The organism is Glycomyces sp. NPDC048151 (genome assembly GCF_043202775.1).
Taxonomy (GTDB): Bacteria; Actinomycetota; Actinomycetes; order Mycobacteriales; family Micromonosporaceae; genus Glycomyces.
The window spans coordinates 114,803-169,564 of the sequence record NZ_JBIDBB010000008.1; the positions used below are offsets into that span (position 1 = coordinate 114,803).

57 protein-coding genes and 1 pseudogene (2 of these 58 only partly in view) are annotated in these 54,762 nt (G+C 71.6%); 20 read left to right on the top strand and 38 right to left on the bottom strand.

Going from position 1 to position 54,762, the window contains the following annotated elements:
- Positions 1–244, bottom strand: partial view of an SAM-dependent methyltransferase gene (locus ACGGCP_RS20080; protein ID WP_392968239.1) — the 5' end (the start) only. It extends 503 nt beyond the left edge of the window; the window shows 244 of its 747 coding nt (coding positions 1–244); its start codon is at positions 242–244; its stop codon lies off the left edge, out of view.
- Positions 245–322: 78 nt separating this feature from the next.
- Here ACGGCP_RS20080 and ACGGCP_RS20085 point away from each other — a divergent pair, with 78 nt between their 5' ends.
- Entirely contained in the window at positions 323–622 is a 300-nt protein-coding gene (locus tag ACGGCP_RS20085) for a putative quinol monooxygenase (protein ID WP_392968241.1), read from the top strand.
- 29 nt (positions 623–651) lie between these two features.
- Complete coding sequence (locus tag ACGGCP_RS20090; RefSeq protein ID WP_392968243.1) at positions 652–1,233, top strand: DinB family protein; 582 nt, start codon at positions 652–654, stop codon at positions 1,231–1,233.
- 84 nt (positions 1,234–1,317) lie between these two features.
- Here ACGGCP_RS20090 and ACGGCP_RS20095 read toward each other — a convergent pair whose 3' ends face one another.
- On the bottom strand, positions 1,318–2,427 hold the full coding sequence (locus ACGGCP_RS20095) for a hypothetical protein (protein WP_392968245.1): 1,110 nt from the start codon (positions 2,425–2,427) through the stop codon (positions 1,318–1,320).
- A 274-nt stretch (positions 2,428–2,701) separates the two neighbouring features.
- On the opposite strand from ACGGCP_RS20095, the gene ACGGCP_RS20100 reads away from it, so the two are divergent.
- Positions 2,702–3,241 (top strand): GNAT family N-acetyltransferase, encoded by a 540-nt coding sequence (locus ACGGCP_RS20100; RefSeq protein WP_392968247.1) that lies wholly within the window; start codon positions 2,702–2,704, stop codon positions 3,239–3,241.
- An 83-nt stretch (positions 3,242–3,324) separates the two neighbouring features.
- On the top strand, positions 3,325–3,726 hold the full coding sequence (locus tag ACGGCP_RS20105) for a VOC family protein (RefSeq protein WP_392968249.1): 402 nt from the start codon (positions 3,325–3,327) through the stop codon (positions 3,724–3,726).
- Positions 3,727–3,827: 101 nt separating this feature from the next.
- Here ACGGCP_RS20105 and ACGGCP_RS20110 read toward each other — a convergent pair whose 3' ends face one another.
- From ACGGCP_RS20110 to ACGGCP_RS20130, 5 genes are all read right to left on the bottom strand, one after another.
- Positions 3,828–4,814: an ABC transporter permease subunit gene (locus tag ACGGCP_RS20110; RefSeq protein WP_392968251.1), complete on the bottom strand. Its 987-nt coding sequence runs from the start codon at positions 4,812–4,814 to the stop codon at positions 3,828–3,830.
- Positions 4,811–5,701 (bottom strand): ABC transporter ATP-binding protein, encoded by an 891-nt coding sequence (locus ACGGCP_RS20115; RefSeq protein WP_392968253.1) that lies wholly within the window; start codon positions 5,699–5,701, stop codon positions 4,811–4,813. Before ACGGCP_RS20115 ends, ACGGCP_RS20110 begins: the two co-directional genes overlap by 4 nt.
- Positions 5,698–6,087, bottom strand: a complete 390-nt coding sequence (locus tag ACGGCP_RS20120) for a GntR family transcriptional regulator (RefSeq protein WP_392968255.1) — start codon at positions 6,085–6,087, stop codon at positions 5,698–5,700. The genes ACGGCP_RS20115 and ACGGCP_RS20120 overlap by 4 nt, the downstream gene beginning before the upstream one ends.
- Before the next feature lie 90 nt (positions 6,088–6,177).
- Positions 6,178–6,402: a hypothetical protein gene (locus ACGGCP_RS20125; protein ID WP_392968257.1), complete on the bottom strand. Its 225-nt coding sequence runs from the start codon at positions 6,400–6,402 to the stop codon at positions 6,178–6,180.
- Positions 6,399–6,995, bottom strand: a complete 597-nt coding sequence (locus ACGGCP_RS20130) for a rhomboid family intramembrane serine protease (protein WP_392968259.1) — start codon at positions 6,993–6,995, stop codon at positions 6,399–6,401. Before ACGGCP_RS20130 ends, ACGGCP_RS20125 begins: the two co-directional genes overlap by 4 nt.
- 258 nt (positions 6,996–7,253) lie before the next feature.
- Between ACGGCP_RS20130 and ACGGCP_RS20135 the strand changes: the two genes are divergently transcribed.
- A complete protein-coding gene (locus tag ACGGCP_RS20135) occupies positions 7,254–7,688 on the top strand; it encodes an FKBP-type peptidyl-prolyl cis-trans isomerase (RefSeq protein ID WP_392968261.1) in 435 nt (144 codons plus the stop codon).
- 55 nt (positions 7,689–7,743) lie between these two features.
- On the opposite strand, the gene ACGGCP_RS20140 is transcribed toward ACGGCP_RS20135, so the two are convergent.
- From ACGGCP_RS20140 to ACGGCP_RS20150, 3 genes are all read right to left on the bottom strand, one after another.
- On the bottom strand, positions 7,744–8,025 hold the full coding sequence (locus ACGGCP_RS20140) for a MoaD/ThiS family protein (RefSeq protein ID WP_392968262.1): 282 nt from the start codon (positions 8,023–8,025) through the stop codon (positions 7,744–7,746).
- The gene (locus ACGGCP_RS20145) at positions 8,022–9,161 is read right to left on the bottom strand and encodes a WD40/YVTN/BNR-like repeat-containing protein (RefSeq protein ID WP_392968264.1); all 1,140 of its coding nucleotides are present in this window, start codon (positions 9,159–9,161) and stop codon (positions 8,022–8,024) included. Before ACGGCP_RS20145 ends, ACGGCP_RS20140 begins: the two co-directional genes overlap by 4 nt.
- A gap of 64 nt (positions 9,162–9,225) precedes the next feature.
- Positions 9,226–9,762 (bottom strand): AAA family ATPase, encoded by a 537-nt coding sequence (locus tag ACGGCP_RS20150; RefSeq protein WP_392968266.1) that lies wholly within the window; start codon positions 9,760–9,762, stop codon positions 9,226–9,228.
- A 117-nt stretch (positions 9,763–9,879) separates the two neighbouring features.
- Between ACGGCP_RS20150 and ACGGCP_RS20155 the strand changes: the two genes are divergently transcribed.
- The gene (locus ACGGCP_RS20155; protein WP_392968268.1) at positions 9,880–10,584 is read left to right on the top strand and encodes an HNH endonuclease family protein; all 705 of its coding nucleotides are present in this window, start codon (positions 9,880–9,882) and stop codon (positions 10,582–10,584) included.
- Here the strand turns inward: ACGGCP_RS20155 and ACGGCP_RS20160 are convergent.
- Positions 10,581–11,249 (bottom strand): maleylpyruvate isomerase family mycothiol-dependent enzyme, encoded by a 669-nt coding sequence (locus ACGGCP_RS20160; protein WP_392968270.1) that lies wholly within the window; start codon positions 11,247–11,249, stop codon positions 10,581–10,583. The two genes, ACGGCP_RS20155 and ACGGCP_RS20160, sit on opposite strands and share 4 nt — an antisense overlap.
- 38 nt (positions 11,250–11,287) lie before the next feature.
- Between ACGGCP_RS20160 and ACGGCP_RS20165 the strand changes: the two genes are divergently transcribed.
- Positions 11,288–12,013, top strand: coding sequence for a hypothetical protein (locus tag ACGGCP_RS20165; RefSeq protein WP_392968271.1), 726 nt, complete (start codon positions 11,288–11,290; stop codon positions 12,011–12,013).
- Positions 12,014–12,132: 119 nt separating this feature from the next.
- Positions 12,133–12,546, top strand: a complete 414-nt coding sequence (locus ACGGCP_RS20170; protein WP_392968699.1) for a tetratricopeptide repeat protein — start codon at positions 12,133–12,135, stop codon at positions 12,544–12,546.
- Here ACGGCP_RS20170 and ACGGCP_RS20175 read toward each other — a convergent pair.
- From ACGGCP_RS20175 to ACGGCP_RS20190, 4 genes and pseudogenes are all read right to left on the bottom strand, one after another.
- Positions 12,541–13,419 (bottom strand): annotated as a pseudogene (locus tag ACGGCP_RS20175) (aminoglycoside phosphotransferase family protein); the annotation flags it as partial. The gene ACGGCP_RS20170 and the pseudogene ACGGCP_RS20175 overlap by 6 nt on opposite strands.
- A gap of 12 nt (positions 13,420–13,431) precedes the next feature.
- A complete protein-coding gene (locus ACGGCP_RS20180; RefSeq protein ID WP_392968273.1) occupies positions 13,432–13,968 on the bottom strand; it encodes an AAA family ATPase in 537 nt (178 codons plus the stop codon).
- 12 nt (positions 13,969–13,980) lie between these two features.
- Complete coding sequence (locus ACGGCP_RS20185; protein ID WP_392968275.1) at positions 13,981–14,724, bottom strand: nucleotidyltransferase family protein; 744 nt, start codon at positions 14,722–14,724, stop codon at positions 13,981–13,983.
- A gap of 47 nt (positions 14,725–14,771) precedes the next feature.
- A complete protein-coding gene (locus ACGGCP_RS20190) occupies positions 14,772–15,146 on the bottom strand; it encodes a MerR family transcriptional regulator (RefSeq protein WP_392968277.1) in 375 nt (124 codons plus the stop codon).
- Positions 15,147–15,246: 100 nt separating this feature from the next.
- On the opposite strand from ACGGCP_RS20190, the gene ACGGCP_RS20195 reads away from it, so the two are divergent.
- Positions 15,247–16,212, top strand: a complete 966-nt coding sequence (locus ACGGCP_RS20195; protein WP_392968279.1) for an aldo/keto reductase — start codon at positions 15,247–15,249, stop codon at positions 16,210–16,212.
- Here ACGGCP_RS20195 and ACGGCP_RS20200 read toward each other — a convergent pair.
- Positions 16,209–16,628 carry a secondary thiamine-phosphate synthase enzyme YjbQ gene (locus ACGGCP_RS20200; protein WP_392968281.1) on the bottom strand — a complete coding sequence of 140 codons (420 nt, stop codon included), beginning with the start codon at positions 16,626–16,628 and terminating at the stop codon, positions 16,209–16,211. The two genes, ACGGCP_RS20195 and ACGGCP_RS20200, sit on opposite strands and share 4 nt — an antisense overlap.
- A 77-nt stretch (positions 16,629–16,705) precedes the next feature.
- On the opposite strand from ACGGCP_RS20200, the gene ACGGCP_RS20205 reads away from it, so the two are divergent.
- The 4 genes from ACGGCP_RS20205 (at position 16,706) to ACGGCP_RS20220 (ending at position 20,268) form a co-directional block, all read left to right on the top strand.
- Positions 16,706–17,230 (top strand): DUF1697 domain-containing protein, encoded by a 525-nt coding sequence (locus ACGGCP_RS20205; protein ID WP_392968283.1) that lies wholly within the window; start codon positions 16,706–16,708, stop codon positions 17,228–17,230.
- Positions 17,231–17,258: 28 nt separating this feature from the next.
- A complete protein-coding gene (locus tag ACGGCP_RS20210) occupies positions 17,259–18,230 on the top strand; it encodes a tyrosine-type recombinase/integrase (RefSeq protein ID WP_392968285.1) in 972 nt (323 codons plus the stop codon).
- Positions 18,231–18,295: 65 nt separating this feature from the next.
- Positions 18,296–19,780: an AlkA N-terminal domain-containing protein gene (locus tag ACGGCP_RS20215; RefSeq protein WP_392968702.1), complete on the top strand. Its 1,485-nt coding sequence runs from the start codon at positions 18,296–18,298 to the stop codon at positions 19,778–19,780.
- Positions 19,777–20,268, top strand: coding sequence for a methylated-DNA--[protein]-cysteine S-methyltransferase (locus ACGGCP_RS20220; RefSeq protein WP_392968287.1), 492 nt, complete (start codon positions 19,777–19,779; stop codon positions 20,266–20,268). The genes ACGGCP_RS20215 and ACGGCP_RS20220 overlap by 4 nt, the downstream gene beginning before the upstream one ends.
- A gap of 494 nt (positions 20,269–20,762) precedes the next feature.
- Here the strand turns inward: ACGGCP_RS20220 and ACGGCP_RS20225 are convergent, their stop codons facing one another.
- From ACGGCP_RS20225 to urtA, 10 genes are read right to left on the bottom strand one after another with little or no spacing between them, the layout of a single operon-like run.
- Complete coding sequence (locus tag ACGGCP_RS20225) at positions 20,763–21,512, bottom strand: maleylpyruvate isomerase family mycothiol-dependent enzyme (protein WP_392968289.1); 750 nt, start codon at positions 21,510–21,512, stop codon at positions 20,763–20,765.
- 41 nt (positions 21,513–21,553) lie between these two features.
- Positions 21,554–21,784 carry a ribosomal protein L7/L12 gene (locus tag ACGGCP_RS20230; RefSeq protein WP_392968291.1) on the bottom strand — a complete coding sequence of 77 codons (231 nt, stop codon included), beginning with the start codon at positions 21,782–21,784 and terminating at the stop codon, positions 21,554–21,556.
- A 33-nt stretch (positions 21,785–21,817) separates the two neighbouring features.
- Complete coding sequence (atzF, locus tag ACGGCP_RS20235; protein WP_392968293.1) at positions 21,818–23,509, bottom strand: allophanate hydrolase; 1,692 nt, start codon at positions 23,507–23,509, stop codon at positions 21,818–21,820.
- Between the two features lie 11 nt (positions 23,510–23,520).
- Positions 23,521–27,093 carry an urea carboxylase gene (gene uca / locus ACGGCP_RS20240; RefSeq protein ID WP_392968295.1) on the bottom strand — a complete coding sequence of 1,191 codons (3,573 nt, stop codon included), beginning with the start codon at positions 27,091–27,093 and terminating at the stop codon, positions 23,521–23,523.
- A 29-nt stretch (positions 27,094–27,122) separates the two neighbouring features.
- Positions 27,123–27,836 carry a GntR family transcriptional regulator gene (locus ACGGCP_RS20245; protein WP_392968297.1) on the bottom strand — a complete coding sequence of 238 codons (714 nt, stop codon included), beginning with the start codon at positions 27,834–27,836 and terminating at the stop codon, positions 27,123–27,125.
- Positions 27,833–28,525, bottom strand: a complete 693-nt coding sequence (gene urtE / locus ACGGCP_RS20250; protein ID WP_392968298.1) for an urea ABC transporter ATP-binding subunit UrtE — start codon at positions 28,523–28,525, stop codon at positions 27,833–27,835. Before urtE ends, ACGGCP_RS20245 begins: the two co-directional genes overlap by 4 nt.
- A complete protein-coding gene (urtD, locus tag ACGGCP_RS20255) occupies positions 28,509–29,285 on the bottom strand; it encodes an urea ABC transporter ATP-binding protein UrtD (RefSeq protein ID WP_392968300.1) in 777 nt (258 codons plus the stop codon). The genes urtE and urtD overlap by 17 nt, the downstream gene beginning before the upstream one ends.
- Positions 29,282–30,352 carry an urea ABC transporter permease subunit UrtC gene (gene urtC, locus ACGGCP_RS20260; RefSeq protein WP_392968302.1) on the bottom strand — a complete coding sequence of 357 codons (1,071 nt, stop codon included), beginning with the start codon at positions 30,350–30,352 and terminating at the stop codon, positions 29,282–29,284. Before urtC ends, urtD begins: the two co-directional genes overlap by 4 nt.
- Positions 30,349–31,233 (bottom strand): urea ABC transporter permease subunit UrtB, encoded by an 885-nt coding sequence (gene urtB / locus ACGGCP_RS20265; RefSeq protein ID WP_392968303.1) that lies wholly within the window; start codon positions 31,231–31,233, stop codon positions 30,349–30,351. The genes urtC and urtB overlap by 4 nt, the downstream gene beginning before the upstream one ends.
- A gap of 28 nt (positions 31,234–31,261) precedes the next feature.
- Positions 31,262–32,533, bottom strand: coding sequence for an urea ABC transporter substrate-binding protein (gene urtA / locus ACGGCP_RS20270; protein ID WP_392968305.1), 1,272 nt, complete (start codon positions 32,531–32,533; stop codon positions 31,262–31,264).
- A gap of 352 nt (positions 32,534–32,885) precedes the next feature.
- Between urtA and ACGGCP_RS20275 the strand changes: the two genes are divergently transcribed.
- Complete coding sequence (locus ACGGCP_RS20275) at positions 32,886–33,299, top strand: peptidase inhibitor family I36 protein (protein WP_392968307.1); 414 nt, start codon at positions 32,886–32,888, stop codon at positions 33,297–33,299.
- Between the two features lie 55 nt (positions 33,300–33,354).
- Here ACGGCP_RS20275 and ACGGCP_RS20280 read toward each other — a convergent pair whose 3' ends face one another.
- Together ACGGCP_RS20280 and ACGGCP_RS20285 are read right to left on the bottom strand one after the other, a co-directional pair.
- The gene (locus ACGGCP_RS20280; protein WP_392968309.1) at positions 33,355–34,458 is read right to left on the bottom strand and encodes an epoxide hydrolase family protein; all 1,104 of its coding nucleotides are present in this window, start codon (positions 34,456–34,458) and stop codon (positions 33,355–33,357) included.
- A 155-nt stretch (positions 34,459–34,613) separates the two neighbouring features.
- Positions 34,614–35,429 carry a class I SAM-dependent methyltransferase gene (locus tag ACGGCP_RS20285; protein ID WP_392968311.1) on the bottom strand — a complete coding sequence of 272 codons (816 nt, stop codon included), beginning with the start codon at positions 35,427–35,429 and terminating at the stop codon, positions 34,614–34,616.
- Positions 35,430–35,621: 192 nt separating this feature from the next.
- On the opposite strand from ACGGCP_RS20285, the gene ACGGCP_RS20290 reads away from it, so the two are divergent.
- Positions 35,622–36,644: a phosphotransferase enzyme family protein gene (locus tag ACGGCP_RS20290; RefSeq protein WP_392968313.1), complete on the top strand. Its 1,023-nt coding sequence runs from the start codon at positions 35,622–35,624 to the stop codon at positions 36,642–36,644.
- A gap of 64 nt (positions 36,645–36,708) precedes the next feature.
- Positions 36,709–37,230, top strand: coding sequence for a hypothetical protein (locus tag ACGGCP_RS20295; protein ID WP_392968315.1), 522 nt, complete (start codon positions 36,709–36,711; stop codon positions 37,228–37,230).
- 7 nt (positions 37,231–37,237) lie between these two features.
- Here the strand turns inward: ACGGCP_RS20295 and ACGGCP_RS20300 are convergent, their stop codons facing one another.
- From ACGGCP_RS20300 to ACGGCP_RS20320, 5 genes are all read right to left on the bottom strand, one after another.
- A complete protein-coding gene (locus tag ACGGCP_RS20300; RefSeq protein WP_392968317.1) occupies positions 37,238–38,569 on the bottom strand; it encodes a jacalin-like lectin in 1,332 nt (443 codons plus the stop codon).
- A gap of 126 nt (positions 38,570–38,695) precedes the next feature.
- Positions 38,696–39,049 (bottom strand): DoxX family protein, encoded by a 354-nt coding sequence (locus ACGGCP_RS20305; RefSeq protein ID WP_392968319.1) that lies wholly within the window; start codon positions 39,047–39,049, stop codon positions 38,696–38,698.
- A gap of 14 nt (positions 39,050–39,063) precedes the next feature.
- Positions 39,064–39,729: an NAD(P)-dependent oxidoreductase gene (locus tag ACGGCP_RS20310; protein ID WP_392968320.1), complete on the bottom strand. Its 666-nt coding sequence runs from the start codon at positions 39,727–39,729 to the stop codon at positions 39,064–39,066.
- A gap of 16 nt (positions 39,730–39,745) precedes the next feature.
- Positions 39,746–40,633: a sigma-70 family RNA polymerase sigma factor gene (locus ACGGCP_RS20315; protein ID WP_392968322.1), complete on the bottom strand. Its 888-nt coding sequence runs from the start codon at positions 40,631–40,633 to the stop codon at positions 39,746–39,748.
- 162 nt (positions 40,634–40,795) lie between these two features.
- Positions 40,796–42,490 carry a DUF2264 domain-containing protein gene (locus ACGGCP_RS20320; protein ID WP_392968324.1) on the bottom strand — a complete coding sequence of 565 codons (1,695 nt, stop codon included), beginning with the start codon at positions 42,488–42,490 and terminating at the stop codon, positions 40,796–40,798.
- Between the two features lie 169 nt (positions 42,491–42,659).
- Here ACGGCP_RS20320 and lanKC point away from each other — a divergent pair, with 169 nt between their 5' ends.
- The 4 genes from lanKC (at position 42,660) to ACGGCP_RS20340 (ending at position 49,515) form a co-directional block, all read left to right on the top strand.
- On the top strand, positions 42,660–45,245 hold the full coding sequence (gene lanKC, locus ACGGCP_RS20325) for a class III lanthionine synthetase LanKC (RefSeq protein ID WP_392968325.1): 2,586 nt from the start codon (positions 42,660–42,662) through the stop codon (positions 45,243–45,245).
- Between the two features lie 21 nt (positions 45,246–45,266).
- Positions 45,267–45,413, top strand: coding sequence for a SapB/AmfS family lanthipeptide (locus ACGGCP_RS20330; protein WP_392968327.1), 147 nt, complete (start codon positions 45,267–45,269; stop codon positions 45,411–45,413).
- 63 nt (positions 45,414–45,476) lie between these two features.
- The gene (locus tag ACGGCP_RS20335; protein WP_392968329.1) at positions 45,477–47,282 is read left to right on the top strand and encodes an ABC transporter ATP-binding protein; all 1,806 of its coding nucleotides are present in this window, start codon (positions 45,477–45,479) and stop codon (positions 47,280–47,282) included.
- 196 nt (positions 47,283–47,478) lie between these two features.
- On the top strand, positions 47,479–49,515 hold the full coding sequence (locus tag ACGGCP_RS20340) for an ATP-binding cassette domain-containing protein (RefSeq protein ID WP_392968331.1): 2,037 nt from the start codon (positions 47,479–47,481) through the stop codon (positions 49,513–49,515).
- On the opposite strand, the gene ACGGCP_RS20345 is transcribed toward ACGGCP_RS20340, so the two are convergent.
- The 5 genes from ACGGCP_RS20345 to ACGGCP_RS20365 all read right to left on the bottom strand — a co-directional run.
- Positions 49,494–50,096 (bottom strand): response regulator transcription factor, encoded by a 603-nt coding sequence (locus tag ACGGCP_RS20345; protein WP_392968333.1) that lies wholly within the window; start codon positions 50,094–50,096, stop codon positions 49,494–49,496. The genes ACGGCP_RS20340 and ACGGCP_RS20345 overlap by 22 nt on opposite strands.
- Positions 50,097–50,354: 258 nt before the next feature.
- Positions 50,355–51,047 carry a DedA family protein gene (locus ACGGCP_RS20350; RefSeq protein ID WP_392968335.1) on the bottom strand — a complete coding sequence of 231 codons (693 nt, stop codon included), beginning with the start codon at positions 51,045–51,047 and terminating at the stop codon, positions 50,355–50,357.
- A 70-nt stretch (positions 51,048–51,117) separates the two neighbouring features.
- Positions 51,118–53,361 (bottom strand): MMPL family transporter, encoded by a 2,244-nt coding sequence (locus tag ACGGCP_RS20355; protein WP_392968337.1) that lies wholly within the window; start codon positions 53,359–53,361, stop codon positions 51,118–51,120.
- Between the two features lie 136 nt (positions 53,362–53,497).
- Complete coding sequence (locus tag ACGGCP_RS20360) at positions 53,498–54,115, bottom strand: TetR family transcriptional regulator (protein WP_392968339.1); 618 nt, start codon at positions 54,113–54,115, stop codon at positions 53,498–53,500.
- Between the two features lie 89 nt (positions 54,116–54,204).
- Positions 54,205–54,762, bottom strand: partial view of a lactonase family protein gene (locus ACGGCP_RS20365; RefSeq protein WP_392968341.1) — the 3' portion only. Its footprint extends 471 nt past the window's final position; 558 of the gene's 1,029 nt are visible here — the last part of the coding sequence; the start codon falls outside the window, past its right edge; it ends in the stop codon at positions 54,205–54,207.

Below are 54,762 nucleotides of genomic sequence, written 5' to 3' on the forward strand. Positions count from 1 at the left end.
GCGCCGCAGCACCCGCACGCCCCCGCTCCAGCAGCTCCACATCCGAATCGACCCCGTACGCCTTCGCGCCCGGCACCCGCTCGGTCACCCGCTGCAGCAGCTCGCCCCAACCGCACCCGATGTCCACGATCACCCCCGGAGCCGCCGCAGCGCACTCCTCGACCTGCCGGTCGAGACGCCAAGCGGCGATAGGGGAGTTGCAGTCCAGATAGCCGTACCGAGACGGCCCGTCATGAGAAGTCATCGCCGACACGCTAACAACCCTCGCCAACACCCCGCAAACGCATTGCCCCACCACCACCCGCCCACTACCGTCACCACCATGATCACCGTCCACGCCTACGTCTGGGCCCGCCCCGAACACCGCGACGCCTACCTCGAAGGCCTCCGCGCCCTCCAAACCTCCACCAGAGCCAACGACACCGGGTGCCTGCGCTACGAGTTCTGGACCGCCATCGACGACCCCAACGCCTTCGTCTGCCTCGAGCAATGGACCGACATGAACGCCCTCGACGACCACCTCAACGCCCCCCACCACCTCGCCGGATCCGCCGCCCTCGACGCCTACCGCGCCCGCCCCAGCGAGATCCACATCTTCGACTCCACCCCCATCAACCCCTGATGTCACACCCGGATGGAACACTCACCACCATGACCGACCTCAAAACCCACCTCAGCCGCTACCTCCAATCCGGACGCGACGCCGTCCTCTGGAAACTCGAAGGCCTAGGGGAGTACGACGTCCGCCGCCCCCTCACCCCCACCGGCACCAACCTCCTCGGCCTCGTCAAACACCTCGCCAGCACCGAGATCGGCTACTTCGGCGACACCTTCGCCCGACCCTTCCCCGAAACCCTGCCCTGGCTCGCCGACGACGAAGACCCCCAAGCCGACCTCTGGGCCACCCCCGACGAAACCCGCGACTACATCACCGACCTCTACCGCCGCGCCTGGGACTTCTCCGACACCACCATCCGCGAACTCGACCTCGACGCCACCGGCAACGTCCCCTGGTGGCCCACCGAACGCTCCGAAGTCACCCTCGGCCAGATCCTCACCCACATGATCGCCGAAACCCACCGCCACGCCGGCCACGCCGACATCACCCGCGAAAGCGTCGACGGCGCCGCCGGCATGCGCCAAGGCAACGACAACCTCTGGGTCGAAGAACAATCCCGCACCCAATACTTCGACCTCCTCGAAACCAACGCCCGCAAAGCCGCAGGCCTCTAACACAACGGGCCCCGGCAGCACACGCCACCGGGGCCCAACCCACCAAACAGGACAAACCACGCGACCCCGCGCGGGGGAGTAGACCTAACCCCTGCCACCCTCCCGCTCCACCAACCGACCCTCCGCCGCAAGCGCACGCTCACGCCACGACTCCACCAACCCCCGCAACTCCACACCCGCAGCATCCACCGACTCCGCACGCGACACCGCCACACGCACATCAGCCACCGCGCTGGCGAGCTCGGCACGCAGCCGCTCGGCCTCAACGGCCTGCTCGGCCTCCCGCGACGCCGCCTGCTCCGCGTCCCGCCGCGCCACCGCCACCTCGGCGACCAGCGACTCAACTCGGGACCGCTCAGCGTCCCGCTCGGCGATGAACCCCAGCGCCCTCGCCTCGGCCCGCTCCAGGGCCGCCTCACCGGCCCGCAGCGCCTCGGCCGCCTCCGCCGCGACCTGATCGGCCCGCGCCCTGGCCGCCTCGGCCTCGCTCCGCGCCCCTGCCGCCGCCTGCTCGGCCTCCTCACGGGACGCGGTCGCCGCGTCCCGCTCGGACAGCGCCGACACCCGCGCCTGCTCGGCGGCCGCAGACGCCGCCTCGGCCTCCTTGCGCGCCGCAGCAGCGGCGACCGCCTCCCCGACCGCGGCAGCCGTCTCCGCACGCGCGGCCTCGGCGTCCCGCACCGCCGCCAGACGCGCCGCGACCGCCTCCTTCGCCCGCGCCTCAGCGGCCTCCACGGCACCCGCGGCCCGCTCGGCCTCGGCCTGCGCCGCCTCCAGCTCCTCCCGCAGCACGACCGCCCGAGCGGCGACCTCGTCGCGCTCGGCCCTGGCCGCCGCCACCGACGACGCCGCGTCCGACCGCACCTCCGCGAGCCTGGCCTCGACCTCCGCCGGGTCCGTCTCGGCCCGCAGCGCCTCAGCGAGCGGCGCGAGCGCCGACGTCATCGACTGCTCGATCTGCTCGTACAGCTCCTCGGCCCGCGCCAGCGCGCCTTCCAGACCCGGCGTGGACCGGCGCAGCTCCCGCTGCCGCTTCGCCTGGGACGCGCAGTCGCCCTCGGCGCAGTACAGGCGCGGGCGTCCGCGCCCGGGCTGCTGCGGAATCGGCGTCCCGCACCGCTTGCACAGCGTCGCGCCCTTCGCGGGCGTCCGGGTCGCGGGAACGGTCGTCTCAGTCGTACCTGTTTTCGTCATGCACACAACCTACCATTATTAATTTCCGTTTTTAATATTTAAATAATGGAAAAACAAGCGTGTCGCTTCCCGGTGCATAACTCACGAGAAGTGCCGTTCCCGCAAGTAATGATATTTCCGGGCCTGACACGGCCTCGCGCGAACCGACGCGTCGTTCGTCGGGTCGGTCGCCCTATTGGCGCGATCGGGCCCTGGAGCGGCCGCCGGGGCCCGGTGGCGGGGATGCCCGGAAATCGGTGTGGCACCGCGTGGTGCGGTCTGGTAGAAAACGTGAGTGCTTACAGGCGAGAAGGTCGGGCTCAGGGCCCGGCACGAGGACGACATCCCGCAGCTCATGGAAGGCCTGGCCGACGTGCTCACCACGGCGCGTGCGACCGGGCAGCCGTGGCGGCCGTACACCCCCGGCGCGAAGCAGACGCCGTTCACCGTGGACGACGAGAAGGAAGGCGTCGTCCACTTCTCCGTGGTGAGCCTGGACGACGGCGCCCTGGTCGGCGCCGCGAACCTGTGGGGCATCGACAAGCACGCCCGGTCGGCGCACATCGGCATGGGCCTGCTGCCGATCGCGCGCGGCAAGGGCTACGCCACCGACGTCGTCGGGACGCTGTGCCACTACGGGTTCGCCGTGCACGGACTGCACCGCCTGCAGGTCGAGACCCTGGCCGACAACACGCCGATGCTGCGCGCGGCCGAACGCAACGGCTTCGTCCGCGAGGGCGTCCGCCGCGACGCCTCGTGGGTGGTCGGCGAGTTCCTCGACGAGGTCGTCCTCGGGCTCCTGGTCCACGAGTGGAAGCAGCGCGCCGCGGACTAGCGCCGGATTCCCCGATCGGGCCCTGTCGTCGGCGGCCGCTGCGAGTATGGCGGTAGACCGCTTCGACATGAAAGGAGCCCGCGATGGGTTCGATCCTCAACCCGTACGTCCAGTTCGACGGGGACGCACGGGAGGCCATGGAGTTCTACCACAGCGTCCTCGGCGGCGAGCTGAAGTTGAACACGTTCGGTGAGTCCGGTATGCCCGGCCCGGGGGCCGACAAGATCATGCACGCCCAGCTCACCTCGGCCGCGGGCTACACGATCATGGCCTCGGACACGCCGCCCGGCATGGACTACAAGCCCGGCCAGAACATCTCGATCAGCATCTCCGGCGACGACGCCGAGCTGCTGCGCGGCTACTGGGAGGCGCTCGGCGAGGGCGCCACGGTCGCCATGCCGCTGGAGAAGCAGATGTGGGGCGACGAGTTCGGTGCCCTGGTCGACCGGTTCGGCGTCAACTGGATGGTCGACATCACCAGCTGACACCGCAGACGTGAAAAGCGGGTGTCCGGGCCTAGGCCCGGACACCCGCTTCCCGTTTCATTACTTGCGGGAATCTCGCATAGTCGGTTCGGTCGGGGGGCTCAGTTGAGGCCGCGGATCCGCCAGAACGCGAACCCGGCCAGGGCCGCCGACAATCCGGTCGCGACGCCCAGCTCGATCCACTGGAAGTCCCAGTACCGGTCGGCGGGCTGGTACGACACCGTGAACGAGGCGTCCAGCGCGACCATGCAGTCGTCAGGGGTGCCGCCCTGCGTGTCGCACGCGTACAGGTCGTCCTCGGTCACCTCGGTGCCGTCGCCCTTGTAGACCGGGATGTAGTCGGATACGACCCACGCGCCGGGGATCGTGTACCCCTGGATGCCCGCGCCCATGGGGCCGATGCCGAACGAGTCGATCTGCCCGATCGCGTTCGCGTCGGTCCACTCCACAGTGGTGGTGACCGGGTCGGCGAACTGCGGCCGGACCACGTTCGCCATGAGCAGCTGGAACCCCGCGAACACCAGGAGCGTCACCGCCATTGCGACGAGGGTCTTGCGGGCGAGGATCCCGACGACGAGTCCGAGGGTGAACGCCAGGAGCGCGTACCCGAACGGCGCGAGGTCCCGCGCGGCGAACGTCAGGGGCTCGAACCGGGAGTTGACGAGCCCGTCGAACGGTTCGGCGGCCCACGACAGCAGCAGGCTGAGCCCGCCGGTGAACACGACGCTCACTCCCCCGACGAGCGCGATCTTCACCGCGAGCCAGCGCCTGCGGGTGACCGACTGGTTCCATGCGAGCCGGTGTGTGCCGGTCTCGAGTTCGCGGGTGATCAGGGGTGCGCCCCAGAAGGCGCCGATGAGGGCGGGTCCGGCGATGAGGACGAGTCCGATGAGGAGGAGGCCGGGTCCGAACTGGTCGGCGAAGGCGTGTTTGGCGCTGTCGCATGCGGTCGTGCAGTCGGTGATGGTGAGTTGGTAGGTGTCGCGCAGGTCTGCGGCGAGGTAGAGGAGGTAGGTGCAGGCGGCGGCGATGAGTGCGGCGGTCCACAGGGTCTGGGCGCGCATTTGGCGCCAGGTCAGCCAGATCATGCGCTGGTCTCCTGGAGGGTGGGGGCGGTGAGGCCTTCGGCGCGGTGGAGGTAGGTGAGGACCATGTCTTCGAGGTCGATGGTGCCGGTGGTGGTGTCGAGGGGTTGTCCGGTGGTGTTGTGGACGATGAGGGTGGTCTGTCGGTCGGTGTGGTCGGCGCTGATGACGTGGACGCCTTCGGGGAGGGTGTCGAGGCTGCCGCGGGGGCCGACGAGGCGGTGGTGGTCGGCGGTGAGGTCGTCGATGTCGCCTGCGACTTGGACGCGGGAGGCGGCGAGGACGACGAGGTGGTCGCAGACGCGTTCGACGTCGCCGATGAGGTGGGAGGAGAGGATCACGGAGATGTCGAGTTCGGCGACGAATGCCATGAGGTTCTGGAGGAATGCGCGTCTGGCGAGGGGGTCGAGTGCGGCGACGGGTTCGTCGAAGATGAGGAGTCGGGGTCGTTTGGCGGCGGCGATGGTGAGTGCGAGTTGGGCTTTCTGGCCGCCGGAGAGGCGTCCGGCGCGTTTGGCGGGGTCGAGGCCGATCTGTTCGATGCGGGTCCTGGCGAAGGTGTGGTCCCAGGTGGGGTTGAGTCGCTCCCCCAGTTTGAGGTGGTCGGCGACGGTGAGGGTGGCGTAGACGGGGGTGTCTTGGGCGACGAAGCCGACGTCGGCGAGTTGGGCGCTGTCGGCGGCGGGTGTGCGGCCGAGGACGTCGATGTGTCCGCTGGTGGGTTGGATGAGTCCGGCGGCGAGGGCGAGGAGGGTGGATTTGCCGGCGCCGTTGGGGCCGACGAGGCCGACGATGCGTCCGGCGGGGATGTCGAGGGTGGCTTCGGTGAGTGCGGTGTGTCTGCCGTAGCGCTTGGTGAGTGTGTCGGTGTGGAGGACTGGGGTGCTCATGGGGTCACCTTTGGGGCCTTTCTGATGGTGGTGTCGAACAGGGCCTGGATGGCGTCGTCGTCGAGTCCTGCGGTGCGGGCGCTGGTGATCCATTGCTGGAGTGCGGTTTTGAGTTCGGCGTGTGCGTCGAGGGTGGCGTCGGCGAGGGTGGTGGTGACGAAGGTGCCGCGTCCGGGTTGGGGGGCGACGAGTCCTTGGCGTTCGAGTTCTCGGTAGGCCTTGAGGACGGTGTTGGGGTTGATGGCGATCTTGGCGACCACTTGTTTGACCGTGGGCAGCTGGTCCCCCACGTCGAGCATGCCCAGGCGGAGGGCTTGTTGGACCTGGTGGACGAGTTGCATGTACGGGGCGACGCCCGAGCGCGGTTCGAGGTGGAAGTCGATCACGAAGTTTCTCTATTTCACTAGGATGTTAGCACTATAGGGCTGTGGGGGTGCGTTTGTCGAGCGCGGGGTGCCGCTCCTCCCCTGCCGGGGCTATCTGCCCTGGTTGCGGGGGTGGCGGCGGGCTTGGCGTTCGTTGCCGAACTTGTAGGACCCGGTCCAGCGGGCCATCACGCGCTGCTCGTCCCCGGCGGCGATCTCGTCGAGGAACTTCGCGGCGCGGGCCCCGCGGAGGGTCGCTGCGGCGCGGCCGCGGTGCACGATGAGGACGGTGCCGTCGCTGCGTCGCGTGTAGGTGAAGCCGGAGGCTTCGCTCATGCCGCGCTGGCGGCGTTGCGGGCGGCGTTGCGGGCCATGAACGCCGCGCCGATGCCGCCGAGGAACCCGAACAGGTGCCCTTGCCAGGAGATGTGCGGCAGGGACGGGAAGATCCCCCACACCATCGTCCCGTACACGGCGAGGACGGCGAGTCCGATGAGGAGGTCGCCTATGCGGCGCATGACGATGCCGCGCGCGAGCAGGTAGCCCAGGAGCCCGAAGGCGACGCCGGAGGCGCCCACGGTGACCGAGTGGGACGGGGAGAACAGCCAGACGCCGAGCCCGGAGGCGAGGGTGGTGACGATGAGCGCGATCCACATGCCGCGCCAGTCGCGCAGCGCGGCGACGACGCCCATGACGGCGAGGGGGACGGTGTTGGCCGCCAGGTGCGCGGCGCCGCCGTGGAGGAACGGCGCGGCGGCGATGCCGGTGAGGCCGTCGACGCTGCGCGGGGTGATCCCGTAGGAGACGAGGTAGCCGGGGGTGACCCAGTCGGCGATGAGCACGAGCCACAGGAGCGCGATGACCGCGCCCCAGAACGTGAGGGCGCGGCGGAGCGGGTGCATGGGCGCGGGGGCGGCCTGGTCGGTCATCACGGTTCCTTGCGGCGGCTGAGCCTTGCGGCAGTGCGGGAGGTTCATGTTGCAGCGTAGTCGGTGGCGTGGTTGTGCGGCCGCTCGCTCGCGTCGGGCGTGAGGGCCCGGGCGGGCCGGGGCGGGTGGTAGGTTCCCTCGGTGGCATCTAGCCTGCTGAGTCGAGTTTGGAAGCCGGTGGCCGCCGCGTGTGTGAGCGCGGGGCTGCTGGCCGGTTGCGGCGTGGACGATGGCGCCGCCGAGGAAGGGAATGCTGACGTGGTGCAGATCAGTGACGGTGTCGAGGTGTCGGTCTCGGCCGAGACGGACTCGCGGCCGGTCGTGACGGTCCCCAGCGGCGAGGAGCCGCCGAAGGAGCTGTTCACGTTCGACGTGGTCGAGGGCACGGGCACCGAGGCGAAGGCCGGCGACGCGGTCGCGGTCCAGTACGCGGGCTTCAACTGGTCGAACGGCAAGGAGTTCGACGCGTCGTGGAACCGCGGGGCGCAGGCGTTCACGGTGTCGCCGCTGGGTTCGGCCCCGGTCATCCAGGGCTGGAACGACGGCCTGATCGGCGCGCAGGTCGGCGACCGCCGCCTGATCGTGATCCCGCCGGAGCTCGGTTACGGCGCGGCCGGCGCCGGCGGCGTGATCGGCCCGAACGAGACGCTCGTGTTCGTCGTGGACGTCGTCTCGGTCAACGGCCAGTCCTAGCAAGAGGTTTCCCCCGGAGGGGCGCCGCGCGGTGCGCGGCGCCCCTCCGGTGTGTTCAGCCCCCGGCGATCGACGGGAGGATCTGGACGTCGTGCCCCCGCACGGGCGTCTCCAGGCCCTGCAGGCGGCGGCTCTCCTCGTCGCCGACGTACACGTTCACGAACCGGCGCAGTCTTCCCGCTTCGTCCTGCAGCCGCCGCCCCAGCCGCGGATGGGTCGCCGCGACCCGGTCGAGCACGGCCCCGAGCGTCGCCTCCTCGGGCACCTCCACGTAGAGGTGCCTGGCCCCGCCGCATTCGGACGCCAGCGCGGCGGGGATCTTCACGTCGATGTTCACGGGGTCTCCATGGCGCGGACGCAGAGGACGTCGGGCAGGTGGGCGGCGACCTGGTGCCAGTGGCCGGTGTCGTCGGCGGCCCAGACGTCGCCGCAGCGGGTGCCGAAGTACCAGCCGGGGTCGGCGGCGTGGTCGGTGCAGGCGCCGTCGCGCATGACGGTGCCGAAGTAGGGCTCGGTGGGCAGTCCGGTGGCCCATGGGGTCCAGGTGTCGCCGCCGTCGGTGGTGCGCCAGGCGCTGATCTGCTGGTCGGGTGGGGTGCGGTCCATGGATTCGCCGACGGGCCAGGCGAGGACGGTGCCCGGTTGGGTGGGGTGGGCGACGATGGCGAAGCCGAAGTCGGTGGGGAGGGTGGCGGAGATGTTGGTCCAGCCGCCGTCGGGTCTGGTGGAGCGGTAGGCGGGGCCGTGGGATTGGGCGTAGAGGGTGCCTGCGGCGTCGCGGGTGACTTTGTGGATGCAGTGGCCGGATTCGGGTTCGGGGTCGGGGCCGTAGTCGACGGTGATGCCTTTGGTGATGCCGTTCCAGGTCTTGCCGTCGTCGCGGGTCTGGTAGATGCCGCCTGAGGACATGGCGATGGTGAGGGCGGCGGGGTCGTCGGGGTCGGGGACGATGGTGTGGACGGCGGGTCCGGCGCCGCCGGAGGCCCAGGTGGTGTGCTGGGGGTGGTCCCAGAGGGCCTGGTTGAACGCGAAGGTCTGGCCGCCGTCGTCGGAGGTCCAGAGGCTGGTGGGTTCGACGCCGGCCCAGACGCGCTGGCCGGGGCCGAAGGTGAGCTGCCAGATCTTTTTGACGGTGTTGGTCTGTTCGGCGTCGGGTTGGTCGATGCCGGCGGTGTCGGAGTAGTCGAGGGGCCGGTAGGGCAGGTCTTGGGGGAAGGCCATGGGGGCGTTCTCGGGTTCGGACCAGGTGTCGGCGTGGTCGTCGGAGCGCCAGATGGAGGGTCCGAAGAAGGTGGAGGCGCCGACGAGGACGCGGCCGGTGGCGGGGTCGGCGGCGATGGCGAAGATCTCGGCGACGGCGGTGAAGCCGTCGGCGTCGAGTTTGGCGGGGCCGTCGAGGGTCCAGGTGGTGCGGTCGTCGCTGCGGGCGGTGAAGAGGCCTTTGCGGGTGCCGATGAGGACGAGGTAGGCCATGGCGGGCTCCTTTGCCGTTCGTGTTGGCTGCTCGTCCTCATCGTCGCGCGAGGGTGTGACGTTTTCAGGCTGTTGCGGGTTTCCCCTGGTGGAGCTGCGTGGTGATGTGGGCGGCGACTTGGGCGGGGGTGCGGTGGGTGGTGTCGACGACGTGGGTTGCGTCGCTCATCCATTCCTTGAGGGCGGTCTCGTAGGCCGGTTGGTGGTCGAGGCGCCATTGTCTGGCGGTGGGTTCGTCGGTGTCGTGTTCGACGCGGTGGCGGTGGGTGTCGGCGTCGGTGTGGAGGGTGAAGGCGTGGACGGGTATGCCGTGCCCGGTGAAGCCGTCCATGAGTTCGGTCCAGTAGTCGCGTTGGAGGACCGATTGCGGGATGACGAGGGTGCCGCCGGCGTAGTCGAGGACTTGGCGGGCGGTCTCGACGGTGAGGCCGCGCCAGGGGGCCCATTCCTTGAAGTCGTGGTGCGGGAGGTCGCCGATGATGCCGCGCAGGAGGTATCCGATGTGCTCGGCGTCGAAGACGCGGGCGGGGAGGGCGTCTTCGAGGAGTCGCGCGGTGGTGGTCTTGCCGGCGCCGAAGTTGCCGTTGAGCCATACGATCATTCGGGGGAATCTAGCAGGAGCGGCTCTGTTGCGCCGTCCCCGTTTGTGTTACGTTGCGAACACCCCGGGCGCTTCGCTGCGTCGGCCTGCCCGTTCTGTCCCGTTAGGACGTTGCCTGTGCGTGCTCCCCGTCTGCTCCTGGTGCTGCCGCTGGTGTTCGCGGCCTCGTGTTCCGATCTGTCCGGCCTGGCCGACGACGCGTCGTCGGGCGCCCCGGCGGGGTCGGGGACGCAGGTGTCGGACGAGTTCAGCGATACCGCCCCGTTCACCGTGACGGTGGACCCGGCCGATCTGACCGCGGCGATCGAGGCCCTGGAGGTCGCCGCGGAACGCGACGGCGGCTACGACCGGTCGCTGTTCCCCCATTGGAAGGACGACGACGGCAACGGCTGCGACGCCCGCGACGACGTCCTGGTCAAGCAGGACCGCACAGGCGCATTGAGCGAGGCCGACTGCGATGCGGCGATGACCGGCGAGTGGGTGTCGATGTACGACGGGGAGACGGTGACCGCCTCCGGTGACATCGACATCGACCATTTCGTGCCGTTGAAGGAGGCGTGGGGGTCCGGCGCGGTGGACTGGACGACCGAGGACCGCCAGGTGTACGCGAACTGGCAGGAGAACAACTGGCACCTCATCGCCGTGACGGCCTCGTCGAACCGGTCCAAGTCGGACCAGGACCCCGCCGAGTGGATGCCCGAGGATGAGGCCGTGTGGTGCGCTTATGTGTGGGCGTGGGTCGAGGTGAAGACCGAGTGGCGCCTCAGCGTCGACGAAGCGGAGAAGACCGCGCTGCTGGACTACACCGCGTCGGCGTGTTAGCCGAGCGCGAGCCAGGTGAGGCCGTGCCGGTCGGCGGCGGCGCGTTCGGCGTCGGTGAACGGGTCGCGGCCGGTGGCTTTGGCGATGAACGCGACCGGGTCGAGACCGAGTCCGGCCGGCGCGGTGCCTGGGCCGAGGAGGAGCGCGGTGACGTGCGCGGCGGCTTCGGGTGTGGTCCAGCGGGGCCGCCCGGTGGCGTCGGCGAGGTCGATGCCGTGGACGGCGACTTCGACGACGCGGGTGGTGAGGAAGTCCTCGAGGGTCATCGGGTCGCCGTGGCGGGTGGTGACGCGCCTGCCCTGGGGTTCGGCGGCGCACCGGGCGGCCGCGCCCGTCCAGGCGGCGTGGAAGCGGGCGGCGAGGGCCGGTCCCCCGGCGGCGGCGTCCTGAGTGGCGGTGTCGACGCGGATCTGGTTGGTCCGGGGCGAGAAGCGCTCGTCGGGCCGGTAGTACCCGGCGGCATCGACGAGGGCCTCAGGAGGTTCGGGGGCGTCGAGCATCGGTCCGAGACGGGCGAGCGCGCCGGTGACGTGCGCGGTCAAGGCTGCGGCGTCCCAGGGGGTGCAGCGTGTGGGCGCGGCCCAGTCGGCGTCGGTGAGATCGGCGAGGATGTGGGAGAGCCGCTCGGATTCGCGGTTGAGGGCGGTGAGCGCGGATGGCATCATGGGCGGCATCCTATTGCCTTGCACCCCAGGGAGTGCTGATGCTGTACGCCGCCGTGGTCCGTCCCGTGATCGACCGCGTCCACGTGTCGCTACGGCACGCGGCGCGCGCTGAGATCCGCGACCTGTACGCGCGGCGGGGCCTCAGACCGGGCGTGGAGATCGATGTGTTCCCCGCGCTCCTGGACCACCCGGTCCCGGAGGCGGCGCTGGCGGCCAGGATGGCGTACTGGCCGTTCGACCCCGACGCCGCCGAGGAGCCGGGCCTGGTCGAACGCGTCGACGGGTACTGGCATCTGACCGCCTTGGGCCGTGCGGTGGTCCTGGAGGCCGACCGCGTCCTCGGGGCGACCGCGGAGCGGCTGTGGTCGTACCGGCCGAGCCCGTCACTGCCCGGACTGGCCGCAGTCGACGCCGTACTGCCGCTGGTGGGGCGGCTGCTGGAAGCCGGACAGGCGACCGGAGGCCCGGTGTTCCGGGCGCTGACCCCCGTATGGGAGCCCGCCGACGCGTCGCCGTCGGCGCTGCTGGCGGCGCGCCTGGAGGCGCTGCGCCACCACCGCGCTGACGCGCACCGCGCCGCGTGGGCCGCGGCGGGCCTGACGGCCGAGGGCATCCAGGCACTGGGGCCCGGCCCCGAACGCGAGGCGATCGAGGCCGAGACGAACCGGCTCGACGCCCCGGTCTACGAAGCGCTGGACGCCGACGAGCGCCTGATCCTGCTCGGCGGTCTCGGTGCGCTCGCCGACGGCCTGACCGACCGGTAACCGAGGCGTACTCGCGGTGGCGTAGGTTGCGGAGCATGACGGATGAGGCTTGGGAGGCGCGTGTCGCCGCCCTGTGGGAACGCATCGACGAGATGGGCCGCGACGAGTTCGTGCAGGCGATGAAAGACCTCGCCGCCGAATGCGACCCCGAGGACCCGGTGGCGCTGTTCGAAGTCGGCGGCGCGCACGACTCGACCGGGTTCACCCAGACCGCGGTCGGCTACTACGAGCGGGCCATCGAGGCGGGCCTGTCCGGGGTGCGCCGCCGCCGCGTGTCGATCCAGATGGCGTCGTCGCTGCGCGAGCTCGGCGAACCCGAACGGGCCCTGGAGATCCTGGCCGAGGAACGCGGGCGCGGCTCGAACGAGTACGACGACGCGCTGGCCATGTGCGAAGCCTTGACGCTCGCGAAGCTCGGCCGCGACCGCGAAGGCCTCTCGGTCGCTTTGATCGCCCTGGCCCCGCACCTGCCCCGCTACCAGCGGTCGACGGTGAACTACGCTCGCGGCCTGGTCGGGCTCGACCCGGCCTAACCGCGCGATCGGGTCGGCGAGGACCTCGGCGAGGTTGCGGGCCTGGACGCCGTCCCCGTCGGTCCCCGAGACCCCGGCGATCATGATGAGCGCCTTCCACAGCGTCCACGCACGGGCGCGCGCCCACGTCCCCTCGTCGAGCCCGGCCGCGTCCCTGAAGCGCCTGCGGGCGTCCCCGGTGAACCACGTCCAGGCGATCTGCAGGTCGCACGCGGGGTCGCCGACGCCGCAGGTGCCGAAGTCGATGAGCGCCGCGAGCCGCCCGTCCACGGTGAGCAGGTTCCCGGGCGCGATGTCGCCGTGGAACCACACCGGCGGCCCGGCCCACACGGTGGCTGCGCCCGCGGCCCACACCGCTTCGCACGCGGCCCGGTCCACCGTGTCGCCGAGGACGTCGAGGGACCGCTGCACTTCGTGCCCGTACACGCTGGGATGGCAGCCGCGGAAGAACGAATGGGCGCCCGCGGCCGGCCCGCCCGTAGTCGGCGCGGTGCGCAGGATGGTGAGGACGGTGCCGAGGTCGTGGGCGAGCCGCCCGGGGTCGACCTCCGCGGCGTCCAGGAGGGTCTCCCCCGCCAGCCAGCGCCGGACCGACCACGGGTGCGGGTAGGCGTCGGTGGGCTGTCCGGTGGCGACGGGTTCGGGGACCGGCAGGGGCAGGTGCGCGGCCAGCAGCGGCAGTGCCTTGTCTTCTTTGGCGACGGCGGCGGTGTAGGCGGCGGCACTGGGCAGGCGGACGGACAGGTCGGTGCCGAGCCGGAAGGTGCGGTTGTCCCAGCCCTGCCGGGGCACCGGCGTCACGGGCAGGTGGGCCCAGTGCGGGAACTGTGCGGCGACGAGCGCGCGGGCGAGGTCGGCGTCGGGTGCGGTCAACAAATGCCCCCTCTACTGGGTCGCGTCGAGGACGAGCCGGGCGCGTTCGGCCGGCGGCGCGGGCGGGATGCGGACGATGGTGTAGCCCCGTTCGGTGTAGGCGTCGACGTGGACCTGCGCGAACCGGCGGGCGCCGTCGAGGTCGATGCGGCGCACCGGGGTCGCCTCGATCGCGTCGAGCAGGTCGAACAGGAGCACGCGCGGCTCGTAGACCGCTTCGGTCTCGATGCGGTCGAGTTCGGCGGCGAGGACGGGCCCGACCGGCGCCCCGGTGTAGCGGGCGAGCGCGAGCGCGCACACCGGGGACCGGTCGAACCACTGGTCGGGGCCGGGGAGCGTGTCGGCGGCGATCTGGCGGTCGCGTTGGAGGGCGGCGACGCGGTCGGTGAACCCGGGATGCTCCCAGGGGGTGTCCTCGCCTGCGGCCTGCGAGGCGGTGATGAGGTCGGTGGCGGCCTCGTCGACGACGGTGTGCCCGGCGGCGAGCAGGAGCCGGGCGACGGTGGTCTTGCCGGCGCCGGGGGCTCCGGTGAGGATGAAGCGGCGCAACGGGTCCCCTTTTCAGGCGGTGAGGTCGCGGGCGGTGCGGACGATCGCGCATTCGGCGGCGTCGAGATGCCGGTCGAGGCGGTCGGCGGCGTGCCGGTACAGGGCCAGGGCCGCGCGGCAGCCGGTCGCGTGGTCGGCTGCCGCGATGCCTGCGGCGGTGTCCCAGGCGCTGGTCCAGGCGGGGCCTTCGGCGGCGGCGACGGCGTCCCACAGGTCGTTCTCGGAGTCGCAGACGAGCCGGTCGGCGACCGCGAGGGCGTACCCGACCTGGAGGACGAGGACCGCCCGGTTGGCGGCGGCGGCGCGGGGACGGTCGAGGGCGAGCATCCCTGCGACCTTGTGGACTTCCTCGGCGAGGCCGACCAGTTCCCTCGCGGCCCACTGGTCGGCGGCGGCCGCGATCGTCTCCCAGGTCCAGTCGCGGGCGCGGGCCTGGAGGCGTCTCATGCGCCCTTCGGGGTCGTGGAGGACGACGGCGTGCCGCCAGGCGCCGACGGCGGTCACGGCCTCCCACGGGTTGGCCAGGCCGCCGTCGAGGTCGGCGAACGTCTTGCGGGAGAGGGTGACCATGCGGCCCTGGACCTGCCGGACCTCGGTCCCGGGGTCGGCGTCGACGGCCAGGAACAGGTCGATGTCGGAGTGGGGGTGGTCGGTGCCTTTGGCGACGGACCCGAACAGGCCGATCCCCCGCGTTCCGGGGGCGAGGTCGGCCGCGAGGCGCTCGGCGACGGCCAGCGCGTGGGCGTGGTGGTGCACGCGTCGAGTATCGCCGCGGCCGGGCCCGGTGTCGACCGGGTTTTCGGCTACACGGACCGGTAGTAGGCGATCTTCCCGGAGATGTAGTCGCGTTTCGCGGCGAGGTCGGCCAGGGACGCGTCGACGGCGACCCGGTGCGCCTCCAGGAGTCGGATGCGTTCGGGGATGGTCCGGTCGCCTTCGCGGACGAGGTCGGCGAAGCGGCCCATCTGCTCCACCGGCATCCCGGTGTCGCGCAGGCATTTCAGGGTGCCGAGCCATTCGAGGTCGGCGTCGGTGAACCGCCGCTGCCCGGTCGCGGTCCGGTCCACCTCGTCGATCAATCCGATCCGCTCGTAGTACCTGAGGGTGTCCATGGTGAATCCGGAGCGCCGCGCGCACTCGCCGATCGTGTAGGTCGCCGCCGTTGCATTGTCTGCCACGGAACACGAGGATACTCCACGACCGCTGCCTGCGGGTTTGCGCTGGAGTCCACTCCAAGCCTTAGCGTCGGACCGGAAGAAGCGACGAAAGGAGACCGCTGTGGAGCGGATCGCATTGGGACCGGACCGGATCGGGGTCTCGCGCATGTGCCTGGGCGCGATGGCCCTGGGCGGCGTGCAGGACGAGGCGACGAGCTTCGCCGTCCTCGACCGGTTCGTCGAACTGGGCGGCAACTTCATCGACACCGCCAACTGCTATATGTTCTGGATCCCCGGGGGCACCGGCGACGAGTCGGAGCTGCTGCTGGGGCGCTGGCTGGCCGCGCGCGGCAACCGCGCCGACCTCGTCATCGCGACGAAGGTGGGACGCCGTCCCGCGTTCCCCGGCGGCGGCCTGGAGCACTCCGAGCCGCTCACCCCCGAGCGGATCGGCGCCGGCATGGAGGAGTCGCTGGAGCGGCTCGGCACCGACTACGTGGACTTGTTCTGGTCGCACCGCGACGACCGGGCGACGCCTCTGGAGGACACGGTCGCGGGGTTCGACGCGGTCGTGCGCGCCGGGAAGGCCCGCATGGTCGGGGCGTCCAACCACACGGCGTGGCGCGTCGAGCGGGCCCGGCAGATCGCGGCGCGGACGGGCGCGGCGGCGTATACGGCGATGCAGAACCGCTACTCGTACCTGAAGCCGCGCCCTGGTGCGGTGCTGCCGGAGGGCGGGCACGTCCACGCCGCCGAGACCGACCTCGACTTCGCGGCCGGAACGGACGGGATGGCGGTGCTGGCGTACTCCTCGCTGCTGTCGGGCGCGTACCAGAACGCCGCGAAGCCGCTGGGCGAGCACTACGCCCACCCCGGCACCGATGCGCGCCTGGCGGCCCTGGACGAGGTCGCCGCCGCGACCGGCGCGACCCGTAACCAGGTGGTGCTGGCGTGGCTGGCCGCCCATGACGCGCCCGTGGTCCCCCTGGTCGGGGTGTCCTCGGTCGCGCAGCTGGAGGAGGCCGTCGCCGGGTTCGACGTGAAGCTCGACCCCGGGCAGCTGGAGCGCCTCGACGCGGCGGCCTAGCCGAGGAAGGACAGCCGCACGGTCCGGTCGGGGTTGTCGCGGTTGGTGTCGACCAGCAGCACCGACTGCCACGTGCCCAGCGCGATCCTCCCGGCCACGACCGGGAGGGTCGCGTGCGGGGCGATGAGCGCGGGCAGGACGTGGTCGCGGCCGTGCCCGGTCGAGCCGTGCTGGTGCCGCCACCGGTCGGTGCGCGGGAGGAGGTCGGCGAGGGCGTCCAGGAGGTCCTCGTCCGAGCCCGCGCCGGTCTCGATGACGGCGATCCCCGCGGTCGCGTGCGGGACGAACACGTTGAGCAGGCCGTCGCGGGCGCCCACTGCGGACAGGAACGCCTCGCAGTCGCCGGTGAGGTCTGTGACAGTCTCGCGGCGTCCGGTGTGGACGGCGATGGTGGTGGTGCTGAACGCCGAGCTCATAGATGCCGATCTTGCCACGCCGGGCGGTGTCGTACCGTCGGGGTACGTTCGGTCCACTGCGGCGAGAGGGGTTTACCGTGACGACCTATGTGGTGTTGCTGCGGGGTGTGAACGTCGGCGGGCATCGGAAGGTCCCCATGGCCGACCTGCGCGCCGCGCTCGACGAGGCCGGGTTCGACCGGGTCCGCACCTACATCCAGTCCGGGAACATCGTCCTCGACGCGGACGAGGACGCCGCGGCGGTCGCGGGCGTCATCGCGGACCGGTTCGGGCACACCGTCCCGGTCATGGTCCGCACCGCCGCCGACCTCGACCGGATCACCGCCGCGGACCCGTTCGCGGGCCGGGGCCTCGACGAGTCGAAAGTGACCGTCACGTTCCTGTCCGGGCCCGCCCCGGACCTGACGGTCCCGGCCGGGCAGGACGAGGAAGCGCACACCGACGGCACCGAAGTGTGGGTGTACTACCCCGGCGGGCTCGGCACCTCCACACTGGAGCGCTCCGGGTTCTGGAAGCCCCTCGCCGGCACCGAGGCGACCGCCCGGAACCTGCGCACGGTGCGGAAACTGCGGGACATGGCCGCCGCCGAGGCACCGGAATGACTGCGGGGCCTGCACTATCGTGAAACGCATGTCTGAACTCGCCGGGATCGACTGGTCCGCCGCCCCCGCCCCGCAAGCACCGGGCGCCGACCCCTACCGCGCGTACCTCGACACGCTCGGCTCGGCCGAGTCCCGGCGGACCATGCGCGGCTGCCTCGACCGCATCGCCCAGCTCCTCTCCGGCGACCCGGACACGGTCGGCGAAGGCCAGCCGTGGCACCTCCTGCGCTACGAGCACACCTCCCGGCTGCGCGCGGCCATGATCGACGCCGGCTGGTCCGGCGCGTACGTCAACAAGCACCTCGCCGCGCTGCGCCGCGTCCTCAAAGAGGCCTGGCGGCTCGACCTCATGGCCGCCGAGGACTACCAGCGCGCCTGCGACCTGCAACCGGTCAAAGCCCAACGCCTCCCCGTCGGCCAGGCCGTCGACGCCGAAGCGCTCGGCGCGGCCCTGTACGCGTGCGACGCCGACCCCGGCCCCGCCGGCGCCCGCGACGCCGCCGTCCTGGCCACCCTCTACTCCACCGGCTGCCGCAGAAGCGAGATCGCCTCGATGCGCCTGGCCGACTACGACCCGGCCGAGCGGTCCATCCGCATCGTCGGCAAAGGCAACAAGGAACGCCTCGTCTACGTCACCGAAGCCGCACAAGCCCGCATCGACCGGTGGACCGCCGTCCGCGGATCCGACCCCGGCGCCCTGTTCTGCCCGATCAACAAAGCCGGGCGCCTGCGCCGCACCGGCACCCGCCTGTCCGGCATGACCGGCCAGGCCATCGCCGACCTCCTCATGAAACGCCTCGTCGAAGCCGGGCAGCGCCGCCACACCCCCCACGACTTCCGCCGCACCTTCATCGGCGAGCTCCTCGACGCCGGCGTCGACCTGGCCATCACCCAGTCCCTGGTCGGCCACGCCTCCCCGGCCACCACCGCCCGCTACGACCGCCGCCCCGCCCGCCGCTCCCGCGAAGCGGTCGACCGCCTCCACCTCCCCGAATCGTGATGTCGCATTCTGGCTAGCCGATGTCGCACCCAGCGGGCAGTCTTGACCGCATGGACCTCCAAGCGATCACCGGCGACGACGAACGGCTCCACGCCGCCGTCGCCGGCCGCGACGCCCGCTTCGACGGCTGGGTGTTCCTCGCCGTCACCTCCACCCGCATCTACTGCCGCCCCTCCTGCCCCGCCGTCAAACCCAAACGCGAACACCAGCGGTTCTACCCGTCGGCGGCCGCCGCCCAGGAAGCCGGATACCGCGCCTGCAAACGCTGCCGCCCCGACGCCTCCCCCGGCTCCCCCGCCTGGGACTGGCGAAGCGACGTGTGCGCCCGCGCCATGCGCCTCATCGGCGAAGGCGTCGTCGACCGCGACGGCGCCACCGGCCTGGCCGCGCGCCTGGGCTACTCCCTGCGCCAACTCGAACGACTCCTCATCGCCGAAGTCGGCGCCGGACCGGCCGCGCTGGCCCGCGCCCAGCGCGCCCAGGTCGCCCGCACCCTGATCGAGTCGACGGACCTGCCGATGGGACAGGTCGCGTTCGCCGCCGGGTTCGCCTCGATCCGCGCGTTCAACCGCGTCGTCGCCGACGTCTTCGCGTGCTCCCCCACCGAACTGCGCACCAAAGCGAAAGGCCGCAACACCACCGGCGGCGGCGCGATCACGCTGCGCCTGGCCTACCGGGAGCCGTTCGAGCCGTCGAACCTGTTCGGGCACCTCGCCGCCGCGGCCGCACCGGGCGTCGAGGAATGGCGCGACGGCGCCTACCGGCGGACCCTGCGTCTGCCCCACGGCCCCGGCACCGCCGCGCTCAAACCCGGCCCCGGCTACATCGAATGCCGCCTGCGCGTGAGCGACCTGCGGGACGTGACGGCCGCGGTCGCCCGCTGCCGCAGGGCCCTGGACCTGGACGCCGACCCGCACGCCCCGACCGAGGCGCTCACCGCCGACCCGGTCCTGGCGCCGCTGGTCGCCAAGACCCCGGGCAGGCGCGTGCCGCGCAAAGCCGACGGCCCCGAGTACGCGATCCGCGCCGTCATCGGCCAGCAGATCGCCACCAGTTCGGCCGCGACCGTGGCCGCGGGCCTGGCCGAACGCTACGGCGAACCGGTCGACGACCCCGACGGCGGCCTCACCCGGCTGTTCCCTTCCCCTGAGGCGCTCGCCGCCGCCGACCCCGCGCACCTGCCGATGCCCGGACGCCGCAAAGCGACGGTGCTCGCGCTGGCCGCGGCGCTGGCCGACGGCCGCGTGGACGTGGGGCCGGGCGCGGACTGGGCGAAGGCCCGGGCCGACCTGGCGGGCGTGCCGGGGGTGGGGCCGTGGACGATCGAGATGATCGCCATGCGCGCCCTGGGCGACCCGGACGCGTTCCCGACCACCGACCTCGGCGTCATCAAGGGCGCCCGGAGCCTCGACCTGGGGGCCGGGAAGGCCCTGGAGGCCCGCTCGCTCGCGTGGGCGCCGTGGCGGGCCTACGCCGTCCAGTACCTGTGGGCCGCCAGCGAGCACCCGACGAACCACCTGCCGACCGAAGCGAAGGAGCGTGCGCGATGAACCGCACTGCCAGGCACTTGACGATGGAGTCGCCCCTGGGGCTGATGGCCGTGTCGGCCGTCGAGGAGGGCCTCACGTGCGTCCACATGGGCGTGGAGGAGGTGAAGGAGGCGTGGGGGCCCGAGGAGGCGACCCCGGTGCTGGAGGCCGCGGTCGACCAGCTCGAGGCGTACTTCGCCGGGGACCTGAAGGAGTTCGACCTGCCGCTGGCGGCGGCGGGCACCGATTTCCAGCAGCGGGTGTGGGCCCAGCTGTGCCGCATCCCCTACGGCGAGACGGTCGCCTATATGGATATCGCGGAGGCGATCGGGGACCGCAAGGCCGTGCGCGCAGTGGGTTTGGCGAACGGCCGCAACCCGATCGCGATCGTCGTCCCCTGCCACCGGGTGATCGGCAAGAGCGGGAAGCTCACCGGGTACGCGGGCGGATTGTGGCGCAAGGAGCGGCTCCTGTCGCTGGAGCGGGGCGAGCCGGCCCTGTTCGCGTAACGCGATGAGGGTGACCGCGAGTTCGACGGTGACGGCGTCGTCGTCGACGATGATGCTCGCCGAGTAGCAGACCTGGTCGGTGCATCCGGCGGGGATGACGCCCGTCGCGGTCCCGTTCGGGGTCGTCCCGGCCAGCAGCGGCGCTTCCATGGCGTTGTCGGCGATGAAGTCGTCGAACGCGTCGGATGGGATCGCGACGGTGACTTCGGCGCGGTCCCCGGGGGTCGGCGACTCCATCTCGGACAGGTCGGCGTCGGTGACCTCGGTGCCGTCGGGGAAGGCCAGGTGTGTGGCGGAGGCGACCGTCGCGGCGCTGGGCTCGGGTCCGCCTTCCAGGGCCCAGGCGACGCCCCAGACCGCGGCGAAGAGTCCGGCGGCGACGCACGCGAGCCACACGGCGGCGACGAGGGCGCGGCGGACCGTCGGCTGCGGCGGGGGTTTCATGGCCGCGACCTTACCCGAATCCCGCGAGTGACCGTCACGTCCACGTGCCGCTACTGGGCGAACGCGCCGATGAGGCCGTGCAGCGCCGCGGCCTTGGCGAGGTCGCCCTCGACGTCGAGGGCGTCGGCCCCGGCCCTGCGCCACAGCCACAGCAGGACCTCGCCCGCCGTACCGCGGACGAGGGCCTGCGCGTCGGCGGCGACGCCCGGTTCGGCGAGGATCGCGCCGGAGGCGACGCGGACGGTCCAGGCCCGGTCACCGGTGTCGAGGGCGACCGCGAGACCCTCGGCGCCGCCGAGGAACGGTGCGACCTGGTCCCGGTAGGCCCGTGACCCCCAGGCGAGCATGACCTGCAGCATCTCGTCGACGCCGTCCAGTGCCAGGGCGGGGTCGACGGGGCTGAGCGGGCGCCCGGCGGCGAGTTCGGCGTCGGCGCGGTGGACGAGGGTCTCGTGCGCCATGCGCCGGATCCAGAACCCGACGGTCTGGTCGGGCCCGTACCAGGTGTAGGCGAGGCTGTCGGGGCCGCGCTCGTCGAACTCGGCGACGAGGTCGGCGAGCGCGGCCGCGTACTGCTCGCCGGGCGTGCCCGGCCTGGCGATCCGGTAGTCGCCGCCGGGGTCGCGCAGCCGCCGCATCGACTGGATCTTGTGGTCGTAGGTTCCGGTGACGTGGTCGAGGAGGTCCGCGGCGGTCCAGTCGGGGCAGGTGGGCACCTTCGCGTGTCCGGCTGCGGCGCACGCGGACTGGAGGCGGGCGGCGTCGGCGAGGAGGTGGGCGCGGAGGGTCGGGAAGTCCATCCGCGCATGCTCGCACGCGGGTGCGACATCCGGGCCGGGCGTCAGGTGTCGAGGCGTTCGACGGCTTCTTTCGCTTCCTTCAGGCCGACGCCGGTGCGCTCGCGGTAGGCCTTGATGGCCTGGATGGTCTTGCCGCGCCGGGCGAGTTCGCGGACGTCGGCGAGCGGGTCGGGCTGCGGGGGCGCGGAGTCGCGGATCTCCAGGTGCTGCATGACCAGGTCGAGTTTGCGTTCGATGCGGGCCAGGGCTTCCAGGGTCGGGTCGTATCGCACGGTGCGCTCCTCGTTTCGTCAGTGGCGCCCACCTTACTGGCGCCAGGCCCGCCATCCGCCTGCCGCGGTGATGTCCTGCGCGCCTTCGGGGGCGGCGGCGGTGAAGCCGGTGGCCCAGGTGCCGTCGTCGAGTTCGACTTTGCCGAGGGTCATGGGGGCCGGGAGGGCGGCGAGGAACCGTCCGAGGGCGGCCGGGCTCAATTGCCAGCGCTCGCCGGGGAGGCTGGCGCCGTTGGGGTCGCGGACGACGAGGGGTTTGGGCGGGGTGGTGTCGAGGGCGTACATCCGGTAGGCGGGTGCGGTGCGCACGGGCCCGGTGTAGCGGGCGGCGAGGTCGGTGAGCTGGTGGTTGAGGGGTTCGCCGCGGAGGTGGGCGCCGAAGACGACGAGGTCGGCCCCTTGGGGTGCGAGCTGGGGTGCGGGGGTGTCGAGGTAGCGGGCGGCGAGGTCGATCGCGGTCTGGTCGGCGAATGCGGGGACGATGAGGCTGACGCCGAAGCCTTTGGTGCCGGCCTGGCCTGCGGGGACGGCGACGGCGGCCATGTCGAGGAGGTTGACGAAGTTGGTGTAGGTGCCCATGCGGGCGTTGACGCCGATGGGGTCGGCGGCGACTGCGGCGAGGCTGGGGTGGGCGGGTGCGGTGGGCAGCAGGAGCGCGTCGAATCCGGCCAGGAGTGCGGCGGCGTCGAGGCGGATGCGGCGCAGGCGCTGCTGGTCGGTTGCGAGGTCGGCGGCGGTGAACTTGTCGGCGGAGCGGACGATCTGGGCGACGGTGGGGTCGGTGTCGTCGGCGTCGAGGCGGTGGCCGAACGCGGCGTGCCGTTCGGCGACGAGGGCGCCTTCGTAGAGCAGGAGTGCGGCGTCCAGGAGGGGCTGGACGTCGATGGGCGCGGTCTGGAAGCCGGCGGCTTCGCAGCGGGCGATGGCTGCTTCCCACAGGGGCGTGAAGTCGGGGTCGAGCGCGGTGAGCGCTTCGGGGCGCGGGAGGGCGATGCGGGGTGCGGGGGGCGCGGCGAGGGGGGCGTCGGCGGGCCAGGGCCGTGAGGCGGGGTCGAGGCTGCTGGGTCCGGCCATGATCTGGACGGCTCGGGTGGCGAGGTCGAGGCGGGGGGCGAAGACGGTGAGGCAGTCGTAGGAGGGGCAGGCGGGGACGACGCCGTCGACGGGGACGAGCCCGAGGGTGGCTTTGATGCCGACGAGGCCGCCGAGGGCGGCGGGGACGCGCCCGGATCCGGCGGTGTCGGTGCCGAGTGCGAAGTCGACGATGCCTCCGGCGACGGCGACGGCCGACCCGGAGGAGGACCCGCCGGAGATGAGTGCGGGGTCGGCGGCAGAGCGGACGGGCCCGTAGGGGCTGCGGGTGCCGACCAGGCCGGTCGCGAACTGGTCGAGGTTGGTCTTGCCCAGGCAGATCGCTCCGGCGGCGCGGAGCCTGGCGACGCCGGTGGCGTCCTGTTCTGGCTGGTACGCGAAGGAGGGGGAGGCGGCGGTGGTGGGGAGTCCGGCGACGTCGATGTTGTCTTTCGCGGCGAACACGGTCCCGGCCAGCGGCAGGTCCGCACCGGCCTGTGCGGCGGCGTCGATCCGGTGGGCTTCGGCGAGGAGGTCGTCGAGGTCCCGGACGGCGATCCACGCTTCGGGCCGGTCGGTGCCGGTGTATCGGGCGTGGGCGGTGCGGACGCGTGCGGCGGCGCTGTTCACGGTATCCCCTGTCTTGTTGTCCACTATGGAGGTTGTTATCGGGTGATGACGGCGAGCGGCGTGCCGGGGGCGGCCTGCTCGCCGGGTCGGGCGAGGACGCGCGTCACGGTGCCGGAGACGGCCGCTGCCACGGGCATCTCCAGTTTCATCGCCTCCAGGACCACGATCGTGTCCCCGGCGGTCACCGTGTCGCCTTCGGCGACGTTGACGCGCCACACGCTGGCGGCCATCGGCGCCTCCACGAGGGTCTCACCCGGCGCGAGGTCGATCGTGGAGCCCCCGGCGGGTGCGGGTTCGGTGTGCTCGCGGTCGAACTCGCCCGCGGCGGCCCACCGGGCCCGTTCGGCTTCGAACGCGGCGGCCTGCCGCGACTGGAACGCCCCGATCGACGCCTCGTTGTCGGCCAGCAGCCGCCGGTAGTCGGCGTACGCGAACACGCCCGGCCGGATGTCGATCTGGGCGCGCCCGGCGGCGAGGTCCCGGCGGGTCTGGGCGAGCTCGTCCTCGCTGACGCGTTCGAACACGACCCGGTCGAAGAACCTGAGCAGCCAGGGCAGGCCGTCGTGGAAGGACGCGAGGTCCCGCAGGCCCGCCCAGATCGGCGCGGTCCGCCCCACCAGCTGGTACCCGCCGGGCGAGTCCATCCCGTAGATGCACATGTAGGACCCGCCGATCCCGACCGTGCCCTCGGCGGTCCACGTCCTTGCCGGGTTGTACTTGGTGGTGACGAGCCGGTGCCGGGGGTCGACCGGGACGGCCGCGGGCGCCCCCAGGTACACGTCGCCCAGGCCCAGGACGAGCCATTCGGCGCTGGTGGCGATCCGGGCGACGTCCTCGACCGATGCGAGGCCGTTGATGCGGCGGATGAACTCGATGTTGGACGGGTTGAACAGGGCGTCGTCGCGGACGTTCGTGGAGTACCGGGCGATGGCTTCGTCGACGACGCTGTCGTTCCAGGAGATCGGCAGCCGCACTTCCCGTGAGGGGACGGTCATGTCGGCGATGTCGGGCAGGTCCTGTTCGAGTTCGACGAGGAGCCCGGTCAGCGACCGGACCGGCAGGACGTCGGGGTCGACGTGCAGGTGCAGGGACCTGACGCCGGGGGTGGTGTCGATCAGGCCCGCAGGGTTCGCTGCGGCGAGGGCGTCCATGAGCGCGCCGACGCGCATCCGCAGCCCCAGGTCGAGGTGCATGGGCCCGTATTCGAGGAGCAGCGCGTCGTCCCCGGCCCGCCGGTAGGCGACCTGAGGCCGGTCTTCCTCTGCCGGGATCTCGGCGAGTGTCGCGGTGTCCTCGTGGGCGCCGGCGAGGGCGTTCGGGGCCGCGACCGGGTGGGCGCGCAGCCGGTCCGCTTCGGCTTCGCCGACGGGTACGAACCGGACGGTGTCGCCGGGGCGCAGTTGCCCGAGCTTCCACCGGTCCGATGTGGTCACCGTGAACGGGCACGCGAATCCGCCCAGGCTCGGCCCGTCGGGGCCCAGCAGCGCGGGCGTGTCCCCGGTGAAGTTCACCGTCCCGACCGAGTACGGGTTGTCGTGCAGGTTGGAGGGGTGCAGTCCGGCTTCGCCGCCGTCGGTCCGCGCCCATTCGGGGCGGGGCCCGTCCAGGCGCACACCGGACCGTCCGGCGTGGACCTGCACCGACCAGTCGGCGGCGTAGATCCGCTCCATGTCGGCGACGGTGAAGTAGTGCGGGGCCGGCTGCGGGCCCGGCGTCACCGCGAGCGCCCACTCGTGGCCGAACACGGGCCGTTCGGCGACGGGCACCGCGGCCGCTTCGCGGCCCGTGGCGCTGGCGGGGAGGAGGCGGTCGCCGGTGCGCAGCTGGTCGCCGGTGTAGCCGCCGATGCGCCCGGGCGGGAACGTGGCGGCGGAGCCGAGGAACGTCGGGACGTCGAGGCCGCCTTGGAAGAGCACGTAGGTGCGGGCGCCGGCGTCGTGGACGGCGCCGACTTCCAGCACGCCCCCGGCCCGGATGTCGATCGGCTCCCACTGGGGAACGGGTGCGCCGTCGACGGTGACCGGCGCGGGCGCGCCGGTGACGCACACCGTGGCGGGCTCGCTGAAGCGGAGGGTGGGGCCGGTGATGGTGCATTCGAGGCCGGGGGCGCCTTCGGGGTTGCCCAGGGCGCGGTTGCCGAGCCGGAACGAGTAGTCGTCCATCGGCCCCGACGGGGGGACGCCGACCTGCCAGTGGCCGATGCGGCCGGGCCAGTCCTGGACGGTGGTGAGGACGCCGCCGGAGAGCACGTCGATCCGCGCGGTCGCGTCCTCGATGGTGGCGACGGTGCCGGTGTCGTGGGCGACCCCGGCGACGCGCGGGTCGGCGGCGGCGGCGGCGAGCTGCCCGAGGTTGGTGTGGACGCCTTCGATCCTGGTGTCCCCCAGGGCTTCGGCGAGCGCGGCCCACGCGGCTTCGCGGGTGGGGCCGGTGGTGATGATCTTGGCGAGCATGGGGTCGTAGACGGCCGGGACGTCCAGGCCCCGCTCGATCCACGTGTCCACCCGCGCCTGTCCGGGGAGGTCGACGCAGGTGAGGAGCCCTGCGGAGGGCAGGTGGTCGCGGGCGGGGTCTTCGGCGTAGACGCGCGCTTCCACGGCCGCGCCCGCGACTGCGGGCCCCGAATCGGGCAGGCCTTGGAGGAACCCGGTGTCGCCTGCGGCGGCGCGGATCATCCACTCGACGAGGTCGATGCCGAGGACCGCTTCGGTGACCGGGTGCTCGACCTGCAGGCGCGTGTTGAACTCCAGGAACGACGCGGTCTCGCGCTCGGGGTCGTAGATGAACTCGACGGTCCCGGCCGACTGGTACGCCGCCGACGCCGCCAGGGCCCTCGCAGCGGCGTGCATCTGCTCCCGCACCTGGTCGGGCAGGCCGGGCGCGGGGGCTTCCTCGATGACTTTCTGGTGCCGCCGCTGCAGGGTGCAGTCGCGGTCGGCGAGGCTGACGACGCGGCCGAGCCCGTCGCCGAACACCTGCACTTCGACGTGCCGGGCCCGGCGGACGTACTGCTCGAGGTAGACCGCGTCGTCCCCGAAGTTGTCGGCCGCGAGCCGCCTGACGGTGGTGAACACCTCAGTGAGCTGCCCGGCGTCCTCGGCGACGCGCATGCCGATGCCCCCGCCCCCGGCGGAGGCCTTCACGATCACCGGGTACCCGACCTCGCCCGCTGCGGCGACGGCGTCTTCGACGCTGTCGAGGGCGGCGGTTCCGGCCGCGAGCGGCACCCCGGCGGCGGTGGCCGCCGCCCTGGCGGTCACCTTGTCGCCGAACAGCTCCAGCTGCCCGGGGGTCGGCCCGATGAACACGAGCCCGGCCTCGTTCACGCGCCGCGCGAACTCGGCGCTCTCGGCGAGGAACCCGTACCCCGGGTGCACCGCTTGAGCGCCGGTGTCCTTCGCCGCCGCGAGGATCGCGTCCATGTCCAGGTACGACTGCGCGGGCGCGGCCGGACCCACGCACACCGCCTCGTCCGCGTCCCGCACGTGCAGCGAAGCGGCGTCGGCCTCGGAGTACACGGCCACGGTGGCGATGCCGAGCCGGTGCGCGGTGCGGGTGATGCGGCGGGAGATCTCCCCGCGGTTGGCGATGAGGATGCGTTCGAACACGAAAGGACTCGCTCTCAAGAAGAAGGGGTTCAGGGGCGGACGGCGTTGGCCAGGTGCGCCCACGTCAGCGCGGCCTCGGCGCGGCCGACGACGATGGACCTCGAGGTTTCGATGTGGCGGGTGAGGATCGCTGTCGCCTCCTCGTACCGGCCCTCCAGGGCGCCTTCGGCGATCGCGATGTGCTCGCGGATCGTGTCGGCCATCCGCTCGGCGGTGAAGTAGTCGAACATCCGGGCCGGGCGGATCCGGTTGTTCACCACCTGCAGCGCCTCGGCCAGCTGCGGGTTCCCCGACGCGGCCAGGAGCGTCAGGTGGTACCGCTCGTCGGACTCGACGAACCCCGCATCGGGACCGGGCGGCGCGTCCCGCAGCCGGTACCACCGCTCCAGCTCCGGACCCAGCAGGTCCGCGTCGTGCCGGATATCGGGGTCGGCGGCGGCCCTCGCCAGCCCCCGCAGCTCCAGAGTCAGCCGCACCTCGTACAGGTCGTTCAACTGGTCGATCCGCGGCCGGTACGGGTACAGCCCGTCCACTTCCCGCGACACGAGCCCGTCGGCCGACAACCTGGACAGGGCCTCGCGGACGGGGGTGCGCGACACCCCGTAGATCCCCGCCAGCCGCTCCTCGCCCAGGCGCTTCCCCGGCTCGTACCGCCCTGCCATGAGGTCGGCGCGCAACGCCACGTACACGCGCGCAGCCAGCGGCCCCTCCGTCTCCGGCAGGCCCGAGAACCCTTCGCTCATATGGCCATCGCCTCCTTCACCTGCTTGACCGCGCCGTCACCGGCCGTCCCGGACGAGGCGACGCGCCCCGACCGCAGCACCGCATACCGGGACGCGGCCTGCAGCGCGAACCCCAGGTGCTGCTCCACCAGCAGCACCGACAGGCCGCCGCGACCGGCGAGGTCCACGATGGTCGATTCGATCTCGGCGACGACGTTCGGCTGGATGCCTTCGGTCGGCTCGTCGAGGATGAGCAGCCGCGGCTCGGTGATGAGGGCCCGGGCGATCGCCAGCTGCTGGCGCTGGCCGCCGGACAGGAGCCCGGCCTGGCGGCCCAAGAGCGGGCGCAGGGCGGGGAACAGGTCGAGTTGCGCGTCCACAAGGGCCCGGCCGTTCTTGCGGCCGTCGGCGACGAGCCGGAGGTTCTCGCCTGCGGTGAGGTGCGTGAAGCACTGCTGCCCTTGGGGGACGTAGGCCATCCCGGCTTTGACGCGTTGGTTCGCGGGCATCCGGTTGACCGGTTCGCCGTCGAGTTCGACGGTGCCGGACATGACGGGGATGAGCCCGACGACCGCGCGCAGGAGGGTGGTCTTCCCGGCGCCGTTGTGGCCCATGACAGCGGTGACTTCGTCGCTGTCGACGTCGAGGTCGACGTCGTGGACGACGGGCGTGCGCCCGTACCCGCAGGTGAGGTTACGCAGTCGCAGCATCGGCGGTCTCCATCTCGTCGGTCGGCGAGGCACTGGTGGTGCCGAGGTAGACCTCCTGGACGCGCGGGTCGGCCGAGACCTCGTCGACGGTCCCGGCGGCGAGGACCGCCCCGGCGTGGAGGACGGTGACGCGGGAGGCGAACGCGCGCATGAAGTCCATGTCGTGCTCGACGACCGCGACCGCGCGGGTGGCGGCGATGTCGTGCAGCAGCCGCCCGGTGGTCTCGCGCTCCTCGTGGCCCATCCCGGCGATCGGCTCGTCGAGCAGGAGCACGTCGGCGTCGCCGACGAGGAGCATCCCGATCTCCAGCCACTGCTTCTGCCCGTGCGCGAGGATCCCCGCGGGCGTGTCGGCGAGCCCGGCGAGGCCGATCTGCTCCATGACGGCGGTGACCGCGTCGGGGAGCGTGCGGCGCTGGCGCAGGAGGTTCCAGGGGGTGCGGTGGGCTCCGGCGGCGATGTCGAGGTTCTGTGCGACGGTGAGGTTGTCGAAGACGGTGGCGGTCTGGAAGGTGCGGCCGATGCCGGCGCGGGCGATGTGGTGGACCTTTTTGCCGCGCAGTTCGGTGCCGTCTTTGGTGACGGATCCGGTGTAGGCGGCGAGGCCGGTGACGGCGTCGACGAGGGTGGTCTTCCCGGCGCCGTTGGGGCCGATGAGGAAGTGGACTTCGCCTGTGTGGAGGGTGAGGTCGACGCCGTTGACGGCTTTGAAGCCGTCGAAGTCGACGTGGATGTCGGTGCAGGTGAGCGCGGTGGTCATGCTGGGGCCTCCACGGGTCGGTTGCGGGTGCGTTTGATCAGGGCGGTGGTCGAGGCGATGCCGCCGGGGAGGAGGGCGATGACGGCGATGAACAGGAGGCCTTGGGCGTAGGTCCAGGCGGAGGGGAACTGTTCGGAGAGTGCGGTCTGGGCCCAGGCGACGGCGAGGGCGCCGATGACGGGGCCGATGAGGCTGGCGCGGCCGCCGATGGCGACGCCGAGGATGAACATGATGGAGGGGACGATGCCGATGCTGGCCGGGGAGATGATGCCGACGATCGGCACGAAGAGCGCTCCGGCGACGGCGGCGAAGAGCGCGGCGGCGGCGTAGGCGACGGTTTTGATGTTGGCGGCGTCGTAGCCGAGGAAGCGGACCCGTTCTTCGGCGTCGCGGACGGCGACGAGGAGTTCGCCGTAGCGGGAGCGGCGCAGCTGGAGTGCGGCCGCGAGGACGACGAGGAGGACCCCGGCGGCGATGTAGTAGAGCATCTGCTGGTTGACCGGGTCGTCGAGGTTGTAGCCGAAGAAGTACCGGAACCGGGAGAGGCCGTTGAACCCGCCCATGGACTGCTGTCCGATGAGGAGGATCGCGAAGGCGCCGGCGAGGGCTTGGGAGAGGATCGCGAAGTAGGCGCCTTTGACGCGGCGTTTGAACACGGCCAGGCCGAGGAGGACGGCGAAGCCGGTGGGGAGGACGAGGATCGCGGCGATGGTGAACACCGGTGAGGCGAACGGCGCCCAGTAGGCGGGGAGCTCGCGGATGCCGGCCAGTTCCATGAAGTCCGGGACCGACCCGGGGCCGTTCCGGAACTGGGCGTCGGCCATCTTCATGTGCATGGCCATGAGGTAGGCGCCCATGCCGAAGAACACGCCCTGGCCGAGGGTGAGCATGCCGCCGCGGCCCCAGGCGAGGCCGATGCCGACGGCGACGATGGCGTAGCACAGGAACTGGGCGAGCAGGCCGAGCCGGAACCCCGACAGGAGCAGCGGCGCGGCGCCGAAGAGGACGAGAGCGGCGGCGGCGAACCCGGTCCAGGTCCCGGCGCGGCCGGTGAGGAACTTGCTCATGCGAGGCTCCTAGTCCGCAGGGTGAACAGGCCTTGCGGGCGCAGCTGGAGGAAGATGACGATGACGACGAACACGCCGACTTTCGCGAGTGACGCGGTCGAGTAGGTCTCGAACACCGCCTGGAACGTGCCCAGGGCGACCGCGGCGATGACCGCGCCCTTGATGCGGCCCATGCCGCCCGCGACGACGACCAGGAACGCGTCGACGAGATAGGACTGGCCCGTAGTCGGACTCGTCGAGCCGATGAGCGTCAGCGCGACACCGGCGACACCGGCCAGGCCCGAGCCGATGAAGAACGTCCCGGCGTCGACCGAGCGCGAGGAGATCCCGACCGTCTCGGCCAGGTCCCGGTTGCCCACGACGGCCCTGATGCGCCGCCCCGCCGGAGTGAACCGCATGACCAGGGCCACGGCGGTGACCGCCAGGACGGCGAGCGCGAGGATGAACAGGCGCGTCTTGGGGACGGTGGTGCCCAGCAGGTCGACCCCGCCGCGCAGCGCCTCGGGGACCGTGACGTTCTTGGCGGGCGCGCCGAAGAGGTCGCGTGCGGCCTGCTGGAGCACCAGGCCGACACCGAAGGTCACCAGGAGCGTGTCCAGCGGCCGGTGGTAGAGGTGCCTGATGAGCAAGGCCTCGAGGACGAGGCCCATGGCCCCGCCGACGAGGAACCCGGCGGGGAGGGCGATCAGGAGGGACGCACCGGCGTCCCCGACGACCTGCTGCGTGACGTACGCGGTGTAGCAGCCGGCCATGATGAACTCGCCGTGCGCCATGTTGATCACGCCCATCTGGCCGTACGTGAGCGACAGGCCCAGAGCGGCCAGCAGCAGGATCGAACCGGTACTGAGCCCGGTGAACAGCTGCCCTACGAGGAGGTCCATTGCGTGTCCTTCCTGATCGCCCGCGCCGCTACTCGGTCACCGCGAGGTCGGCGGCCCAGTCGTAGCCCTCCAGGAACGGGTCGGGCTCGATCGCGCCCTCGGACTCCCACACCGTGTAGAGCAGGCCGTCCGCGTTGATCTGCCCGATGCGGGCGGTCTTGGTGACGTGGTGGTTGTCCCCGTCGATCACCACCGTGCCTTCAGGACTGTCGAACGAGACGCCGTCCGCGGCGGCCTGGATGTCGGCCACGGCGAAGGACCCGGCCTTCTCAGCGGTCGCGGCCCACAGGTACACGGAGTTGTAGGCGGCCTCCATCGGGTCCGAGGTGACCCGCTCAGCCCCGTACTCGGCCTTGAACGCCTCGACGAACGCGGTGTTCGCGGGCGACTCGACCGTCTGGTAGTAGTTCCAGGCCGCCAGCTGCCCCTCGATGTTCTCGACGCCGATGCCGCCGACCTCCTCCTCGGCGATGGAGACGCTCATGACCGGCATCGACTCGGCGGTGAGACCGACATTGGCGTACTCGCGGAAGAACGCGACGTTCGAGTCGCCGTTGAGGGTGTTGAACACCGCGTCGGCACCAGCCGACTTGACCTGGTTGACGATGGTCGAGAACTCGACCGAGCCCAGCTGCGCGTAGTCCTCGCCGAGGATCTCGATGCCCTTGTCGGCGGCGTAGGCGTTGATGATCGCGTTCGCCGTGCGCGGGAACACGTAGTCCGAGCCCACCAGGTACAGCGACTTCACGCCCGTCTCGGCCAGATAGTCCAGCGCGGGGATGATCTGCTGGTTCGTCGTCGCCCCGGTGTAGAAGATGTTCTCCGACGCCTCCAGGCCCTCGTACTGGACGGGGTAGTACAGGAGCGAGTCGTTGTCCTCGAACACCGGGAGCATCGCCTTGCGCGACGCCGACGTCCAGCCGCCGAAGACGGCCGCGACGCAGTCCTCGCGGATGAGCTTCTCGGCCTTCTCGGCGAACACGGTCGGCTCGGACGCCCCGTCCTCGGCGACGATCTCGATCTGCTTGCCCTGCACGCCGCCCGCGGCGTTGATCTCGTCGACCGCGAGGTAGATCGCGTCGCGGACGGTGGTCTCGGAGATGGACATGGTCCCGGACAGGGAGTTGAGCGCACCGACCTTGACCGTGTCGCCGGACGTGTCGACACAGGACTCGGCGGCGGCGGTCTCCTCCCCGGCGCGGGAGCCGCACGCGGCGGTCAGGGCGAGCGCGGTCGCCGAGGCGGTGACCGTGAGGGTGCGGGCGAGGTCTCGGGCGTTGAACGTTGAACGCTGTGGCATACGGGGTTCGACCTTTCACGGGGTGGAAGTCCCGGCACGATGGGGACCGGGCCTGCAAGGGGTGTCGCCGCAGGCAGCGGCGGTGTACAGGTGCGTATACAGCGTCGTATCCGCTATGGGTACAAGCTAGGGGCGCGATGTTTCACCGCCGTTCACGTCAAGAACGGCCCCGTGAACTCCCGTTGCCGGGACGTAAAAAAGCCCGCACCGCCGACGGCGACACGAGTGAGAATCATCGAAATACATCGATATGATGAAAGGTTCGAACAACACCGAACCGTCCTAAAGCACCGGTATACCGCGCGGATATGCTTACCGCGCAAAGCAACGCGTGACCAAAGGAGAACCGCGCATGCGCAACCACCCCCAAACCACCGACACCACCCCCCTGCGCCGCAAACTCATCGCACCCACCCTCACCGCAACAGCACTCCTCGCACTCGCCACCCCCGCCACCGCCGCACCCGCCGCAGACACCACCACCGACGAACCCTGCCCCTTCACCGCCACCCTCTGCCTCTTCGAAGGCGAGAACTACACCGGCGAACGCTTCACCGTCTCCTCCCTCGTCGAACCCGGCACCTGCGTCAGCCTCGTCGACCACGGCTGGGCAGGACGCGTCAACTCCGCCATCAACACCGACCCCGACAGCGCCGCCCTCTTCGCCAACGACGACTGCATCGGCGGCCCCTACCAGGTCCCCGGCAACAGCACCATCGCCGACCTCGGCACCTTCACACCCCTGAGCGTCTGGGTCACCGACTAACCCACACCCACCGCCACCGCGCTGGCCGCCGCGCAATGCGCGGCGGCCAGCGCCGCTAGTCCTCCAGGCGGGCGAGGAAGAACTCCCGCACGTCCCCGGCGAGGAGCTCGGGCACCTCCATCGCCGCGAAATGCCCGCCGCGCTCGAACTCCGACCAGTGCCGGATGTCGTACAGCCGCTCAGCCAAGGGCCGCACCGACAGCGTGATGTCGTGCGCGAACACCGCGACTCCGAACGGCACCCGGCACGGCTCCCCCGGCACGCCACGCTGCGTGTCGCGGTGCAGCCGCGCCGACGAAGCGGCGGTGGCGGTGAGCCAGTACAGCGAGATGTCGGTGAGCATCCGGTCGTCGTCGACCGGCGTGGCCGGGTCCGTCCACTGCGCGAACCGCTCGGCGATCCACGCCAGCTGCCCCACCGGCGAGTCGGTGAGCGCGTACCCGATCGTCTGCGGCGTCAACGCCTGCAGCGCCTGGTACGGCGGCCGGTTCGCCATGAGCTCCCGCACCTTGACCAGGCGCGCCTCGTCCGAAGCGGACAGCTCGACCCCCTCCACCGGCCGCATCGGCAGGTAGTTCACGTGCACACCGACCACGTGCTCGGGCGCGTACGCGCCCAGTGCGCTCGACACCCCGGCGCCGAAGTCCCCGCCCTGCGCCCCGTACCGCTCGTAGCCCAGGCGTCGCATCAGCTCCGCCCAGGCGCGGGCGATGCGCGGGACGCCCCAGCCGCCCTCGGTGGTCGGTCCGGAGAACCCGTATCCGGGCATCGACGGGATGACGAGGTGGAAGTCCCGCGACAGCGGCTCGATCACGTCCGCGAACTCCAGGAACGACCCGGGCCAGCCGTGCGTCAGGACCAGCGCGAGGGCGTCCTCCTTCTGGGACCGCACGTGGACAAAGTGGATGTTCTGGCCGTCGATCTCGGTCGTGAAGTGCGGCAGCTCGTTGAGTTCCGCTTCGTGCTTGCGCCAGTCGTATCCGGTGCGCCAGTACTCCGCGAGCTCCTTGAGCCGGGCGAGCGGGAACCCGTAGTCGGTCCCGGCGTCGGCGACCTCATTGGGCCAGCGCGTGCGCGAGAGCCGGTCGTGCAGGTCGTCGAGGTCGGCCTGCGGAACGTGGATGCGGAAGGGCTTGATGGCGGTGTCGTTGGCGCTCATGGCGTTCGCTCCAGGGGTTTGTCGTTTGCATGACTAACGTTTTATGATCTAACGGTATCACATTCGTTAGTGAAACAAACGATCAGTCGTCGGCGTCACACCGGGCACGCCAGAGGACCGGGAGCATGACAGCTTCCGGCCCTCCGTTTTCCTTGCTAGGCGCGCACGCCCCGGCACTCGAGAATCCCCGAATGCGACGTGATCCGCAGCTGGTCGTGCTCAGCGAAGTGCGCCTCCAGCTGCTGCTCGATAGCCCCCATGACCTGCTCGAACTCCCCCGGATCCAGCGCCGTGAAATCCGCCTCCGACCGGAACGCGGCCAACAGCGGACCAGGTTCCGGCAGATCGATCACCCCGGGCAGGTCATGCAGCGCCACAGAGGCGAACCGCTCCGACAGCATCGACCGCGCCGTCTCCAGCGAGAACCGCTCGACGACCACCGAGAGCGCCTGCCGCACTTCCTTTCCCAGCGCGGAGCGCGCCGCCTCCTGCCAGATCGGCACGTACTCCCGCTTGTCGTCCGAAGCGAGCGTCGAGACGAACAGGACCCCGCCCGGAGCCAGCACCCGCTGCAGCTCGTCGAGCGCGGCCGGGATGTCCGGCACGTGGTAGAGCATGTGCATCGCCAGCACCACATCCGCCGAACCGTCCTCGAACGGCAGATCCGCCACATCGGCGACCACCGTCGGTTCTGGAACCGACTCGAGGACACCCAAAGCGAGATCGACGCCGATCACCTCCGCCTCAGGGAAAGCCTCCCGAAGGCGAACCGTGTAACGGCCGTTGCCGCATCCGACATCGAGGACCCGCTTCGGCCGCCCGCTGACATTCGCGATGACCACACCCGGAAGATCGTGATTCGGGGTCTTGTACTGGAAGATGTTCTGCCTGGCCGCGAGAGCGTCCTGGCTCCGGTAGTTGTCGACCGTCTGGAACCGCTCATCGGTGGTCTGTCCAGCATCCTGCTGCATCGCATGGTCCTTCCGCGTTCTTGTCGAGTCCCGCAAACCACACGGGCCCACTGCTTTCGCGTACGGATACTCAACGCCCCAGCGCCTTACCCCGGTTGCACCAGCGGGCAATCGCATTCCACTCCGTCGATATCCAATTGCGCCCCATCAAGGAACCTGCTGCGATAACCGCACCCAACAGAAGGAACCTCCTTGCTGCCCACCGACACCGCCTTCGACGTGACCACCCGAAACGCCGCCGACCAGGCACTCACTGCCTACGACCTACCCCAGCCGCTCATGGTCGAGCCGATCCGCCTGCTCAACAACGCCGTCTACAAGGTCACCACCGCCGACGGGCGCCGCCTCGTGCTCCGCGTCCACCGACCCGGCTACCGCCACCCCGCGCACACCCGCTCCGAACTGGTCTTCCTCGATGCGGTCCACGAACGGCTCGCCGGAGTCGGCGTCCGCGTCCCGGCACCCGTGCCCGCCAAGGACGGGGCGCTCACGGTCGAAGCGGTTCTGCCGGAGCGAACCGTCCACTGCGACCTGCTCACCTGGATCGACGGACAAGTCCACCGCCCCGAAAACGGCCTCGGACCCAAAGGCGTCCACGCGATCGGCCGCGCCCTCGCACACCTCCACAACGTCGCCGAGACCTTCACTCCACCTGCAGGTTTCCGACTCCCGACGTGGGACTCCGCTGCCCTCTTCACCGAAGCTTCGCCCTACCGCCCCGGCGACTTCCGCGAGCTTCTCAGCCCCGCCGACCGCACCGACTTCGACACCGTCGCCGATGAGACCGCAGCGCTCTTCGCACGCCTCGGCCGCGACCGCGACGCGTACGGCGTCGTCCACCACGACTTCATCCTCGGCAACCTCCACCCCACCCGCACCCCGCAAGGCTGGAGCATCGGCGTCTTCGACTTCGACGAAACCGGCTGGGGCCATTACCTCGCCGATCTCGGACCCGTCCTCGGCAACCTCTACGACTACCCCCAATACCGGCGCCTCCGCGCCGCCCTCCTGGACGGGTACCGGTCGGCGCGGGCCCTTCCCGCGGAGATGGAGGCCCACCTCCCGCTCCTCATGGCCGCCCGCCATGCGGCCCAATGCCTTTGGGCTGCGGGCCTCGTCGCCAGCAACGGCAGCGCCGAAGTCGACACTGTCGAGCACATCGGCTGGCGCATGGGCGAAGTCCGCCGCTGCCTCGCGCTGCGCTCCAGCCGGTGAACAGTGGCGCAGTGACAATAGGATCGGCTCCGGTCGTGCCCGCCCGCTGGAGGAACGGAACCCCTTGTCCGCATTCGTCAAAGGCCTCGCCTGGACCGTCGCCTTCTTGTCCGGCGTCGCCACCGTCTTCGCCCTCTTCGGCGGCCAGCAGTGGCTCGAGGAGAAGGGCTGGACGCTCGCCCCGAGCACCGCGCAGACCACTGAGGCCGATCCCGGCGAGACCGTCACCGAGGACACCGGCGCCGAAGGACAGGAGCCCTCGGACGAGGGAGCGGGCTTCTCCTGGGACGCCGTGCTCGCCTGGTCCGAGGGCACGTTCGACAACCTGCTGTGGGGCATCGCCGCGATCGGATGCTCGATGCTCATCGCGGGCGCGGCGGGCGCGCTCGTATTGCACGCGACCGCCGCGATCGACGCCGTGGGCGGCTTCTTCCTGATCTTCTTCGCGCTGCTGTGCGTCGCGGCCGTCATCGTGATGGGCATCCTGCTCCACGCGGCCGACCCCGGTTACCTGGTCTGGTTCATCATCCTAACCGCCGTCAGCGCCCCCGTTGGCTTCCTGGCCCCCGTCTACGCCGACAGCTGAGCACGGTTCAGCGGCGCGTGTAGACCGCGCCCACCTTGTCCAGGGCGGTGCCCGAGCGGCCGTGGAAGCCCGCGATCTGCCAGCCCGACGGGGCCGTGAACGTCGCGCACTCGCCCGTGGCCGTCCCGCCTTCGAGCGTGTGGCCGGTGCTGGTCGTGAAGCGGGCGTAGAAGATCCGCGTGCGGCCGTCGTGCTTGGCCTGGCAGACCCGTAGCGAGACCGCGTACTCCCCCGCCGCGAGCTGGAGCTCCCTGAGCGTGCCGCCGCTGCCGCCGTGGGCGAGCACGGTCCCGTCGGCGAGAGTCGCCCCGATCTGGTCGACCCGCTCCCCCGCGCGCAGGCGCAGCACCCGCGCCGCGTCGCCCGCGTCGAGGTCGTCCACATCGGTGAAGAAGTCGCCGTGCGGACCGCCGAACTGGTCGCTCAGCATGAAGTCGCCGCCGGTCGACCACGAGAAGTCCACCGCGATCGGGTAGTGGTCGGAGAGGTTCCCGCCCGCACTGTCGCGGAACGCGGCATGGTCGTTGCGGTACTGGCCCGCGTCGAGCTTCACGTGGTCGCCCGAGCGGTAGAGGACCTTGTCGACGACCTCGCACTGCTCGCTCACCGTGGCGTCCTCGCACACCAGCGCCGGGTCGCCCTCGTCCGGCGCGTCGCCGCCGCGCACGAGCTCGACCCACGCGTCGGTGAGGCCGCTGCCCGCCGCGAACTCGGCGATGCCGTCGCCGCGCGTGTAACGGGTGTTGGTGTCGCCGTAGACGATCACGGCGTTCCCGGCCGAACGCGAGGCCATGAACGCCGCGACCTGCTGCAGGTTCTTCTCGCGGGCCGCGATGTCGGCCGCTTCGCTGCCCGCGTCGGTGTGGAGGTTGTACAGGTCCACCCACACGCCTTCGGCGAGGCGGGCCCGCATGAAGGTGAACCCCTTCGGGGTGAGGCAGTCGCCCGAGCCCGAGGCGCAGTCGTTCCACTTGACGCGCTCGAAGTCCTCGAACGGGACGTCCGACAAGGTGTTGAGGCCGTCGCCGAACGGGACGCCGCCGCTGGTCGCCGTCCGGTGCGGATGGTCGTCCGCCGCGTACAGCGCCGCGTGGTAGTTGAAGTCCTCCTGGACGTGCACGATGTCGTACGAGCCCAGGCGCGACCCGATGATCGGCGTGTTCGTCTCCGGGTCGCCGTCGCCGAGCCCGAGCGGCAGGCCCGCGACGTTGTAGGACAGGACCGAGAGGTCGCCGCTCTGCGTCGTCTGCGCCTCGGCCGGTTCGGGCGCGGCGGCGAGGGTGAGGGCGGCGAGCGAGGTCAGCGCGGTGAGCGCCGCCAGGCGGGGCGGGAGGTGCATGTGGCTCCAGAGGTCTCGCGGCCGAGGGGGCTCGGCTTCGGTTATGGCGCAATCAGATTGCCCGAATAATGCGAAATGTTCAAGACTGCCTGGAGAACCGCGCCCCGCCGGGCGGTGAACGCTGCCTCACACGGCCAGGCCGAGCGCCAGCAGCGCGATCGAGGAGGCGAGGAACGTGAACGTCAGGACCGTCTCCTTCGGCCAGAAGTCGGCGAGTACGTGCGTGTGGACCGCGCAGGTCCAGAACAGGACCAGACCCGCCGCCGCGGCCACGCCGACCGGCGGGAAGACGATGCCGACGAGGAGGCCGATCCCGCCGGCGGCCTTGAGGACGCCGATCGGGAAGACCAGCAGCGACTGCGGCACGTTCGCGCCGTCCATCAGCGGAAGGATCTGCGGGAGGCGGACCATCGCGCCGATCCCCGAACCGAGGTTGAGGACGCCGAAAGCGATCGCCAGGACGATGTACAGCATGGACATGAGAGGACTCCTTGTCAGTTGGCGGCGGTGAGGTGGGTGCGCGAGGCGCGCGGGTCGGTGACCGACCGGAGCATGCAGTGGGCGGCGTCCGCCCGCGAGAGCCGGAACGCCCGGGGCAGGCTGGTGCCGTAGGCGACCTGGTAGGCCCCGGTGAGCGGCCCGTCCGAGAGGTACGGGGCCCGCACGCTCGTCCAGTCCAGACCGCTCGCCGCCAGCTGCTCCTCGGCGGCGGCGACATCGCTCATGTGCTGGCCCAGTACCGCCCGCACCAAAGGCAGCGTCACGAGGTTCATGACCGCGCCCGCGCCCGGCTCGCGCCGCAGCGGCCGCGCGCGGTTCGGCGACCGGACCGTAGACAGGCCGATCCCCGCGATGGCGACGATCCGCCGCGACCCGGCCGCCTGCATCGCCGCGATGAGGCGCGCGGTGCCCGCGCTGACGATCCCGGTCTCGGCCTTGCCGCGCGGACCGATGCAGGACACGACCGCGTCCGCACCGGCCACCGCCGCGATGAGCGGCTCGGCGACAGGCTCGGTCAAGTCGACTGCGACCGACCGCACCGCGCGGTCGAGTCGGGAAGGATCACGGACGACAGCGGTCACGTCATGGCCCGCTGCGAGGGCTTGGGCGAGCACGGCACGGCCGACCCCGCCCGTCGCCGCGACGACGGTGAGTTTCATTGGGATTCCTTCGGGTTCAGTGAAGAGTGGAGAGCTTCTGCGGGTTCGTGACCGCGTACACCGCGGCGACCCGGTCGAGACCAGGCGTCAGGTCGAGCATGAGGACGCCGACGACGCGGCCCTCGCGGATCATCAGCGCCGCGGGCGAGCCGTTCACGGGACGGAACTGGACCTCGAGCCCGTCGTGGCGGCGGAAGCGACGGCTGACCAGCAGCGACGCGATCCGCGCGGGGTCGCGCAGAGGACGCGGCCCGGCCGCGGGCCCCAGGCCCCCGCCGTCGCAGGTGAGCACCACGTCCGGCGCCATCAGCCCGAGCAGCGCGTCGATGTCGCCGCCAGACACGGCCGCCATGAACCGCTCGGTGACCTGCCGGTGCACCGTGGGGTCCACATCGAACTTCGGCCGCCGCGCCTGCACGTGCGACCGCGCCCGGTGCGCGATCTGCCGCACCGACGCCGGCGTGCGCCCCAGCAGTGCGGCGATCTCCCCGTGCGCGTAACCGAACACGTCGGCGAGCACGAACACCGCCCGCTCGGCCGGCGTCAGCGACTCCAGGACCACCATGAGCGCCAACGACACCGACTCCGCCCGCAGCGCGGGCTCGGCCGCGTCCGGCGCCGTCTCGCTCATCACGGGCTCAGGCAGCCACGGCCCGATATAGGTCTCCCGGCGGCGCTTCACCGCCTCCTGCCGCGCGATCGCGGCATTGATCGCCACCCGCACCACGTACGCACGGGGATGCTCGACCGGGTCGCCGTGCGAACGGCGCTCCCAGGCGAGCCAGACGTCCTGCAGCACGTCCTCGGTGTCGGCGACGGTGCCGAGCATCCCGTAGACGATGCCGAACAGCAGCTCGCGGTGCTCCTTGAACACCGCGGCCGGTCCATCGGATACTGCGTTCACGGCGCCCTCCTCATCTCTCGGTCGCACTCCAAGAGCCGAAGAGGGCCGCCGAATGTGACACCCGGACAGCGATCGTGACCGGGCTCGCAGTCGTTCTTCTGGTGAGAGCGCGGCGAAGCCGCGCACGTTTCAGCCTTTTTGTCTGTTTCTAGAGAAGAGGTTTTAAACCTCGGAGCCGATATATATCAGAGATTTCAGGACATGCTTACCCGGTTCGAGGACCCCTCTGAGCACCGGCAGGACCGTTGCGGGCCAGTACAAGTGCGTGCCCGGCATCGGCTCGATGAGGGCCGCCTCCCGCTCCCCCGTGGAGTCGATGAGCTCCGAACGCAGCCCCTGGCTCGCGACGGCCACCCGGGCGTCGTCGACCTCCGCGCCGTGCCCGGCCTTGGGGACGCACCAGCCGCCCTCCCCCGTGTGCAGCACCCGCTCGGTCTCGATCACGTGGACCCTCGCGTGCCACCCGTCGACCGCCGCCTCAAGGGAAGTCGTGATCGTCACGTCCTCCCACGGCTGCCAGTTCACCGTCAGCACGCCGTTCTCGTCGATCGCGCCCTCGTCGGAGTCCTCCCGGCCCCGCCAGTGCCGCCCGTCCTCCGACAACAGCAGCGCCCCGTCCGGCACCGCCGACTCCAGGCCCGGACCGCCCGTCGCGTGCGAGAACCCCGCGAGCGTCGAATAAGCGAGCTTCCCGTACGCCGCCTCGCCCGTGCGCGCCCACGGCACCCAAGCCTGGCCGTTCAACCGCGTCACGTTCCCGGCGCGGTCGCGCACATGGACAGCTCTGGCTGCCTTGTGCGGCTCCACCACCGGGCCCGGCACGGCCGACTCGACTGTCCAGAACGGATGCGCGGGGCCCGCGAGGAGCCCTGCGAAGATCTTCGTCGCCCACCACGGCGAACCCGCCGTCAGGTACTGCTCGGCCACCGCGTTGTTCGGGTACGCGTAACCCACGGTGAGCCGCCCCTCAGGGTCGAGGATCGGCTTGTCCCACCACCACTCGAGGTGGCGGCGGCTGAACCCGGCCGCCTCCGCCCACGGCACCGCCTCCACGTCCGCGGCCGCCAGCGCGCCCCACAGGCAGCCCTGCGCGAAGCGGTAGCCCAGGCTGCGGCCGTAGGGGACGGCGGCGCCGTCGGCGGCGAACCAGGAGCGGAACTTGCGGGCGAACGCGGCCGCGTTCGCCACGTACCGGTCGTCGCCCGCCAGCTTGTAGTGCAGCAGCGCGTACGTGTGGAACGCGAACGGGTTGTAGTAGTCGACCCGCCCGCCGGGGCCGTCCTCGAAGACCGCGTCGCCGAGCGCGAAGTCGCCCATGCGCTCCAGGTGGCCGTTCGCGACGGCCGGGTCGTGGGCGATGCCCAGGCGCTTGAGGCCGTGCCCGGCGAACACCGGGAAGTAGTGCCAGTTCATGTCGGCGACCGGGCCGTTGTAGGCGGCGGTGAGCCACACGGCGACCTTGTCCTTCGCCTTTGCGTCCAGGGGGTCCCAGAGCTTCTCGGGGGCGAGGTTGAACGCCCAGCCGACGGCGGCGGACTCGACGATCCGCTGCCCGCCGTTGGCGACGTCCCCGACGTACCAGGGGTCCTCGGGGTCGACGGCGCGCGCGAGCGTGTCGGCCAGGGAGGCCCAGAGGTCGTCGGGGACGGCGTCCTTGGCGGCGGCCAGGCCCCACAGGGGGCGGGTGAGCAGTTCGAACCAGTCCTCGGCGTGGGAGTGGTTCGACATGGTGACCGGGGCGGCGTCGGGCCCGGCGGCCGCCAGCTCGGCGGCGGGCCTCCCGATCGCGAGCGCGGCCGAGGCCCACCCGGTGTAGCTGTGGTCAAGCGGTCCGAAGATGCGCTGCGGTGAAGTCACGCTGGCAGACGCTATCAACGCGGCACCGATGGGGCAAGTGGCCCGGCCGGGGCGGTGCCGGAAGTGGGTTTCTCACGGCCCGAACGGTGATGAATCGGGGTAGTTCGGACCGGTCGCGGTCCTAGAGGATGAGGTGCAGCACCGGTTGCGGCTCAAGGAGGTTCCGGGAATGGACGACAGGTACGCGGCGTTCACCATGGCCGATCCGGCGTTCTACGACGCGATGTACTCGGCCGAGACCGCCGGCGAGTCGTTCGCCGTGGCCGGGCGCGAGCTCCCCGAGGGGTGGCGGCGCTCGGAGTCCGACGACTGGCTGACCGTGCGCCGCGACGACGCCGCGCTGCCGGCGCAGGGGTGGAAGATCCACGCGTCGGCGACGATGGACGGCGCTGAGCGGGTGCTGGCGGCGGTGTGGGACTACTGCGTGCCGCGCGGGATCCAGTTCAAGTTCCTGCGCTCGGCGTCCGCGCTGCTGGTGCGCGTCTCGAAGTACGCGCCGCGCGGGTACTCCGGGAAGCTCGTCACGATCTACCCCGGCTCCGATGAGGAGTGCGAGCGGATCCTCACCGAGCTGGGAGCGCTGCTCGAGGGCGAGGCGGGGCCGTACATCCTCAGCGACCTGCGCTGGGGCGCGGGGCCGCTCCACGTCCGCTACGGCGCCTTCGCGAACCGGTACACCACCGACGAGCGCGGCGCGGTCGTCCCGGCACTCCTGGACGGCGAGGGGCGGCTCGTGGCCGATCGGCGCGACCCGGTGTTCCACGTCCCGGACTGGGTCGAGCTCCCGGCGTTCCTGGCCCCGCACCTGGAGGCCCGCAGTGCGGTCAAAGTGGACGCCATCCCCTACTCGATCGAGCGGGTCCTGCACTTCTCCAACGGCGGCGGCATCTACCTGGCGCGCGACGCCGAAGGGGGCCAGGCGGTCCTGAAGGAGGGCCGCCCGCACGCCGGGCTCGACGCCTGGGGGAACGACGCGGTCGCCCGTGTCGAGCACGAGCACGCCGTCCTCGAACGCCTCGCCGGGGTGCCGGGCGTCCCGCGGGCCAGGGGCGTGTTCTGGCTGGGCGAGCACCGGTTCCTCGCCATGGAGTACGTGGAGGGCGAGGTCCTCAGCAAGGCCGTGGTGACCCGCTACCCGCTCGTCGACGCCGACGCGGCCCCTGAGGAGTACGAGCGGTTCACCGCGTGGGCGGTCGACATGCACGCGCAGATCAGCGCGATCGTGGCGCGGCTCCACGAGCGCGGCGTCTCCTACGGCGACCTGCACCTGTTCAACGTGATGGTCCGCCCCGACGGGCGCGCGTGCCTCCTCGACTTCGAGGTCGCCGCCGATGTCGACGCCGAACGCCGTGCGGGCCTGGGCAACCAGGGCTTCGCCGCGCCCCGCTCCCTCACCGGGGCCGCCGCCGACCGGTACTCCCTGGCGTGCATGAAGCTCGCGCTGTTCCTGCCGATGACGAACCTGCTCGGCCTCCACCGCCTCAAGGCCCGGCACTTCGCGCAGGTCATCCGGGAGCGGTTCCCCGCCCCCGACGGGTGGCTCGACGACGCGGTCGACCTGATCGCGCCGCCCGAGTACGCGTACGAGGCGCCGAGCACCGACCCCGACCACTGGCCGGAGGTGCGCGACGCCCTTGCGCGCGCGATCCGCGCCAGCGCGACCCCTGAGCGCGAGGACCGGCTCTTCCCCGGTGACGTGCAGCAGTTCGAGTCGGGCGGGCTGGGTCTCGCGTACGGCGCGGCGGGGGTCCTGCTCGCGCTGGACGTGTCGGGTGCGGGGCGGTCGGAGGTGTACGAGGACTGGCTGCTGCGGCGCGCGGTGGACCCGGCTCCGGGTTCGCGCCTGGGTCTGTACGACGGCCTCAGCGGCGCGGCGTTCACGCTCGACCGGCTCGGGCACCACCAGGCGGCTCTGGATACTGTGGACGTCGTCTTGGGCGAGGACTGGAAGTCCCTGGGCGGCGACCTGTTCGGCGGCCTCGCCGGGATCGGCCTGAACCTGCTGCACCTCGGCCAGACGCGCGGGGAGGCCGACCTGGCCGCGGCCGGGCTGGCGTGCGCCGGGCTCGTCCCCGACCGGATCGCGGTCGAGACCGCGGGCGGGGCCCAGAGCGGCGGCCGCGACCCGTGGGCCGGGCTCATGCGCGGCGGGGCCGGACGGGCGATGCTCCTCATGCGCGCCTTCGACGCCACCGGCGACACCGGCTACCTCGACGCCGCCGCGGCGGGCCTGCGCGCCGACCTCGTCCGCAGCGTCGTGCGCTCGAACGGGTCCCGCGAGATCGACGAGGGCTGGCGCACCATGCCCTACCTGGAGGCCGGCAGCGTCGGCCTCGGCATCGCGCTCGACGCGTACCTGGCCTACCGGCCCGACCCGTCCTTCGCCGAGGCGTCGGCGCAGATCGCCCTCGCCGCACGCTCCCCCATGTACATCCTGCCGGGCCTGTTCACCGGGCGCGCCGGGATCCTCTACTACCTCGCCGGGCGCAGCGGACGCCCGGCCGCCGACCCCGCTGTGCGCGAGCAGGTCCGGGCCCTCGCCTGGCACGCGCTCCCGTACGCGGACGGCATGGCGTTCCCCGGGACCGGCCTGCTGCGGCTCTCGATGGACCTCGCCACGGGCGGCGCGGGGATCCTCCTCGCGCTCGCCGCGGCCCTCGGCGCCGATTCGGCCGCGTCCCTTCCGCTCATCGGCAGTTCGACTGCCCCGCAAGCCCCCGCGTCGCGAACGCGGGTGGACCCAGTTTCCCAGTAGTACGACGAAAGGACAGCGATCATGGCTCTTCTCGACCTCCAGGGCATGGAAGGCGGCAACGACCTCAACACCGCCGGGAGCTCCAACAGCGGGCACTCGTGCCCGTCGAACCTGAGCGCCACCCTGTGCGGCGGCACGAGCAGCCTCAGCGTGCTGCTCTGCCACTAGCCTGACCCGCACCTCGGCCCCGGACGTCGCACGTCCGGGGCCGAGGCCGACGAACGGAGACCGATGACCGCGCCCGCACTCCCCTTCGGCGCCGTGGTGCGCCGCTCCCGCCGCAGGCTCCCGCTGCTGGGCGCCTCCGCGCTTGTAGGGACGGTCAGCCTCCTGGCGCTCCCGCTGGCGCTCGCCCACGCGGTCGACGACGCGGTGGCTGGCGGCGGGGCCGGGACCTGGGCGCAGGTCGCTGCAGCACTGATCTTCGCGGGCGTGGCGTGCGACCTCGTGGACGCCTTCGCGGAGACCTCGTGCACGGCCGACGCAGCCGCGTGGCTCCGCCGCGGCCTCGTCCGCCGCATGCTCGGCATCCCCCACCGCATCCGCGAGTTCGACACGGGCGACCTCGTCGCCCGGACCTCGGCGGGCGCGGCCGACGCGTCCCAAGCCGGGCCGGGCCTGATCGGGGCGCTCACGGCTGCGCTGCCGCCGCTCGGCGGGCTCGCGATGCTCTTGTGGCTCGACTGGCGGCTCGCGGCGGCGTTCGCGGTCGGCCTCGCCGCGGTCGCGGTCGTACTGCGGCTCTTCGCGAAGGAGACGGCGGCGGCCGCCACGGCCTACCAGCGCGTCCAGGGGGCGATGGCGGCGCGGCTGACCGAGGCGATCGGCGGCAGGCGCACGATCGCGGCGGCGGGCACTGTGGACGCCGAGACCGAACGGGTGCTGCGGGACCTCCCCGAGCTCGCCGAGCACGGACGGGCCAGCTGGAAGGCGCTCGCGGCGGCGGGCGCGAGGGCCGCGTTCGCCGGGCCGCTCGCCACGGTAGGAGTCCTGGCGGTGGCCGGATATCTTGCGGGACAGGGACGGTTGAGCGCGGGCGAGGTGCTGGCGGCGGGCCAGTACGCGATGCTCGGCGCGGGACTCGGCGCGCTCACCGGCGTCATCGGCGTCCTGGCGAGGGCGAAAGCGGCGGTGGCGCGGCTCGGCGAGGTCCACGAGGTGCCGGAGCTCGAATACGGGGAGCAGACCCTCTCGCCGCTCAGCGAGACCATTCAGCGCACGCCGCTCGAAGCGACCGTCCAGGCCCCTGCGCCGGGAGGCGGTCCGACCGGTCGCGCGGCGGACGCCGATCGACGGGCGACAGGCGCGCCGAACGCAACCAGCGCAGCATCACCCTCAGTGCAGTCGCCTTGCGGCCGAGTCGAACTGCGCGCAGTGACCGTTTCCGGCCCGGAGGCCCCGCTCCTCGAGGACGTCTCGTTCACCGTGCCGGGAGGGGCGGTCGCGGCGGTCGTAGGGGAATCCGGGTCCGGGAAGTCGGTGCTCGCTGCCGTGGTCGCGAGGCTGCGGGACCCTGACGAGGGAACGGTACTTCTTGACGGGACGCCGCTGCCGCACTTGTCCCCCAAGGCATTGCGTGCCGCGATCGGACTGGCCGCCGAACGCCCCGCGCTCGCCGGAGCGACGCTCGCCGACGCGATGGGGCCCGGACGGCCCCGCGAAGCGGTACTCGCGGCCGCGACCGCGGTGGGCGCCGACGGCTTCGCCGAACGCCTCCCCCACGGCTACGACACGCCACTCGACGAGGTGCCCATGTCCGGCGGCGAGGCGCAGCGCATCGGCCTAGCCCGGGCCTGGCGCGCTGAACGGCTCCTGGTCCTCGACGACGCGACCGCCGCGCTCGACGCGGTGAGCGAACTGCGCGTCGCCGAGGCGCTCGCCGCGAGCGGCCGGACCAGGATCGTCGTGACCCACAAGGCCCAGATTGCCGCGAGGGCCGACCTGGTGGTCTGGCTCGACGAAGGCCGGCTCCGGTCAGTCGGCCCCCACCACGAACTGTGGACCATGCCGGACTACCGGGAGGTCTTCCAGCAATGACCGCCGGAGCCTCCCCCAGAATCCGAGGCCGCGCCGCCGCAGCCCCTCGAGGGATCCCCTTCCGCACGCCCGCAGCCTCTCGAGGAACCCCCTTCCGCAGGGCCGCCGTCCCCCGCGGGACCCCCGGTCGCAGGACCGAAGCCCAGTGCCATGTGACATGTCACCGACTACTCTCGACGGGCGCCGCATGATAGCCATGCTGCGTTACGCCGCTGCCGGACTCCGCCGCAGGTCGCTGCTCGCGCTCTTCCTCTGGTCGATCCCCGAGACCCTGCCGACCGCCCTGTTCGGCCTCATGGTCGCCCGCGCCCTCGACGACGGCTTCCTCGCCGGACGCCCCTGGACGGGCGCGGCCTGGCTCGGCGGTCTCATGGCCGCCGCAGCCGTGGGTGCGTTCGGCGCCCGCGGCCTCTATGCCGCCTTGGGCGCCACAGTGGAACCGTTCCGGGACCGCCTGGTGCGCCATGTGATATGTCACGCGCTACACGCCTCCATCGCGGGACGCCCCGACTCCGGGGCCGTCTCACGGCTCGCCCGACAGGTCGAGATCGCCCGCGACTCCTACGCGGGGGTCGTCTTGGCCGTCCGCGGATGCCTGGTCACGGCCATCGGCGTCACTGCCGGACTCCTCGCCCTCGACCCGCGCCTCGCCATATTCGTGCTCCCGCCGTTCCTGCTGGGGCTCTTCGGCTTCATCGCCACGATCGGCTTCGCCGCAGAGCGGCATCGCCGCGCCGCAGAGGCCGACGAACACCTCGCCGAGCGCATCGGCCAGGTCGCGGCCGCAGTACCGGACCTCGCGGCCTGCGGCGGCGAAGCCTATGCCCAGCGGTACACCGGCGAATCGATCGACCGCCTGGCCGCCGCAGAGCGAGCGCTCGCCGGAGCTGCGGCCCTGCGCGCCCTGTGCTTCGCCGTGGGCGGCTGGCTGCCCCTGCTCGCGGTTCTCGTCGCCGCGCCGTGGCTCGCCGCTCGCGGCCTCACCGCCGGTGCCCTCACCGGGGCGCTGCTCTACGTGCTCACCGGCATCCAGCCGGCCCTCAACACGCTCGTCACCGGCCTCGGCAACAGCGGCCTCCGCCTCTGCGTAGCCCTCGACCGCATCCTCAACGCCGACAACAGAACCACCGCCGCCTCGCCGCCTGGCGCCGCTCCCGCTCCCGCTCCCGCTCCCGCTCCCGCTCCCGCTCCCGCTCCCGCTCCCGCTCCCGCTCCCGCTCCCGCTCCCGCTCCGACAGCACTGTCGCACCCCCGCGAGACCATGTCATCGGGGGGTCCTGCGACCCGACACACCCGACCCCGGGGCGCGGACACAGCCCAACTGTCATACCCACCAGGCATCCTTGAATCGGGGGGCCTCCATACCGGACACACCCGACCCCGGGGAACGGCCACCACCACCGCCCCGCGCACCACTTTCTCGCACACCGCCGCGCACCAGCCAGACCCCCGCACCGTGCTCACCGCCCACAGCCTGACCTTCGCCTACGGCCCACACGCCGCACCCGCCGTCGACGGCCTCGATCTCACCGTCCCCCAAGGCGACCACCTCGCGATCATCGGCCCCAGCGGCATCGGTAAGTCCACGCTGGCCGCACTCCTCTGCGGCCTGCTCCGTCCCGACTCCGGCACCGTCTCCTACGGCGACACCGACGCCGCCGCCTTGAGCCCCGCCGACCTCGCGCAGCGCCGCGTCCTGATCCCCCAGGAGGCGTACGTCCTCAGCGGCACCGTCCGCGACAACCTGCGCTACCTCGACCCCGAAGCGACCGACACCGACCTCGCCGAAGCCGCCGCCGCAGTCGGCGCGGCGCCCCTCGTCGAACGGCTCGGCGGCCTCGGCGCCGCACTCGACCCGCGCCGCCTCTCAGCGGGCGAGCGCCAGCTCATCGCCCTCGCCCGCGCCCACCGGTCGCCCGCTCCCGTCGCGATCCTCGACGAGGCCACCTGCCATCTCGACCCCGCTGCCGAGGCATGCGCCGAGGCCGCCTTCGCCGCCCGCGGCACCCTCGTCCTCATCGCCCACCGCGCGAGCTCCGCCATGCGCGCCCGGCGCCTGCTCGTCCTCGACGGCGGCAGCGCCGTCACCGGCGACCACGAGCACCTGCGCGCGTCCTCACCGCTCTACCAAGACCTGCTGTCGCACTGGGGAACCGGCGACATTCCCAACCCGCCGGTTCCATCCGGACCCGCGGCCCGCCCTCGCGCGGCTCAGATCCAGCCCGCCTCCTGAGCGATCCGCACCGCGTCGATACGGCTGCGCGCCCCGGACTTGTGGATGGCGTTCGACAGGTAGTTGCGAACCGTCTCGACCCGCAGGAACAGCGTCTCGGCGATCTCCCGCGTCGTCGCGCCGGTCCGGACGTGGCTGAGCACTTCCTGCTCCCGCTTGGTGAGCGGGTTCTCGCGGGCCCGTATGGCCGCCAGCGCGATCCCCGGGCCGATCACCGCTTCGCCGCCGATGAGCCGGTGGATGGCGTCGATGAGCCGCTCGAACGTCTCGCCGGTGGTCACGAACCCGACGCGCGGGACCAGTCGCGTGAGGTCCTGCGAGAGGCCCGCCCTGCGTGTGGGGTCGACGAGGAGCAGCACGTTCGTCTCGGGCAGGGCGGCGCAGAGCGCTTCCGCGCGTTCGGGCGGCAGTAAACCGGAGTCGTGGACGAGGACGTCGGGGCGCAGGCGAAGCGCGGCGGTGACCGCGTCCTCGTCCCGGCTGGTCTCGTCTATGAGGACGATGCCCTGTTCAGCAGCGAGGCCGCGGCGCAGTGCGGTGCGCCAGAGGCACTGGTCGTGCTGGACGAGTACACGGATCATTGACTCCCACCTGTCTCACCTCAAGTCCCTGCCGACGCCCACCCGCCGTGTCCGGTATCCCTGGTCCAGCCCACAGAGTACCGGTCCGCAAAGGACACTAAACGCGATGATTTGTCAGATCATCGACAAATGTCAATCGGCTGGGAAATTGGCACATCGCGATGCGCCGAGAAACGCCGAAAGGGCTCGCCTTGAATGCCATTGGCATTCAAGGCGAGCCCTGCTGATGTGTCACATGTGATATGTCACCAGGGGTTGTCAGGCGGCCCTCGCGGTCGCCTCCCCGGTGTCGCCCGGTTCGCCGGCCGGGGCGGGTGCCGCCAGGACGGTGTCGGGTGCGGCCGCGATCGCGAGGACCGCGGCGTCCGGCAGGTCCGGGTGGGTCCGCTGCCAGCGGCGGGCGAGCCAGCCGAGGAACAGGCCCACGGCCGCCATGGTGACGACCGAGCCGACGAGCGACTGCAGTCCGGGCCCGGCGATCCAGGCGATCACCAGGCCGAGGCCGACCGAGTACACCGCCCACAGGACGCCGCCGAGGGCGGCCATGCGCGCGTACGGGGGCTTGGCGGTGCCCGCCGCCGCCCACGCCAGCGCGGTACGCCCGGCAGGGAGGAACCGCGCCACCATCGTCGTCCGGTAGGGATGGTCGCTGATGGTGCGCTGCAGGAGGGTTTCGAGTTTCGCGACCGCGCCGGTCACGAGGCCGCGTACCGCGCGCGGGCTGCGGCGCGCCAGTCCCGTCCGCAGGGAGCGGAACAGCCGGTAGCCGAGGAATTCGCCGAGCCAGGACGCGGCGGCGGCGCCGACGAGCAGCACCCCGATGAGGATCGGGTTGCCGAAGACGAGCCCGGCGGCGGCGGTGACGAGCGTCGCGCTCGGGAGCATGGGGACGAAGAAGTCCGCGACCACCATGCCGATGAGGATGAGCATCGCCCAGAAGAAGACCGTCATAGGTCCCCCCGTTCGCCGATTGCCGGAGGGGACCGGGCCGGGGGCGGGCCCGGTCCCCTTCAGGCATCGGCTACTTGGACGCTCCGACGAGCTCGCGCTCGTCTTCGTGCGGGGCGTCCTTGGCGAGGTGCTCCTGGAGCTTGTCGCCTTCGACGTCGACGTTCGGCAGGATGCGGTCGAGCCACTTGGGGATCCACCACGAGCCGCGGCCGATGAGGGCCATGATCGCGGGGATGATCGCCATGCGGACGACGAACGCGTCGAAGATGACGGCTGCGGCCAGGCCGAAGCCCATCGCCGCGATCATCGCCTCGCCGCTGAAGATGAACGCCGCGAAGACGCTGATCATGATGAGCGCGGCGGCGACCACGACCCGCGAGGAGTGGCCGTAGCCCTCCACGATGGCCTGCTTCGGGTTGGCGCCGTGCACGTAGGCTTCGCGGACGCGGGTCACCAGGAAGATCTGGTAGTCCATCGCGAGGCCGAAGACGAGGCCGATCATGAGGATCGGCATCATCGACATGATCGGACCGGGCTGGTCCACGTTGAACAGGTCGGCCATCCAGCCCCACTGGAAGACCGCGACGAGCGCGCCCAGTGCGGCGAACACGCTGAGCATGAACCCGAGCGTGGCCATGACCGGCACGAGGATCGAGCGGAACACCAGCAGCAGGATGAGCGCCGCGAGGCCGACGACGATGAGCATGTACGGCAGCAGCGCGTCGTTCAGGTTGTCGGAGATGTCGATGTTCAGCGCGGTGGCGCCGGTGACGGCCCAGTCCGCGTCCGTGTCGTCGGCGAGGACGTCGCGGATCTCGTGCACGAGCTCGTTGGTGGCGTGGTCGGACGGTCCGGTCTCCGGGATGAGGGTGACCATGACGGTGTCCATGTCGGCGTTCGGGAACGCCTGGCCGACGACGGCGATGCCGTCGATGCCGTTCAGCTCGTCGGTGATGTTCTGCGCGGCGGTCATCGCGTCGACGCCGTCTTCGAGGTCGCCGACGATGATGAGCTGGCCGTTGAAGCCTTCGCCGAAGCCCTCGCTGATGAGGTCGTACGCCTGGCGCTGGGTGGTCTCCTCACCGGAGGACCCGGCGTCGGGCAGGCCCAGTTCGAGGTCGAGCGCCGGGTAGGCGAGCGCGCCGAGGCCGACGATGCCGACGAGGGCGACCAGGATCGGGTGGCGGGTGACGAACCCGGCCCAGCGCTTGCCGCCGTTGGGCTTGGCGTCGTGCAGGCCTTCGGCGATCCGGCGGCGCTGCCGCCTGGTGAAGATCCGCTTCCCGGCGAACCCGGCGAAGGCCGGGAGCAGGGTGACGGCGATGAGCACGGCGATGACGACGGTGACGGCGGCGGCCACGGCCATCTCGGTCAGGAACGGGATGTTCACGACCGACAGGCCGAGCAGTGCGATCACGACGGTGAGGCCGGCGAAGAACACGGCGGAGCCGGCGGTCCCGACGGCGCGGCCCATGGCCTCGGCGCGGGCGCGCTTGTCTTCGACGCGGCCGTCCTTGGAGAGTTCTGAACGGTAGCGCGAGAGGATGAACAGCGCGTAGTCGATGCCGACGGCGAGCCCGATCATGGAGGCCAGCGTGCCGGTGGACTCGCTGACGTTCATGAAGGACGTCGCGGCGAGGATGCCCGCGGTGGTGAGCATGACGCCGAGGACGGCGGTGATGATCGGCAGGCCCGCAGCGAGGAGGGCGCCGAAGGTGATCACGAGGACGACGAGGGCGACGGCGATGCCGATGAGCTCGGTCGTGCCGGTCTCGGGCATGGCCTGGAGGACGTCGCCGCCGACCTCGACGCGCACGCCGGCGGCCTCGGTGTCGGCCACGGCGTCCTCGAGGTACTCGACGGTGCCCTCGTCGAGCTCCATGGACGGCTCGGCGTAGGTGACCTGCATGACGGCGATGTTCTGGCCGTCTGCGGAGATCATGCCGATCGGGTTCCCGGCCTCGTCGGTCGCGAACGGGCTGGTGACCGACGCGATCTGCGGCGACTGCTCCATCGTGGCGGCGAGCTCGTCGATGACGGCCTTGTTGGACTCGGCCGTGAGCGGTTCGCCGTTCTCGGACTCGAACACGATCTGGGCGCTGCCGCCGTCGGCGCTCGCCTCGGGGAAGCGTTCTTCGAGGAGGTCGAACGCCTCCTGGGACTCGGTGCCAGGGAGGACGAACTCGGGGTTCGTCTCCTGCTGCATGGTCGCCGCCGCGGCGCCGACGCCGCCGACGATGAGGACCCAGACGACGAGGACGAGCCATCGCAGTCTGAAGGACCCTCTGCCGAGGCGGTAGAGGAAGGTGGCCACGCTGGGTGCTCCTAACAGGGATCGCCTTCCGGCCCCGCCGCACAGCCGTTCAGGGAACGGCGGGTGTGCGGCGGCGGGGCCGGTCGGCTCGGGTGGTGTTCGCCGACGGCTTCGGCGGCGGGTTTCCTGGTGTGTTTCAGCTATGGGTTGTGGTTATGGGTCTGGTGATGCCGGCCTCGAGCTGGTCGAAGGCGGCGGTGATGACGTCTTTGAGGTGGCGTCCGCGCGGGTTCGCCAGCCAGTCCTCGTTGGAGGTCTTCATGGCGACGAGGGCGCTGCCGAGGACGAGCCTGGGGTAGAGGTCGTCCGGCGACGTGCCGGTCGCCTCGGCGACGATCCCGAGCGCTTCGGCGAACAGCTCCATGAACTGCCCGGCCTGGTTCTTGATGAGCTCGGGCGAGTTGCGCACCAGCTGCTCGCGGCACTGCATCTGGGTGAGGTCGAACCGCTCCTCGATGTGCATGCTGATCGAGCTGTCGCGCAGGGCGTGCCAGATCGGCTGCCGCTGCGCGCGCTCGCGCAGCTGCTCCAGGAGCTCGGCCGTGGTCTCGTGGAAGTCGTGGAGGAAGGCCGCTTCCTTGTTCGGGAAGTAGTTGTGGAAGGTGCGGGTGGACACCCCGGCCTCGGCCGCGATCTCGTCTGCCGTCACGGCGTCGAGACCGCCCTTCTCCACCGCGAGGCGCAGCGTGGCCTCGCAGAGGGCCGCCTTGGTGGCGGCCTTCTTGCGTTCGCGGAGTCCGGACTGGTCGGCCATGAGAGCAACCCTAGTAGGGGTTACTCATGTTTACAAGATGCAAATGAAGAAATTTTGCAGCAGGCGCAAATTTTCCTGCCGGGAAGGATTTACGTGAGCGGGGCCACGCAGGTGACGCCGGGGACGGTCCACTCGGTCACCGGCTCGGACGCGCCCTCCGGGTCGACCCTGACGACCGCGCCGGAGTGCTGGCAGGCCACCAGGAGCGTCCCGTCGGCGGTGAGCACGGCGTCGCGGGGCCACGCGCCGCCGACCGGGACCGAGCGCACGAGCGTCCCGTCGGCCGGGTCGATCACGGCGACCTGGTCGGTGCCGCGCACCGTGACGTACACCAGGCCGCGCTCGGGGTCGGGGACCACGGCCGCAGGGAGCGACTGCGGGGCGTCCTCGTCGAGGCCGATGTCGGGCATGGCCGCGAAGTCGGCGACGCCGCCGCCCGGCAGCGGCACCGGCGGCCCGAAGGCGAACGTGGCCGCCCGCTCGTCGAAGGTGCCGACCGCGACCGCGTTCGCCAGCTCCCCCACGATGACCGCCCGGTCGCCGAGGAACGCGAGGTGGCGGGGGCCGAAGCCCGGTTCGAGCTGCGTGGTCGCGGCGGGGCTGAGCTTCCCGTCCTCGCCGAGGTCGAACGCGTGGACGCGGTCCGA

Excerpts from the sequence above, each read along its gene's own strand:
- ACGGCP_RS20085 (WP_392968241.1), top strand. The coding sequence starts at position 323 with ATGATCACCGTCCACGCCTACGTCTGGGCCCGCCCCGAACACCGCGAC.
- ACGGCP_RS20090 (WP_392968243.1), top strand. The coding sequence starts at position 652 with ATGACCGACCTCAAAACCCACCTCAGCCGCTACCTCCAATCCGGACGC.
- ACGGCP_RS20095 (WP_392968245.1), bottom strand. The coding sequence starts at position 2,427 with ATGACGAAAACAGGTACGACTGAGACGACCGTTCCCGCGACCCGGACG.
- ACGGCP_RS20105 (WP_392968249.1), top strand. The coding sequence starts at position 3,325 with ATGGGTTCGATCCTCAACCCGTACGTCCAGTTCGACGGGGACGCACGG.
- ACGGCP_RS20110 (WP_392968251.1), bottom strand. The coding sequence starts at position 4,814 with ATGATCTGGCTGACCTGGCGCCAAATGCGCGCCCAGACCCTGTGGACC.
- ACGGCP_RS20115 (WP_392968253.1), bottom strand. The coding sequence starts at position 5,701 with ATGAGCACCCCAGTCCTCCACACCGACACACTCACCAAGCGCTACGGC.
- ACGGCP_RS20125 (WP_392968257.1), bottom strand. The coding sequence starts at position 6,402 with ATGAGCGAAGCCTCCGGCTTCACCTACACGCGACGCAGCGACGGCACC.
- ACGGCP_RS20130 (WP_392968259.1), bottom strand. The coding sequence starts at position 6,995 with ATGACCGACCAGGCCGCCCCCGCGCCCATGCACCCGCTCCGCCGCGCC.
- ACGGCP_RS20145 (WP_392968264.1), bottom strand. The coding sequence starts at position 9,161 with ATGGCCTACCTCGTCCTCATCGGCACCCGCAAAGGCCTCTTCACCGCC.
- ACGGCP_RS20150 (WP_392968266.1), bottom strand. The coding sequence starts at position 9,762 with ATGATCGTATGGCTCAACGGCAACTTCGGCGCCGGCAAGACCACCACC.
- ACGGCP_RS20160 (WP_392968270.1), bottom strand. The coding sequence starts at position 11,249 with ATGATGCCATCCGCGCTCACCGCCCTCAACCGCGAATCCGAGCGGCTC.
- ACGGCP_RS20165 (WP_392968271.1), top strand. The coding sequence starts at position 11,288 with ATGCTGTACGCCGCCGTGGTCCGTCCCGTGATCGACCGCGTCCACGTG.
- ACGGCP_RS20170 (WP_392968699.1), top strand. The coding sequence starts at position 12,133 with ATGAAAGACCTCGCCGCCGAATGCGACCCCGAGGACCCGGTGGCGCTG.
- ACGGCP_RS20200 (WP_392968281.1), bottom strand. The coding sequence starts at position 16,628 with ATGAGCTCGGCGTTCAGCACCACCACCATCGCCGTCCACACCGGACGC.
- ACGGCP_RS20210 (WP_392968285.1), top strand. The coding sequence starts at position 17,259 with ATGTCTGAACTCGCCGGGATCGACTGGTCCGCCGCCCCCGCCCCGCAA.
- ACGGCP_RS20220 (WP_392968287.1), top strand. The coding sequence starts at position 19,777 with ATGAACCGCACTGCCAGGCACTTGACGATGGAGTCGCCCCTGGGGCTG.
- ACGGCP_RS20225 (WP_392968289.1), bottom strand. The coding sequence starts at position 21,512 with ATGGACTTCCCGACCCTCCGCGCCCACCTCCTCGCCGACGCCGCCCGC.
- ACGGCP_RS20245 (WP_392968297.1), bottom strand. The coding sequence starts at position 27,836 with ATGAGCGAAGGGTTCTCGGGCCTGCCGGAGACGGAGGGGCCGCTGGCT.
- urtE (WP_392968298.1), bottom strand. The coding sequence starts at position 28,525 with ATGCTGCGACTGCGTAACCTCACCTGCGGGTACGGGCGCACGCCCGTC.
- urtD (WP_392968300.1), bottom strand. The coding sequence starts at position 29,285 with ATGACCACCGCGCTCACCTGCACCGACATCCACGTCGACTTCGACGGC.
- urtC (WP_392968302.1), bottom strand. The coding sequence starts at position 30,352 with ATGAGCAAGTTCCTCACCGGCCGCGCCGGGACCTGGACCGGGTTCGCC.
- urtB (WP_392968303.1), bottom strand. The coding sequence starts at position 31,233 with ATGGACCTCCTCGTAGGGCAGCTGTTCACCGGGCTCAGTACCGGTTCG.
- urtA (WP_392968305.1), bottom strand. The coding sequence starts at position 32,533 with ATGCCACAGCGTTCAACGTTCAACGCCCGAGACCTCGCCCGCACCCTC.
- ACGGCP_RS20275 (WP_392968307.1), top strand. The coding sequence starts at position 32,886 with ATGCGCAACCACCCCCAAACCACCGACACCACCCCCCTGCGCCGCAAA.
- ACGGCP_RS20280 (WP_392968309.1), bottom strand. The coding sequence starts at position 34,458 with ATGAGCGCCAACGACACCGCCATCAAGCCCTTCCGCATCCACGTTCCG.
- ACGGCP_RS20285 (WP_392968311.1), bottom strand. The coding sequence starts at position 35,429 with ATGCAGCAGGATGCTGGACAGACCACCGATGAGCGGTTCCAGACGGTC.
- ACGGCP_RS20300 (WP_392968317.1), bottom strand. The coding sequence starts at position 38,569 with ATGCACCTCCCGCCCCGCCTGGCGGCGCTCACCGCGCTGACCTCGCTC.
- ACGGCP_RS20305 (WP_392968319.1), bottom strand. The coding sequence starts at position 39,049 with ATGTCCATGCTGTACATCGTCCTGGCGATCGCTTTCGGCGTCCTCAAC.
- ACGGCP_RS20310 (WP_392968320.1), bottom strand. The coding sequence starts at position 39,729 with ATGAAACTCACCGTCGTCGCGGCGACGGGCGGGGTCGGCCGTGCCGTG.
- lanKC (WP_392968325.1), top strand. The coding sequence starts at position 42,660 with ATGGACGACAGGTACGCGGCGTTCACCATGGCCGATCCGGCGTTCTAC.
- ACGGCP_RS20330 (WP_392968327.1), top strand. The coding sequence starts at position 45,267 with ATGGCTCTTCTCGACCTCCAGGGCATGGAAGGCGGCAACGACCTCAAC.
- ACGGCP_RS20335 (WP_392968329.1), top strand. The coding sequence starts at position 45,477 with ATGACCGCGCCCGCACTCCCCTTCGGCGCCGTGGTGCGCCGCTCCCGC.
- ACGGCP_RS20340 (WP_392968331.1), top strand. The coding sequence starts at position 47,479 with ATGCTGCGTTACGCCGCTGCCGGACTCCGCCGCAGGTCGCTGCTCGCG.
- ACGGCP_RS20345 (WP_392968333.1), bottom strand. The coding sequence starts at position 50,096 with ATGATCCGTGTACTCGTCCAGCACGACCAGTGCCTCTGGCGCACCGCA.
- ACGGCP_RS20350 (WP_392968335.1), bottom strand. The coding sequence starts at position 51,047 with ATGACGGTCTTCTTCTGGGCGATGCTCATCCTCATCGGCATGGTGGTC.
- ACGGCP_RS20360 (WP_392968339.1), bottom strand. The coding sequence starts at position 54,115 with ATGGCCGACCAGTCCGGACTCCGCGAACGCAAGAAGGCCGCCACCAAG.